Origin of the sequence: Pseudomonas mediterranea CFBP 5447 (genome assembly GCF_000774145.1) — a bacterium.
Lineage (GTDB): Bacteria > Pseudomonadota > Gammaproteobacteria > Pseudomonadales > Pseudomonadaceae > Aquipseudomonas > Aquipseudomonas mediterranea.
The window spans coordinates 114,063-171,415 of sequence record NZ_KN322982.1; the positions used below are offsets into that span (position 1 = coordinate 114,063).

General features: G+C 61.1%; 54 protein-coding genes (2 of these 54 cut by a window edge). 30 read left to right on the top strand and 24 right to left on the bottom strand.

All coding sequences use genetic code 11. The features are described 5' to 3' along the window. The 9 genes from N005_RS04765 to N005_RS04810 all read right to left on the bottom strand — a co-directional run. On the bottom strand, positions 1-199 hold the beginning of the coding sequence (locus N005_RS04765) for an AzlC family ABC transporter permease (protein WP_047699879.1). Its footprint begins 515 nt before the window's first position; 199 of the gene's 714 nt are visible here — the first part of the coding sequence; its start codon is at positions 197-199; its stop codon lies beyond the left edge, outside the window. After that, a complete protein-coding gene (locus N005_RS04770) occupies positions 196-633 on the bottom strand; it encodes a GNAT family N-acetyltransferase (protein WP_174245326.1) in 438 nt (145 codons plus the stop codon). Before N005_RS04770 ends, N005_RS04765 begins: the two co-directional genes overlap by 4 nt. A 13-nt stretch (positions 634-646) precedes the next feature. Further along, a complete protein-coding gene (locus N005_RS04775; protein ID WP_047699881.1) occupies positions 647-1,393 on the bottom strand; it encodes a 2OG-Fe dioxygenase family protein in 747 nt (248 codons plus the stop codon). A 235-nt stretch (positions 1,394-1,628) separates the two neighbouring features. Then, entirely contained in the window at positions 1,629-2,915 is a 1,287-nt protein-coding gene (locus tag N005_RS04785) for an OprD family porin (RefSeq protein ID WP_047699885.1), read from the bottom strand. 239 nt (positions 2,916-3,154) lie between these two features. Next, complete coding sequence (locus N005_RS04790) at positions 3,155-3,829, bottom strand: DsbA family protein (RefSeq protein ID WP_047699887.1); 675 nt, start codon at positions 3,827-3,829, stop codon at positions 3,155-3,157. 286 nt (positions 3,830-4,115) lie between these two features. Next, on the bottom strand, positions 4,116-4,316 hold the full coding sequence (locus tag N005_RS04795; RefSeq protein ID WP_047699889.1) for a hypothetical protein: 201 nt from the start codon (positions 4,314-4,316) through the stop codon (positions 4,116-4,118). A gap of 244 nt (positions 4,317-4,560) precedes the next feature. Then, complete coding sequence (gene aguA / locus N005_RS04800; protein ID WP_047699890.1) at positions 4,561-5,667, bottom strand: agmatine deiminase; 1,107 nt, start codon at positions 5,665-5,667, stop codon at positions 4,561-4,563. A gap of 3 nt (positions 5,668-5,670) precedes the next feature. Next, positions 5,671-6,549: an N-carbamoylputrescine amidase gene (gene aguB / locus N005_RS04805; protein WP_047699892.1), complete on the bottom strand. Its 879-nt coding sequence runs from the start codon at positions 6,547-6,549 to the stop codon at positions 5,671-5,673. Between the two features lie 221 nt (positions 6,550-6,770). Further along, positions 6,771-9,683, bottom strand: coding sequence for an aminotransferase (locus tag N005_RS04810; RefSeq protein ID WP_047699894.1), 2,913 nt, complete (start codon positions 9,681-9,683; stop codon positions 6,771-6,773). A gap of 253 nt (positions 9,684-9,936) precedes the next feature. On the opposite strand from N005_RS04810, the gene rfbB reads away from it, so the two are divergent. The 7 genes from rfbB (at position 9,937) to N005_RS04845 (ending at position 17,196) form a co-directional block, all read left to right on the top strand. Further along, entirely contained in the window at positions 9,937-11,019 is a 1,083-nt protein-coding gene (rfbB, locus tag N005_RS04815; RefSeq protein WP_047699896.1) for a dTDP-glucose 4,6-dehydratase, read from the top strand. Further along, complete coding sequence (gene rfbA, locus N005_RS04820; RefSeq protein ID WP_047699899.1) at positions 11,016-11,891, top strand: glucose-1-phosphate thymidylyltransferase RfbA; 876 nt, start codon at positions 11,016-11,018, stop codon at positions 11,889-11,891. The genes rfbB and rfbA overlap by 4 nt, the downstream gene beginning before the upstream one ends. Further along, positions 11,888-12,433 (top strand): dTDP-4-dehydrorhamnose 3,5-epimerase, encoded by a 546-nt coding sequence (rfbC, locus tag N005_RS04825; RefSeq protein ID WP_047699901.1) that lies wholly within the window; start codon positions 11,888-11,890, stop codon positions 12,431-12,433. The genes rfbA and rfbC overlap by 4 nt, the downstream gene beginning before the upstream one ends. Beyond that, positions 12,430-13,311, top strand: a complete 882-nt coding sequence (rfbD, locus tag N005_RS04830; protein ID WP_047699903.1) for a dTDP-4-dehydrorhamnose reductase — start codon at positions 12,430-12,432, stop codon at positions 13,309-13,311. Before rfbC ends, rfbD begins: the two co-directional genes overlap by 4 nt. 195 nt (positions 13,312-13,506) lie before the next feature. Next, a complete protein-coding gene (locus N005_RS04835) occupies positions 13,507-15,315 on the top strand; it encodes a sensor histidine kinase (protein WP_047699905.1) in 1,809 nt (602 codons plus the stop codon). Beyond that, positions 15,312-16,703 carry a sigma-54-dependent transcriptional regulator gene (locus N005_RS04840; RefSeq protein ID WP_047699907.1) on the top strand — a complete coding sequence of 464 codons (1,392 nt, stop codon included), beginning with the start codon at positions 15,312-15,314 and terminating at the stop codon, positions 16,701-16,703. Before N005_RS04835 ends, N005_RS04840 begins: the two co-directional genes overlap by 4 nt. Positions 16,704-16,740: 37 nt before the next feature. Further along, positions 16,741-17,196, top strand: coding sequence for a YiiD C-terminal domain-containing protein (locus N005_RS04845; protein ID WP_047699908.1), 456 nt, complete (start codon positions 16,741-16,743; stop codon positions 17,194-17,196). 135 nt (positions 17,197-17,331) lie between these two features. On the opposite strand, the gene cysQ is transcribed toward N005_RS04845, so the two are convergent. Further along, the gene (gene cysQ / locus N005_RS04850) at positions 17,332-18,159 is read right to left on the bottom strand and encodes a 3'(2'),5'-bisphosphate nucleotidase CysQ (protein WP_047699911.1); all 828 of its coding nucleotides are present in this window, start codon (positions 18,157-18,159) and stop codon (positions 17,332-17,334) included. Then, the gene (nudE, locus tag N005_RS04855; RefSeq protein ID WP_047699913.1) at positions 18,156-18,722 is read right to left on the bottom strand and encodes an ADP compounds hydrolase NudE; all 567 of its coding nucleotides are present in this window, start codon (positions 18,720-18,722) and stop codon (positions 18,156-18,158) included. The genes cysQ and nudE overlap by 4 nt, the downstream gene beginning before the upstream one ends. An 88-nt stretch (positions 18,723-18,810) precedes the next feature. On the opposite strand from nudE, the gene yrfG reads away from it, so the two are divergent. Beyond that, positions 18,811-19,473, top strand: coding sequence for a GMP/IMP nucleotidase (yrfG, locus tag N005_RS04860; protein ID WP_047699915.1), 663 nt, complete (start codon positions 18,811-18,813; stop codon positions 19,471-19,473). Between the two features lie 144 nt (positions 19,474-19,617). Here yrfG and lysM read toward each other — a convergent pair whose 3' ends face one another. Beyond that, a complete protein-coding gene (gene lysM / locus N005_RS04865; RefSeq protein WP_047699916.1) occupies positions 19,618-20,067 on the bottom strand; it encodes a peptidoglycan-binding protein LysM in 450 nt (149 codons plus the stop codon). Between the two features lie 136 nt (positions 20,068-20,203). Here lysM and N005_RS04870 point away from each other — a divergent pair, with 136 nt between their 5' ends. From N005_RS04870 to N005_RS04885, 4 genes are all read left to right on the top strand, one after another. Beyond that, on the top strand, positions 20,204-21,091 hold the full coding sequence (locus N005_RS04870) for a LysR family transcriptional regulator (protein WP_047699918.1): 888 nt from the start codon (positions 20,204-20,206) through the stop codon (positions 21,089-21,091). A gap of 92 nt (positions 21,092-21,183) precedes the next feature. Further along, positions 21,184-22,023, top strand: a complete 840-nt coding sequence (gene fdhD / locus N005_RS04875; RefSeq protein ID WP_047699919.1) for a formate dehydrogenase accessory sulfurtransferase FdhD — start codon at positions 21,184-21,186, stop codon at positions 22,021-22,023. Further along, positions 22,020-24,368, top strand: coding sequence for an FdhF/YdeP family oxidoreductase (locus tag N005_RS04880; protein WP_047699921.1), 2,349 nt, complete (start codon positions 22,020-22,022; stop codon positions 24,366-24,368). The genes fdhD and N005_RS04880 overlap by 4 nt, the downstream gene beginning before the upstream one ends. Before the next feature lie 210 nt (positions 24,369-24,578). Further along, a complete protein-coding gene (locus tag N005_RS04885) occupies positions 24,579-25,055 on the top strand; it encodes a glycine zipper domain-containing protein (RefSeq protein ID WP_047699923.1) in 477 nt (158 codons plus the stop codon). Positions 25,056-25,126: 71 nt separating this feature from the next. On the opposite strand, the gene N005_RS04890 is transcribed toward N005_RS04885, so the two are convergent. Both N005_RS04890 and N005_RS04895 read right to left on the bottom strand, forming a co-directional pair. Further along, on the bottom strand, positions 25,127-25,546 hold the full coding sequence (locus N005_RS04890) for an acyl-CoA thioesterase (protein ID WP_047699925.1): 420 nt from the start codon (positions 25,544-25,546) through the stop codon (positions 25,127-25,129). Between the two features lie 40 nt (positions 25,547-25,586). Beyond that, complete coding sequence (locus N005_RS04895) at positions 25,587-26,804, bottom strand: 3-hydroxyacyl-CoA dehydrogenase (RefSeq protein WP_047699927.1); 1,218 nt, start codon at positions 26,802-26,804, stop codon at positions 25,587-25,589. 300 nt (positions 26,805-27,104) lie between these two features. Here N005_RS04895 and N005_RS04900 point away from each other — a divergent pair, with 300 nt between their 5' ends. Continuing rightward, positions 27,105-28,169 carry a S8 family peptidase gene (locus tag N005_RS04900; RefSeq protein ID WP_047699929.1) on the top strand — a complete coding sequence of 355 codons (1,065 nt, stop codon included), beginning with the start codon at positions 27,105-27,107 and terminating at the stop codon, positions 28,167-28,169. A 462-nt stretch (positions 28,170-28,631) separates the two neighbouring features. Then, on the top strand, positions 28,632-28,898 hold the full coding sequence (locus N005_RS04905) for a hypothetical protein (RefSeq protein WP_047699931.1): 267 nt from the start codon (positions 28,632-28,634) through the stop codon (positions 28,896-28,898). A 101-nt stretch (positions 28,899-28,999) separates the two neighbouring features. Here N005_RS04905 and N005_RS04910 read toward each other — a convergent pair whose 3' ends face one another. The 3 genes from N005_RS04910 to N005_RS04920 all read right to left on the bottom strand — a co-directional run bounded on the left by N005_RS04910 (position 29,000) and on the right by N005_RS04920 (position 32,290). Beyond that, positions 29,000-30,544: a phosphoenolpyruvate carboxykinase gene (locus N005_RS04910; RefSeq protein WP_047699933.1), complete on the bottom strand. Its 1,545-nt coding sequence runs from the start codon at positions 30,542-30,544 to the stop codon at positions 29,000-29,002. 178 nt (positions 30,545-30,722) lie between these two features. Further along, entirely contained in the window at positions 30,723-31,625 is a 903-nt protein-coding gene (gene hslO, locus N005_RS04915; protein WP_047699936.1) for an Hsp33 family molecular chaperone HslO, read from the bottom strand. A 260-nt stretch (positions 31,626-31,885) separates the two neighbouring features. Beyond that, positions 31,886-32,290 (bottom strand): RNA-binding S4 domain-containing protein, encoded by a 405-nt coding sequence (locus N005_RS04920; protein ID WP_047699938.1) that lies wholly within the window; start codon positions 32,288-32,290, stop codon positions 31,886-31,888. Positions 32,291-32,531: 241 nt separating this feature from the next. Here N005_RS04920 and rimB point away from each other — a divergent pair, with 241 nt between their 5' ends. Both rimB and rimK read left to right on the top strand, forming a co-directional pair. Beyond that, positions 32,532-33,014: a retropepsin-like aspartic endopeptidase RimB gene (rimB, locus tag N005_RS04925; RefSeq protein WP_047700161.1), complete on the top strand. Its 483-nt coding sequence runs from the start codon at positions 32,532-32,534 to the stop codon at positions 33,012-33,014. Further along, positions 33,011-33,916, top strand: coding sequence for a 30S ribosomal protein S6--L-glutamate ligase (rimK, locus tag N005_RS04930; protein WP_047699940.1), 906 nt, complete (start codon positions 33,011-33,013; stop codon positions 33,914-33,916). The genes rimB and rimK overlap by 4 nt, the downstream gene beginning before the upstream one ends. Positions 33,917-33,997: 81 nt before the next feature. On the opposite strand, the gene N005_RS04935 is transcribed toward rimK, so the two are convergent. After that, positions 33,998-35,311: an ATP-binding protein gene (locus N005_RS04935; RefSeq protein ID WP_047699941.1), complete on the bottom strand. Its 1,314-nt coding sequence runs from the start codon at positions 35,309-35,311 to the stop codon at positions 33,998-34,000. Positions 35,312-35,423: 112 nt separating this feature from the next. Then, entirely contained in the window at positions 35,424-36,164 is a 741-nt protein-coding gene (ompR, locus tag N005_RS04940) for an osmolarity response regulator transcription factor OmpR (RefSeq protein ID WP_025211284.1), read from the bottom strand. A gap of 357 nt (positions 36,165-36,521) precedes the next feature. On the opposite strand from ompR, the gene N005_RS04945 reads away from it, so the two are divergent. The 7 genes from N005_RS04945 to tauD all read left to right on the top strand — a co-directional run bounded on the left by N005_RS04945 (position 36,522) and on the right by tauD (position 44,863). Beyond that, positions 36,522-38,846, top strand: coding sequence for a Tex family protein (locus tag N005_RS04945; RefSeq protein ID WP_047699943.1), 2,325 nt, complete (start codon positions 36,522-36,524; stop codon positions 38,844-38,846). Further along, positions 38,846-39,229 carry a PaaI family thioesterase gene (locus N005_RS04950; RefSeq protein WP_047699945.1) on the top strand — a complete coding sequence of 128 codons (384 nt, stop codon included), beginning with the start codon at positions 38,846-38,848 and terminating at the stop codon, positions 39,227-39,229. The genes N005_RS04945 and N005_RS04950 overlap by 1 nt, the downstream gene beginning before the upstream one ends. A gap of 269 nt (positions 39,230-39,498) precedes the next feature. Further along, on the top strand, positions 39,499-41,082 hold the full coding sequence (gene gshA / locus N005_RS04955) for a glutamate--cysteine ligase (protein WP_047699947.1): 1,584 nt from the start codon (positions 39,499-39,501) through the stop codon (positions 41,080-41,082). Between the two features lie 253 nt (positions 41,083-41,335). After that, positions 41,336-42,313 (top strand): taurine ABC transporter substrate-binding protein, encoded by a 978-nt coding sequence (gene tauA, locus N005_RS04960; protein WP_047699948.1) that lies wholly within the window; start codon positions 41,336-41,338, stop codon positions 42,311-42,313. Between the two features lie 28 nt (positions 42,314-42,341). Then, a complete protein-coding gene (gene tauB, locus N005_RS04965) occupies positions 42,342-43,136 on the top strand; it encodes a taurine ABC transporter ATP-binding subunit (RefSeq protein WP_047699950.1) in 795 nt (264 codons plus the stop codon). Beyond that, positions 43,133-43,972 carry a taurine ABC transporter permease TauC gene (tauC, locus tag N005_RS04970; RefSeq protein WP_047699951.1) on the top strand — a complete coding sequence of 280 codons (840 nt, stop codon included), beginning with the start codon at positions 43,133-43,135 and terminating at the stop codon, positions 43,970-43,972. The genes tauB and tauC overlap by 4 nt, the downstream gene beginning before the upstream one ends. A 48-nt stretch (positions 43,973-44,020) precedes the next feature. Beyond that, complete coding sequence (gene tauD / locus N005_RS04975) at positions 44,021-44,863, top strand: taurine dioxygenase (RefSeq protein WP_047699953.1); 843 nt, start codon at positions 44,021-44,023, stop codon at positions 44,861-44,863. Between the two features lie 65 nt (positions 44,864-44,928). On the opposite strand, the gene mgrA is transcribed toward tauD, so the two are convergent. The 4 genes from mgrA to N005_RS04995 all read right to left on the bottom strand — a co-directional run bounded on the left by mgrA (position 44,929) and on the right by N005_RS04995 (position 47,726). Next, positions 44,929-45,966 carry an L-glyceraldehyde 3-phosphate reductase gene (gene mgrA, locus N005_RS04980; protein ID WP_047699954.1) on the bottom strand — a complete coding sequence of 346 codons (1,038 nt, stop codon included), beginning with the start codon at positions 45,964-45,966 and terminating at the stop codon, positions 44,929-44,931. 62 nt (positions 45,967-46,028) lie between these two features. After that, positions 46,029-46,430, bottom strand: coding sequence for a type II toxin-antitoxin system HicB family antitoxin (locus N005_RS04985; RefSeq protein WP_047700163.1), 402 nt, complete (start codon positions 46,428-46,430; stop codon positions 46,029-46,031). Between the two features lie 92 nt (positions 46,431-46,522). Continuing rightward, entirely contained in the window at positions 46,523-46,705 is a 183-nt protein-coding gene (locus N005_RS04990; RefSeq protein ID WP_047699956.1) for a type II toxin-antitoxin system HicA family toxin, read from the bottom strand. Between the two features lie 130 nt (positions 46,706-46,835). Further along, the gene (locus N005_RS04995; protein WP_047699958.1) at positions 46,836-47,726 is read right to left on the bottom strand and encodes a LysR family transcriptional regulator; all 891 of its coding nucleotides are present in this window, start codon (positions 47,724-47,726) and stop codon (positions 46,836-46,838) included. A gap of 117 nt (positions 47,727-47,843) precedes the next feature. On the opposite strand from N005_RS04995, the gene N005_RS05000 reads away from it, so the two are divergent. Beyond that, positions 47,844-48,584, top strand: coding sequence for an SDR family oxidoreductase (locus N005_RS05000; protein WP_047699960.1), 741 nt, complete (start codon positions 47,844-47,846; stop codon positions 48,582-48,584). A gap of 11 nt (positions 48,585-48,595) precedes the next feature. Here the strand turns inward: N005_RS05000 and betT are convergent, their stop codons facing one another. After that, entirely contained in the window at positions 48,596-50,557 is a 1,962-nt protein-coding gene (betT, locus tag N005_RS05005) for a choline transporter BetT (RefSeq protein WP_162843624.1), read from the bottom strand. Between the two features lie 462 nt (positions 50,558-51,019). Here betT and N005_RS05010 point away from each other — a divergent pair, with 462 nt between their 5' ends. The 6 genes from N005_RS05010 to N005_RS05035 all read left to right on the top strand — a co-directional run. Beyond that, positions 51,020-52,012 carry a D-cysteine desulfhydrase gene (locus N005_RS05010; RefSeq protein ID WP_047699963.1) on the top strand — a complete coding sequence of 331 codons (993 nt, stop codon included), beginning with the start codon at positions 51,020-51,022 and terminating at the stop codon, positions 52,010-52,012. A gap of 305 nt (positions 52,013-52,317) precedes the next feature. Then, positions 52,318-53,118, top strand: coding sequence for a cystine ABC transporter substrate-binding protein (gene tcyJ, locus N005_RS05015; RefSeq protein WP_047699965.1), 801 nt, complete (start codon positions 52,318-52,320; stop codon positions 53,116-53,118). Then, positions 53,118-53,783, top strand: coding sequence for a cystine ABC transporter permease (gene tcyL / locus N005_RS05020; protein ID WP_047699967.1), 666 nt, complete (start codon positions 53,118-53,120; stop codon positions 53,781-53,783). Before tcyJ ends, tcyL begins: the two co-directional genes overlap by 1 nt. A gap of 3 nt (positions 53,784-53,786) precedes the next feature. Next, the gene (gene tcyN / locus N005_RS05025; RefSeq protein WP_047699969.1) at positions 53,787-54,548 is read left to right on the top strand and encodes an L-cystine ABC transporter ATP-binding protein TcyN; all 762 of its coding nucleotides are present in this window, start codon (positions 53,787-53,789) and stop codon (positions 54,546-54,548) included. Positions 54,549-55,008: 460 nt separating this feature from the next. Next, positions 55,009-55,779 (top strand): hypothetical protein, encoded by a 771-nt coding sequence (locus N005_RS05030; RefSeq protein WP_047699971.1) that lies wholly within the window; start codon positions 55,009-55,011, stop codon positions 55,777-55,779. Between the two features lie 347 nt (positions 55,780-56,126). Beyond that, positions 56,127-57,353, top strand: the 5' portion of a protein-coding gene (locus N005_RS05035; protein ID WP_047699973.1) for an SfnB family sulfur acquisition oxidoreductase. 15 nt of this gene lie beyond the right edge of the window; the window shows 1,227 of its 1,242 coding nt (coding positions 1-1,227); its start codon is at positions 56,127-56,129; its stop codon lies off the right edge, out of view.

A 57,353-nucleotide genomic window follows, 5' to 3' on the forward strand; every position in this document is an offset into this window, starting at 1 on the left:
GCGCCGCAAACTGCGAGGCGCCGGCGTAGACGAACAGGCACATCGCTACCGGTAGCCACAAGGGCAACCCGGCGTTGACCGCCATCAGACCGAACACAAACGAAACCGTAAAATAACCCGCTACCACCGGACTGGCTTCGGCGAAGGTACGCGAGGCTTGTGGTTCGACCACCAGCGGCTGGCTGGAAGTCTTGCTCATAGATCCCTCTCGAAAGTGATTTCACCCCGCGGTTCGCAGAACCCCTGGGCTGCCCAGAAACGCTTGCCGGCCAGATTGGCATCGTCGACGAACAGGAACATGCGCAGCACGCCCACCCGTTTCATGTCGGCGGATGCCGCTTCCACCAGGCGCTGGCCCAGCCCCCGGGTGCGATGCCTTGGGCTGACCGCCAGGTGATTGATGGTGCCACGGGTACCCAGCATACCGCCAATCACCGCGCCCACCACGCTGCCACTGGCATCGATAGCCAGGTAAGCCGTGGTGGTTTCCTGCAATAACACCCCTCGCAGGAAGCGGGCATCCTGCCATTCGCAGAACGACACTTCGTCGAAACCGCGAAAAAACCGCTCCATGCGCTCGGCATCCCTGACCATTGCCCGGCGCAACAGCACCTGCTGCTCCGGGTCGTCCATGGGTACCAACTGTTCAGCGAACAATGTCAAAAGCGGTCCCGGGCCGCGAGAAGGAAATCGCCAGGATCTGCCTGAACGCCATTTCATGGCTGTGGATATTACGGGCCGGGGTCACATAGTGACGCATGTCGCGGTCGAGGAAGAACGTCGTATCGAGGATGTCCTCGTAGGTAGTCGCCGCCAGCTGTTCTTCCTGGGCGGTATACAACCGGCTCTCCGCGCCCGCCACGTTGTGACGTCCCCAGAAATGTACGCCACTGAACGGGTAGCCGTCGCAGTGAATCCCCTCGGGCGTGATTTCCAGTTGTTTGCCCGGCTTGATCTCGATGCGGATCTGGTGGATCTGGCACTGCCAGATTTCATCATGCAGTTCCTGCGGCAGGACGTTCTTGTAGACCTCGAAGTCCGTGTCGATCAGGCTGCGCATCACCGGAGAATTGATCACTTCGTTGGAGAAATCCTGGAAGTGCCGCTCCAGGCCGCCGACGTAGCTGTTATTGGCCTTGGATTGGATATAGGCCCGATGTTCGAGCTGCTTGAGCTCGCGGGTCTGGGGGTTGTATTCGAAGTCGCTGTAACGGCGAAAACGCATGCCTGACTCGGCCTGGCCATAGTAGCTGTCGGGCTCCATGTTCTCCCAGCTTTTGGTCAGCCGGACAAAGTCGCCGAAATGACCGTAGAGATTGAAGTCTCCACCGCGGACGTTAACGTACTTGTCACGTCGTAGCGCTTCGCCCACTTCCCTGTTCAGAACGATCATTTTTATTAGGTCTCCACTGCATTGAGCGGCCTAATCTAGTAGGTGCAGAATTTCCGTCCATGAAAAAGAATTTGAGTCACTTCAAGATGCACTTGAAACGAAGGGTGAAGGACCATCGGCACGCTTTTTTTTTCGGGAAAATAGACGGCTACAGCAATATCTCCGATGCCAGAAGCCAAAAAACCCCGAATATGGATTCGAGGTTTTTTGGGGGCTCAGCTAATGCGATCAGGCATCAGAAGACGTTGATCGGGTAATCCACGAACACACGCAGCTCGTTGCCGCTGACGTTGTACTCGCTGGATTTTTGCGAAACACGCAGGACAGAACTGCGCAACCTCACGCTGAGATCCTTGGCCGGGCCGTTCTGGACCACGTATTTGAGCTGGTTGAAGATCTCGCGTTCGGTACCGCCTTCGCTGGTGGAGGTGGTGATGTTATCCCCACGCACGTAAGCGACGTTATAGGTCAGGCCGGGAACGCCGAATGTGCTGAAATCCAGACCGTAGCCCAGTTGCCAGCTGCGTTCGTCTTCCGCGTTGAAGTCGGACCAGTAGGAGTTGGCCAGGTAGATCGTGTTACCACCGTCCCCTACCCGATTCTGTTCACGCTGATAGCCACCATAGGCATAGCCCAGGTTGCTGTCGCCGGTGCTGCGCTGATGAGCGAGCGTGAAGCTGTGCGGTCCGGTGGCGAAGGTCGCGGCCAGGCTCCAGATCTTGTTGTCGTCGCCGGTGACGTTGTTCTCACGAACGTAGTCGTTGTCTAGCTTGGTGCGGTAGCCGTTGAAGTCCAGCGTCAGGGACTGATCCTTGGCCAGAGGGAACACATAGTTGGCGTTGACGTATTGCTTCTTCAGCACATCTTCGACATCCGAGGCGTAGAGCGAAGCCTTGAATTGCTCGGTGAACTGATAGCTGCCGCCTAATACGTTGATCGACTTCAGCCCACCGCTGTCGCGGCCTTCGGCGCTCTTGCGCGATTCGGCGGTGAAACGACCGGCGTTCAGTTCCAGGCCCTTGATCTCTTTGGACGTGATCAGCGTGCCGGTATAGCTTTCCGGCAGCAGCCGCGAGTTGTCATAACTCAACACCGGCAAGGCCGGCATCTGGTCGCCATAGGCCAATACCGTGTTGGAAACGCGGAACTTCACTGCTGCACCGACCTTGGAAAGGTCATCCGCCGCGTTACCGCTGTCGCCTTGCTTGAAGAAGTCGATGCCGCCCGCACCGCTACGGCCTTTGCCGCCATCCAGGCGTAATGCGTACAGGCCGAAGGCGTCTACCCCTACACCGACGGTGCCTTGGGTGAAGCCGGACGAGAACGTGCCGATGGCCGCCTGTCCCCATTCGGCCTTGTCCTGGTTGCCATCTTTGTAGTCACGGTTGATATAGGCGTTGCGCAACAGCACTTTCAGGCTGCTGTCTTCCACGAAGCCCTTGGACTCGGACTGGTCGCTGGCCATGGCGTGTGTCGTGCTCAAAATCCCCAGTGCGATCAAACCGATGCGCGTGTTCAACATGATTATTTTCCTTGTATGGGTTGATACGCACTGCGACCGGCAGCCGAAATGGCGCTTTTTGCGCTCTTTTTCGGACTCTTGCCCCTGAAATAATGAAAAGGCCCGCCCACGAGTGATCGTGTCGGGCCTTTTTATTATTTAAGAATCATGGCTGTTAGCCACAGGCGTAGGACGAATCCTAGCCGTGCCGCCAAGAATGTGTCAATTTCGTGAATCGTCTTTGATCAGGCGAAAAACGTCTAAGAACCCGAACATCCATCAAGGCTGCAGAGCGCTGTCGCAGAAGAGCTCTGCACCGGCAAGGACAGATTCAACCACTCAACGAATGCCTCAGGCTTGCCAAGCCAAGGACCAATGTCCACTCGCGTGAACTGCCCATCCCGTTGCAGGACCAGGGTTGGAAAGCCCTGGCCGCCGACTTTGGCCAGCAAGGCTCGACTGGCCTTGATATGGGTTTCTACATCGATACCGACGAACGCCGAGCGGAATGCCTCGGCTTCAAGCCCGATGGTCTGGGCCAATTCCAGCAGCACCGTTTCATCGGCGATCCGCCGGCCTTCGACGTAGTGCGCGGTTTGCAAACGCTCCAACAGGTCCAGCCCCCGACCACCCATCTGCTCGGCAGCGAGAACCGCGGCGATGGGTGGCGCCGAATCGAACACCGCCCGCTCGTCCCGCAGCAATCCTTCGAAATAGGCCTCACCAAACGACTGCCCGGTGTATTCGGCGATCCGCCGGTCATGGGGCATCACGTAATCGCGCAACTGGGGTGAAACCGATTGGCGATTGGCACCGGTCATCATTCCGCCGCCATGGGCGATCACCGGCAGCACCGCACGGGCGGCTTGCACCAGCGGTTTGGCACCGTAGCACCAGCCGCACAGCGGGTCATAGATGTAATGAAGAGTGGTCATGGAAACTCCGATAGCCATCAGGACTGAATAACGGCAGCTTAGCCTTGAGGACCTTGCGGAAAAACGTCGGAATGGCTTTCAGTCTGTTTCGTGAATCGGTCGAATGCCGGTCACCTGTGGGAGCGAGCCTGCTCGCGATAGCGATGGATCAGTTACCCCGATGCCAGCCGGTACACCGCCATCGCGAGCAGGCTCGCTCCCACAGGGGCTGTTTCAGTCTCTGGTTCGTGCACATAAAAAAAGCGCTGCCATCCCGGCCAGCGCTTTTTATCAATCCGTCGAATTCTTATCCTTGCATGACATCCCACAACGCTTCCAGCTCCGCCTCACTGAACAGTCCAGCGGGGTAGCGCTCCATGATCAACCGACGCGGATCAGGTTCTCTGATCTGACGCGTACCGTTGGACTTCAACCACTGAGCCAGGGCTTGAAGCGACTCACCATTAACGGTCAAGGGATGGCATGTGCGCTCGCTTATCATATTCATTCCAGCGCCCTCTCCTGGTTGATGAGCGGCCAATTTATCCAAGGTTTATTACAAAACAACTCAGCTCCGCTCTTCGGAACTGCTGGGATGCAGATACAAGAGCTATGCCAATGTATCCGGCATCACCACCAAACGGGCACAAAAAAGCCCGCACCCCAATCGGGCCGCGGGCTCGCTTGAATGGATCCAAAAACACCACCGCAGAGCCACCGCGATCAATGTCATTTGGCTGTTACATCGCCACTCATTTTGTGTACGGCGCCGGTTGCTGTTGAGTAAGACAATGGATATTCCCGCCCCCCAGTAACAGTTCGCGACCTGGAACCATGACCACTTCGTGCTGAGGAAACAGGTTCTGCAGAATCTCCCTGGCCGTGGCATCCAGCGGATCGTCGAAGCTTGGCGCGATGATGCCGCCATTGACGATCAGGAAGTTGACGTAGGAACCGGCCAGTCGCACGCTCGGATTGCGCTCCTGGGAGCCTTCCACCGCATCCACGCCGGCGCATTCCGCTTCGGTGGCATACAGCGGTCCCGGAATCGGCATCTTGTGCACCACGAACGAGCGGCCCTTGGCGTCGGTGCTGTTTTGCAACACGTCCATCGCGGCGTGGCAGCGTGCGTAGTTCGGGTCCTGTGGATCGTCGGTCCAGGCAAGCAGAACTTCGCCAGGACGCACGTAGCAGCAGAAGTTATCCACATGGCCGTCGGTTTCGTCGTTGAACAAGCCGTCCGGCAGCCAGATGACCTTGTCCACCGCCAACTGGGCGCTGAGCACCGCCTCGATGTCCTCGCGACCCAAGTGCGGGTTACGGTTGCGATTGAGCAGGCATTCCTCGGTAGTGATCACGGTGCCTTCGCCATCGACATGGATCGAACCACCTTCGAGCACGAAACCTTCCGTGCGGTAACGCGGGCTGCGTTCGATCTCGAGGATCTTGCTGGCTATTTGCGAGTCCCGGTTCCATGGCGAGTACAGCCCGCCGTCAAAACCGCCCCAGGCGTTGAAATCCCAGTCGACACCGCGCACTTCGCCATTGTCATTGATGACGAATGTCGGACCGGTGTCCCGGACCCAGGCGTCGTCGCTGGACATCTCCACCAGGCGGATATTCGGTACGTCGAGGCGCGCCCGGGCGTTTTCATATTGAGCCGCAGACACCGCCACGGTCACCGGCTCAAAACGCGCGATGGCCTTGGCGACCGCTATGTGGGCAGCCTGCGCGGGCTTGCCGCCCAGGCGCCAGTTGTCCGGGCGCTCGGGCCAGATCATCCAGACCTGGGTCTGGGTTGCCCACTCGGCAGGCATGTAAAAACCATCCGCGCGGGGGGTACTGTGCAACGTAGTCATGAATCAGGACTCCAGTGAGCCATCGAGGGTTTTGATCGCTGCGTACAGGTTCGGACGGCGATCCCGGAAAATGCCCCAGGCACTGCGAATGCGCTCCAGCTCGTCGAGATCGAAGCTGTGCACCAATACACCTTCCTCGGTTTCGTTCAACTCCTGGACCTTTTCGCCGAACTGATTGGCGATGAACGACGAGCCGTAGAAGGTAACGTCGTAACCGTCCTGTTCCTCATTGCCAATACGGTTACTGGCCACTAGCGGCATCACGTTGGCGCCGGCATGGCCTTGCTGCACACGCTGCCAGTGATCCCGGGACGCAATGGATTTGTCGTGCGGCTCGCTGCCGATGGCCGTCGGATAGAACAGTATTTCCGCGCCCTGCAGCGCCATGCTGCGGGCACATTCGGGAAACCATTGATCCCAGCAGATACCCACGCCGATCTTCGCATAACGGGTATTCCACACCTTGAAGCCGGTATCACCCGAGTTGAAGTAATACTTCTCATGGTAGCCCGGACCGTCCGGAATGTGACTCTTGCGGTACACCCCCAGGTTCCGGCCATCGGCGTCGATGATTGCAACGCTGTTGAAACGCGCACGTCCGGCCAGCTCGAAGAAACTGATCGGCAACACGACCTGCAGCTCTTTCGCCAGCTTCTGGAAATGCTTGATGGCAACGTTCTCTTCAACCGAGGTCGCCAGCAACAGGTAGTCCGGGTTCGTCTTCTGGCAGAAGTACGGGGTCTCGAACAATTCCTGGATCAGGATGATCTGGGCACCTTTGGCGGCGGCCTCACGAACCCGATATTCAGCGGTCTCGATATTGGCTTCAAGGTCCCAGGAACAGGCCATCTGGGTGGCGGCAACGGTAACGATACGGCTCATGAATCATCTCCGGGCGGTGTGCAGCGGATGACAAAGAGGATAACGGCGAGCACGAAGCGACCACGGCTTCGGCAACGGAAACTTTATAGCCGATAAAAATCGAACTTTAAAGACTTAAATTTATTAAAAACAAAAAAAATCGCGAATATCATCGATAAAAATCGAAAAATATTCGCGATCAATCTGGCGAAGCGAACCGCCAGGCAAGCATCAGCCTCGGATCAGAGTCCTTCGTCCAATACCTTCGAAAGCATATCGACGAAGAAATCCACGCTCTGACGCGTCGTCACCATGGGCGGCTTGATCTTGAGGATGTTCAAGTAATCACCGGTGGGTTGCATGAAGATGCCCAACTCCCGAAGGCGGTTGCACAGCGTCGCGGTTTCCTCGGTGGCGGGCTCCAGGGTTTCGCGGTTGCGGACCAGCTCCAGGCCCAGATAGAACCCCGAACCATGCACCGCGCCGACCAATGGGTATCGGTCCATCAGGGCTTCCAATCGTGCCTTGAAGTGGCCGCCCACCACTCGGGCGTTCTCCCACAGCCCTTCTTCTTCCATGACATCCAGCACGGCAATGCCGATCTGACAACTGACCGGGCTGCCGCCGGACGACGAGAAGAAATAACCTTCGGCTTCCAACGCCTCGGCGATTTCCCGGCGGGTGATGACCGCGCCCAGTGGCTGGCCATTCCCCATGCCCTTGGCCATGGTGATGATATCCGGCACCACGCCTTGCTCTTCGAAGCCCCAGAAAAACTCGCCCATGCGTCCGTAGCCGACCTGTACTTCGTCAGCGATGCACACGCCACCGCGTTCGCGCACCAGTCCATAGACCTGTTTCAAGTAACCAGGTGGCAGCGCGATACCACCGGCATTGCCGTACACCGGCTCGCAGATGAAGCCGGCGAGCTGACGTTTCTGCTCGGCGATTTTCGCCAGGTTGTGCTCGACACTGCGCACATAGTCCGGCGCGCTGTCTGGGCCACGGAACTCACCGCGATAAGTGTTGGGCGCGGTCACCGGATGCACCCAGTCCGGGCGGCTGCTCAGGGCCTTGGGATTGTCGGCGATGGATGTCGAGACCGCGTCTGCCGCCACCGACCAGCCATGGTAGGCCTCCAGCACACTGAGCATGTCCCGTCCGCCGCTGTAGGCCCAGGCCAGGCGGATCGCCAGGTCGTTGGCCTCGGTGCCGCTGTTGACCAGGAACACCCGATTCATGTTTGACGGCGCCAGTGACAATAACCGTTCGGAAAATTCGGCAATGGCCGCGTAGTGAAAACGGGAGTTGGTATTGAGCAGCGACCACTGCCGGGCAGCCACGGCCGCCATACGTGGATGACCGTGCCCCAACACCGCGACGTTGTTGAGCATGTCGACATAGGAGCGCCCCTGCATGTCGATCAGATGGTTGCGCCAGCCACGCTCGATGCGCGGCGGGTCGACGTAATAATGTTTCTGGGTGCGGGCGAAGCTCGCATCGCGACGGGCCAGCAATGTCTTGGCGTCGACTTCCTCTTGGGCGTCGCAAGCCAGCCCGAGCAATACCGCCGGTGAAGGACACAATGCCTGCCAGGCCGGGGCTGCGGACGGGGTGCAGAACAACGGAGGGCTCAGGTGCGAACCCCGGCATAACTGCACCCGCAAGGGGCCGGCCACTTCGCCCAATACCTGTCCCTTGACCAGTGCGGCCCCGGCATGCAGCGGCGATACCACACCCCACAGCCGAATGCTCAGCTGTGAACTGTCCAGTTGCAGCATGCCGTCGGCGGTCTTGTGCAATATCCCGGCAAACGGCGATTCGAGCGGCGTGCCGTGAGGTACATGCAGCTCCACATGCAGCGGGCAGGTTTCAGGCTCCACGGCACTGTCCGGCCGGGTGCGTGACAACCGATACTGGCCGTAACGGCTGGCGGCCAATCCGTGAACGGTGGCGGCTTCGCTCAGCAGACGCTGGTCGATACCTGGCTGCTCCCAGTTGCCGGCCTCGAAATGCGGGCTCAGCACCCCCAGGTCAATCAGGGCGAACTCGCGACCCACCAGGGTCGGCAACAGCGGTACGAACCCTTCACTGACAACCGGTGGCAGACTCTGGCCAACGGCGGCCAGGATGGCCGCCTCCATCAGCTCGAACGGCACCGAGTGGGCAACCCGGAAGATTTCCCATTCATGCTCCAGATTAGCGCGGCTGTAGGCGTTGTCCGGGTCAATGGACACCTGTTGTTCGCCACTGAGCACCAGCACGGCGGCACGCGCCACAATCAGCGGCCAGAGCGCCAGCAGCTCTTCGCGCTGCAACGGGTTAGTCCCGTGATAAGCCTGGACCGCCGGTAGGATGAAGAACGGATCGCCATTGGCGTGGTGCAGCAATGCCGCACAAGTTACCGACAACTCGGTGATGCGCCAAGTGCGGATCAGGTCGCCGAAATCGATGACGCCTTGCAATTGCCACTGGCGCTGGGCATCGCGCTGCCAGACCACATTGTCATCGGTCAGGTCCATGTGGATGGCTTGCACCGGCAGGTGGCCCTTGAGCGGATGCAGGCGTCGCTCGGCCTGTTGCGCAACCTCGGCGATCAGGCCGCGTCGTTGATCGTCCTGGATGACCGGCAGCAGATGGCCGATCAGCGCATCGGCATGGCGGGCGTCCCATTGCAGGGTGCGCTCCAGGCCCGGATGGTCGAATGCGGCCAGGGCCTGGTCGACTTCCGCACACAAGCGCCCCAGGCCGCTCACCAGTTCCAGGCCCAGATGCTTGAGTTGGGTCAGGGGCTGGCCGTCGATGTATTCCAACAACCTAACGTGAACCGCCTGTCCATCGACGTCGAGCGTCAACAGATCCTGGCCGTTACTGGCCACGATCACCCGTGGCACTTTTACCGCACCGTGGCTGGCCAGTTGCCTGAGGGCCGCATGCTGGGCCTGGAGCTCCTGGACGTCGTAGTCACCATGGCAAATTTTTAACACAAATCGCCCGCGCTCGCTGTCGACGCGGTAGTTGAGATCCTGCTGGCTGCCAAGGGGTCGCAGGTCACCGCTGAGGCCGTAGTTCAAGCGCAGCAGCACCAACGCCTGCTCGGCGCTGATCTGTGGGCTGGGCAAACTGGCACGATGAACCAACGTAGCGAGTGGCATACAACGACCCCTGATGTGGTTTTTTTTGAACACCTATCACGCCATTGAGTTGGAGAATAAGCAACCCCTCTTTGCTAAAAGAGCGACGTCCACCCCCTTTTTTGGGGAGCGACGAATACCTTTGGCAAGTTGCTCATCCTGGGTTGACCTCCCGATTCGGGGACACTCCCGGAATATCCCGCTTGCACCGTCATCCGCATGTCGACAAGCTATGCTTCATATTTTGTCGTCTCATGGAAAAAGGCTTAACCGGATGCGCATTCTCATCACTGGTGGTGCCGGCTTCATCGGCTCGGCCCTCGTACGGCATTTGATCCTTGATACCGAACACCAGATCCTGAACCTCGATAAATTGACGTACGCTGGCAATCTCGAATCGCTGAGCAGCGTCGATCACGACAGTCGTTATGAGTTCGTACAAGCTGATATCGTCGATCAACCCACAGTCAGTGCCGTGCTGGCGCGGTTCAAGCCCGATGCGATCATGCATCTGGCAGCGGAGTCCCATGTGGACCGCTCCATTGATGGTCCGGCGGACTTCATCCAGACCAATATCGTAGGCACCTACAGCCTCCTGGAAGCTACCCGCGCCTATTGGCAGACCCTGCCAGAACCCCGGAAACAGGCGTTTCGTTTCCACCACATCTCCACCGACGAAGTGTACGGTGACCTGCACGGCGTCGATGACCTGTTCACCGAAACCACCCCGTATGCACCCAGTTCCCCTTATTCCGCCAGCAAGGCAGCGTCCGACCATCTGGTTCGTGCCTGGCAGCGCACCTACGGCTTGCCCGTGCTGCTGACCAACTGCTCCAACAACTATGGGCCGTTCCACTTCCCTGAAAAGCTGATTCCGTTGGTGATCCTCAACGCCTTGGCCGGCAAGCCATTGCCAGTGTACGGCGACGGACAACAGGTGCGGGATTGGCTGTATGTCGAAGACCATGCCCGGGCACTGCTGAAAGTCGTCACCGAAGGCGTGGTCGGAGAGACCTACAATATCGGCGGCCACAATGAACAGAAGAACATCGATGTCGTACGCGGCATCTGCGCGTTGCTCGAAGAACTGGCGCCCGACAAACCCGAAGGGATCGGGCGCTATGTCGATCTGATCACCTTCGTCAGGGACCGCCCCGGCCACGACCTGCGCTATGCCATCGATGCTGGGAAGATCGAACGGGAACTGGGCTGGACGCCCAGGGAAACCTTCGACACGGGCCTGCGCAAAACCGTGCAGTGGTACCTTGAGAATCTCCAGTGGTGCCGACGTGTCCAGGACGGCAGCTATCAGGGCGAGCGCCTCGGCTCGCTCGATGAAAAGGAATCGATTGCATGATGAAAGGCATTGTTCTGGCCGGTGGTTCCGGCACGCGGCTGCACCCGATTACCCTCGGGGTTTCCAAGCAACTGCTTCCGGTGTACGACAAACCGATGATCTACTACCCGATCTCGGTACTGATGCTTGCGAGTATCAAGGACATCCTGGTGATCTCCACCCCACAGGATCTGCCGCAATACCGCAACCTGCTGGGCGATGGCAGCCAATTCGGCGTGCAGTTCAGTTACGCCGAGCAACCATCACCCGATGGCCTGGCCCAGGCATTCCTGATCGGCGAACAGTTCATTGGCAGCGATCCGGTGTGCCTGATCCTGGGCGACAACATTTTCCACGGACAGTACTTCGGTGAACAATTGCAGACCGCGGTCAATCGGCGGCAAGGTGCGACCGTATTCGGCTACTGGGTCAAGGATCCGGAGCGTTTTGGCGTGATCGACTTCGACGCCGAAGGCCATGCCCTTTCCATCGAAGAAAAACCCGCCGAGCCCAAGTCCAGCTATGCGGTCACTGGCCTGTATTTCTACGATAACGACGTGATCCAGATCGCCAAGGCGATAAAGCCGTCCAAACGCGGCGAACTGGAGATCACCGACGTCAACAACGCTTATCTGCAACGCGGCGACCTGCATGTCGAGCGATTCGGTCGTGGTTTCGCCTGGTTGGACACCGGCACTCACGACAGCCTGCTGGAAGCCTCGCAATACGTGCAGACCATCGAACATCGCCAAGGCCTGAAAGTAGCGTGCCTGGAAGAAATCGCCTACCAACAGGGCTGGGTCAGCCGCGAGCACATACTTGAGCGTGCCGAGTACTTCGGCAAGACCGGCTACGGCCAGTACTTGTTCAAGATCGCCGGAGAAACACGTTGAACGTCATCGCCACCCGACTGCCGGATGTCCTGATCATCGAGCCGAAAGTCTTCGGCGACGACCGCGGCTTTTTCTACGAAAGCTTCAATGCCCGGGCATTCGCCGAGGCCACTGGCTGCGACCTGCAGTTCGTCCAGGACAACCATTCACGCTCGACCAAAGGCGTGCTGCGGGGCCTGCATTATCAGATCGAACAGGCCCAGGGGAAGCTCGTGCGAGTCATCGCCGGCGAAGTGCTGGACGTGGCTGTGGACATTCGCCGCAGCTCGCCCACTTTCGGCCAGTGGGAGAGCGTGCGTCTGTCGGCGCAGAACCAGCGGCAGCTGTGGATTCCGCCAGGCTTCGCCCACGGTTTCATGGTACTGAGCGAGTCAGCGGATTTTCTCTATAAAACCACCGATTACTACGCGCCCGTGGCCGAACGCTGCATCCGTTGGGACGATCCGGACCTGGCCATCGACTGGGAGCTGGAGGGCGCGCCCACCCTCTCGTCCAAGGACCAGAACGGCAAGTTCCTGCATGAGGCCGACCTTTTCCCATGAGTGAGCCCTTGCGAATCCTGATCCTCGGCAAGAACGGCCAGGTGTCCCGGGCACTCCAATCACGCCTGGCCGACACCGGCGAGCTGATCGTGCGCGGCAGCGACCAACTTGACCTGGCACGCCCGGATCAACTGCGCTCCCACATAGATGCCCTGCACCCCGATCTGATCATCAACGCCGCCGCGCACACGGCTGTCGACCAGGCCGAGAGCGAGCCGGAACTGGCCTTTGCCATCAACGCCAGCGCACCGGGGACCCTGGCTCTCGCAGCAAACGAGCTGGGGGTCCCGCTGATCCACTACTCCACCGATTATGTCTTCGATGGCCGCAAGCCACAGCCCTACACAGAGGACGACACACCCAACCCGCTGAGTGTCTACGGACGCAGCAAACTGGCCGGCGAGGATGCCATCCGCCAAGCCGGCGGCCAGCATCTGATATTGCGCACCAGTTGGGTGTATTCCACCGAAGGCCGCAACTTCCTCCTGACCATGCAGCGTCTGCTCCAGGAAAAACCGCACCTGCGGGTGGTCGCCGACCAGATCGGAGCACCGACCTGGTCTGGAACCATTGCCGACAGTACCGCCAGGCTTATCGAGCGCTGGATGACGGGCCGGTGCGGCGCCTGGGGCACCTATCACCTGACGGCCCAAGGGGAGACATCCTGGTTCGGTTTTGCCCAGGCCATCGGTGAACAGTTGGTCGGGCAGCACAAGCCTTGTGCGGTCATTGAGCCCATCCCGTCCAGCGACTACCCGACGCCGGCCCCGCGGCCGCTGAACTCGCGCCTGGATTGCACACGTCTGCTCCGGGAATGGGGAGTGAGCCAGCCAGACTGGCGAAGCGCGTTGCAGCAGTGCCTTGCCGAGCGACACTAGCGTCCGGTCTCGGAAATAAGCTGTTCATTTTTGGCGGCGTCTTGGGTGCACGGCCGGCGTTGCCACTCCTCGCCATAGCCCTGCTATGACTCGTCGCGGCGCCTTGGCCGAACACCCAAGCCACTCGCCAAAAAAGAACGTATTTCCGAGACAGGACACTAGGCATAATGCGCTTGTTCCTACAGGCGCACGCTCATGAACTCCACCCTTCCCCGCAGACCCCGTTGGCGCAGCCTGGCCTTGCTTGCACTGTGCCTGGCACCATTGCTATGGCCGCTGGAGCATCTGGCCGAGCGCTATTACCGCAGCGAACTGGCTGGACAGAATCGCCAGACACTGGACCTTTACGTCGCCAACCTGCTGGGCACGTTGCACCGCTATGAGGTCTTGCCGCAGATTCTCGGCGACCTGCCGGCACTGCGCGCGACGCTGTCCGCTCCGGACGATGAGTTCACCCAAAGCAACGCCAACCAGCTCCTGAAAAAAATCAGCACCCAGACCGGCGCCGAGGTGATGTACCTGATGGACGCCACCGGCAAGACGCTGGCGGCCTCGAACTGGGACAAGCACGACAGTTTCGTCGGGCGCAATTTTGCCTTCCGGCCGTACTACATCGAAGCCATGGCCGGACGCCTGGGGCGCTTCTTCGGCCTGGGCACCACATCGGCCAAGCGCGGCTATTTCTTCGCCGCCGCCGTACGCGAGCGCGACCGCGTCATCGGTGTGCTGGTGGTCAAGGTCGACCTGGACCATACCGAAAGCCTGTGGGGCAAAACTCCGGAACAGTTGCTGGTGACCGATCACAACGGGGTGGTCATCCTGACTTCACGGCAGGAATGGCGATTCCGTTCGACGCGCCCGTTAAGCGATGAGGAACACAGCGCAATCAGCGCCGTGCAACCCTACCCGACCCGCGATCCGAAACCGCTGAACCTGGATCCACAGGCTTGGCTGACCCAGACCCAGACCATCGAAGAAACGGGATGGAGCGTGAGCATCCTCGCTCCACGCACCCTGATCGACCGCCCTGTGCGCACCGTCGTCGCCACCGGCGGGGCGGCGCTGCTGGTCTTGATGCTGTTGCTCGGCTTGATGATGCAACGCAGGCGGCATTACCTGGACCGGATCGCTTTCGAAGGCAAGGCGCGTCACGAGCTGGAAGGCCGGGTGGCCGAGCGCACCAGCGATCTGGAAGGCCTGAACCGGCGGCTGAAGCAGGAAGTCCTGGAGCGCGAGCAGGCGCAACAGGAACTGGTTCGCGCCCAGGATGACCTGGTCCAGGCCGGCAAGCTGTCCGCCTTGGGTACCATGTCGGCCAGTATCAGCCACGAGCTCAACCAGCCGCTGGCAGCGATCCGCAGCTACGCGGAAAACGCCGAGATATTGCTCGACCACCAGCGCACCGAGGACGCCAGGGGCAACCTCAAACTGATCAATGAACTGACCGGGCGCATGGCGTCGATCATCGCTCACCTGCGGGCCTTCGCCCGCCGCGATCGCCATGCGCCGGAAAGCGTCGCCCTGCAACCGGCCCTGGACGATGCCTTGGCGCTGCTCGCCAAGCGTCGGCGCAGCATGGAAGTGGAGCTGATCCGCGACTTGCCGGCAGCCACGCTGTGGGTCGAGGCTGGAGAAACCCGCTTGCGCCAGGTGCTCGGCAACCTGTTGGCCAATGCCCTCGACGCCCTGACCGAAAAAGGTCCTCCGCGCAAACTCTGGCTCAGTGCCCAGGCCACCGAAACCGGCGTCAATCTGTACATCCGCGATAACGGCCCGGGCTTTTGCATGGAAGCCCTGGGCCGTGCCGGCGAACCCTTCTACACCACCAAGACCCGTACCCAGGGTCTGGGGCTGGGGCTGGCGATCTGCGACACCCTGATGCGCGCCTTCGGCGGCGAACTGTCGTTCGCCAACCACAAGGAGGGCGGCGCCCTTATCACCCTCAAACTGCGCGCCGGCGCGCCCGGGGTAAGCTTGCAACCGTCCGAGGACCGTAGCGTATGACCATCGACAACCGGATTGAGGTGGTGCTGATCGATGACGATCCCCATCTGCGTCAGGCCCTGAGCCAGACCCTCGACCTGGCCGGCCTGAATATCCTGTCCCTGGCCGAGGCCAAGGGCCTCGCCGGGCAACTGCCCCGGGACTGGCCGGGCGTGGTGGTCAGTGACATTCGCATGCCGGGCATCGACGGGCTCGAACTGTTGAATCAACTCCATGCCCAGGACCCGGAGCTGCCGGTGTTGCTGATCACCGGCCACGGCGACGTGCCGCTGGCAGTCCAGGCGATGCGCGCCGGGGCCTATGACTTCCTGGAAAAACCTTTCGCCAGCGATCACCTGCTCGACAGCGTACGCCGGGCCTTGGCCCTGCGCCGTCTGGTGCTGGACAACCGCAGCCTGCGCCTGGCCCTCAGCGACCGTCATGAACTCAGCGCTCGCCTGGTCGGCCAGTCCACACCCATGCTGCGCCTGCGCGAACAGATCGGCGCATTGGCGGCGACCCGCGCCGACGTGCTGATCCTCGGTGAAACGGGCGCCGGCAAGGAAGTGGTGGCCCGCGCGCTGCATGACCTTTCGGGCCGACGCAACGGCCCGTTCGTGGCGATCAACGCCGGGGCCCTGGCCGAATCGGTGGTGGAAAGCGAACTGTTCGGCCACGAGCCGGGGGCTTTCACCGGCGCGCAGAAACGTCGCATCGGCAAGTTCGAGTTCGCTAATGGCGGCACGCTGTTCCTCGATGAAATCGAAAGCATGAGCCTGGACGTCCAGGTCAAGCTGCTGCGGCTGCTGCAAGAGCGCGTGGTGGAGCGCCTGGGGGGCAATCAACAGATCCCGCTGGACATCCGCGTCATCGCCGCGACCAAGGAAGACCTGCGCCAGGCGGCCGACCAGGGACGCTTTCGCGCCGACCTGTACTACCGCCTGAACGTGGCACCGTTGCGCATACCGCCGTTGCGCGAACGGGGCGAGGATGCGCTGATGCTGTTCCAGCACTTCGCCGACGAAGCCAGTGCGCGCCATGGCCTGCCACCCCATGAACTGCAACCGGCACAACGGGCGCTGCTGCTGCGCCACAGCTGGCCGGGCAACGTCAGGGAGTTGCAGAATGCCGCCGAACGTTTCGCCCTCGGCCTGGAGCTGGCCCTGGACAACAGCGCGCCGGATGGCACGCCCGGCACACCGGTGGAGATCGTCAGCGGTGGCCTGAGCGAACAGGTCGAGAATTTCGAGAGAACCCTTATCGCCGCCGAGTTGGCCCGCCCCCACAGTTCGGTACGCAGCCTCGCCGAAGCCCTGGGCATTCCGCGCAAGACCCTGCACGACAAGTTGCGCAAGCATGGCCTGACCTTCGGCGACAGCAACCCTGGCGCGGCCGATGACTCCGATTGAGTTATCGTTGTCTTCCTTACAAACAAGAGGCCCGGCAATGAACCGCGACAGCCGTTACCTGGAATCGATCCTGCACCATGACATCCCGCTGACCCGTGACATGGGTCTCAAGGTGCTCGATTGGCAGGCCCGACAACTGCGCCTGTTCCTGCCGCTGGAGGCCAACGTCAACCACAAGAGCACCATGTTCGGCGGCAGCCTGTATTGCGGCGCAGTGCTCGGCGGCTGGGGCTGGCTGCACCTGGCCCTGCGCGAGGAAGGCATCGAGGACGGGCATATCGTGATCCAGGAAGGGCAGATCAGCTATCCGCTGCCGGTCACCCGCGACGCGGCGGTCATCTGCGACGCGCCTGAAGAAAAGGTGTGGAAGCGTTTCCTGGCCACTTACCAGCGTTACGGACGGGCGCGACTGCCCCTGCAAACACGAGTGGTGAATGAGGGCAGCGAAGAAGCAGCGGTGCGGTTCGAGGGGCAGTACGTGTTGCACCGCTGAGCTCTGAGCGGTACCGACACCCTGTGGCGAGGGAGCTTGCTCCCGCTCGGTTGCGCAACGACCGCAAAATTCCAGGACTGCTTCGCAGCCCAGCGGGAGCAAGCTCCCTCGCCACAAAAAAAAAGCATTAATGACTCAGGAACGAGCAAACGCCAGCAGTTGCTCACGCCACGCTGCTTTCGCCGGCAACGCCAGGAACGATGCATTCAGCAGCGATTCCCGCGGCGGATAGCAGAACCTATCGCCGCTCAAGTCCAACACCTCGCCGCCCGCGCCTTCCAGCACCCCCTGAGCCGCGGCGGTGTCCCACTGGGACGTGGGCGCCAATCGTGGATAGAAGTCCGCCGCGCCTTCGGCTACCAGGCAAAACTTCAATGAACTGCCAATGCTGGTGAGCTGCAGTTCCCCCAGGCTCTGGCTCAAACCGCTCAAGAGACGTTCCTGCTCCGGGCTGGTATGACGGCGACTGGCGACCACGGTGAACGCTTCACCCGGCCCAGGCACGTTACGCACCCCTACTGGCACGGGCTCGGCGCCCTTGTCGCCACGCCAGGCGCCCAGCCCCGCGCCGCCAACGTAGAAGCGGTCGTTGGTGGGCGTCGATACCACGCCAAACACCACGTGTCCCCGCTCGATCAGCGCAATGTTGACGGTGAACTCCTCGCTACCGGAAATGAACTCCTTGGTCCCATCCAGCGGGTCCACCAACCACCAGCGCTGCCAGCCGGCGCGCACATCCTGGGGGATATCGGCGTCCTCTTCGGAAAGGATCGGGATCTCCGGGGCCAGGGCCGTCAGCCCGGCCACGATGACGTCATGAGCGGCCATGTCCGCGGCGGTCACCGGCGACTCGTCGGCCTTCTGGACAACCTGCACGTTGGCACGCCAGAAAGGCAGGATCGCCTCGCCGGCCTTGCGCGCCAATTCGACCACCGGGGCCATCAGGGGATGAGGGTAATTCATGCCAGGAACGCTCCACGCAGAGTCAGCAGGTCACGGGCCAGGTACAACGCCGCCAAAGCGCGGCCCTCAGTGAACTGCGGGTTTTGCGCAAGGGTCGACAACTCCCGCAAGTTGACCTTGTCCACGCGCATCGGCTCAGGCTCGTCCCCCTCCAGCCGTTCTTCGTACAGGTCCGTCGCCAGCACTACCTGGATTTTCTGGCTCATGTAGCCGGGAGACAACGACAGCTCGGTCAGGTGCTCCAACTGACGCGCACCAAAACCGGCTTCTTCCTTGAGCTCACGCTCGGCCGCCGCCAGTACGTCCTCGCCCGGCTCGATCAGGCCCTTGGGCAGCGACAGCTCGTAAGCATCGGTACCGCCGCAATACTCTTCCACCAACACCGCGTGATCGGCATCGAGCATCGCCACGATCATCACCGCGCCATAACCCGGGCCCTTGCCCGCCAAACGCTCGTAGGTGCGTTCCACGCCATTGGAAAAACGCAGCTTCAGCTCCTCCACGCAAAACAAGCGGCTGGTGGCGACGATCCGTCGATCGAGTATGGTGGGTTTCTGGCGCATAAACGGCTCCCTGGGCGATAGCAGGCTACTATACCCGGCCTATCCTGAATGTTTATGGCGGATATCCGATTACCGCTGGAGAAGTTTTATGGCCTTGCTGCCCTGGCACGAGATCGACACGGTGCTGCTGGACATGGACGGCACCTTGCTGGACCTGCATTACGACAACCATTTCTGGATGGAACACCTGCCCCAGCGCTACGCCGACTTGCATGGCGTGAGCCGGGCCATGGCCGAGATGGAACTGCAACCGCTGTTCGAACGCAACGCCGGCCAGTTGCAGTGGTATTGCCTGGATTTCTGGAGCACAGAGCTGAAACTGCCGGTGCGCGAGCTGAAACTGGAAACCGCGCACCTGATCGCCCTGCGGCCGGATGCCGATACCTTCCTAGGGGCCATCCAGCGAGCCGGCAAGCGCGTGGTGATGATCACCAATGCCCACCGTGACTCGTTGTCCCTGAAGCTGGAACGCATTGAGCTTGCCCCTTATTTCGAGCGCTTGATCAGCTCCCACGACTACGGCTTCCCCAAGGAAAACCCGCAATTCTGGGACGCGCTGAAAGCCGACCTGGATTTCGACCCGGCTCGCAGTTTGTTCATCGACGACACCCTGCCGGTATTGCGCAGTGCCCGGGACTTCGGCGTAGCACACCTGCTGGCCGTCAGCGAACCGGACAGCCGCAAGGGGCCGAAGGATACGGGGGAGTTCGCGGCGCTGGGGGATTATCGGGATCTGATTGCAGGGCTTTGAGCTTTTGTGGCGAGGGAGCTTGCTCCCGCTGGAGTCCGAAGGACTCCCAATCCATCTGACGCGTTGAATCAGACATCAGGCGTCCACCGGTCTTGGGGCTGCCTCGCAGCCCAGCGGGAGCAAGCTCCCTCGCCACAGGGTTCGCTATTCGGGAATGCGCAACGACTGCCCTGGATAGATCTTGTCCGGGTTCTTGAGCATCGGTTTGTTGGCCTCGAAGATTTTCATGTACTTGTTTGCATCGCCATAGACTCGCTTGGAAATAGCACTCAAGGTGTCGCCTTTTTCGACCGTCACGAATCTGGCCTCCTTCGCGACCGGACCGGTAACCGTGATCTGGTCATCGACACCGCTGATACCGGCCACATTACCCAACGCCAACAGAATCTTTTCCTTCTCTTCCTGACTCGCGGCTTCACCCGTGGCTACGACTTTTTCGCCCTCGACCTTCACCTGGATCTTTGACGTATCAATGCCTGTCAGCGCGTGCTGCACGTGCCGGGTCAGCGCTTCACCATTGGCCTGGGCCTTGTCGGGTGTCAACGCATCAAGAATTTTCTCACCGGCATCTTTCAAAAAACTGAAAAGGCTCATCGTATTCTCTCCCTGGGTTTGAATGTCCAGACGTACCAGACTAGACCCGAACGAAACGAACCACGCTCCCGGCCGACCAATGACCGCGCCACGCGCAAGCGCTAGAATCCGAATCTCCCCGCGCCCTGGAGCGAAGATGGACATCAAGCAGCTGAAATTTCTCATCGCGCTGGACGAAACCCGCCACTTCGGCCAAGCCGCCGCACGCTGTCACATCACTCAACCCACCTTGTCGATGCGCCTGCGCAGCCTTGAAGAGGAACTTGACCTGCCACTGGTCAATCGCGGCCAGCGCTTCGAAGGCTTCACCGCGCCAGGGGAACGGGTACTGGCCTGGGCGCGTACGGTGCTGGCGGCGTACGACGGCCTGCAAGCCGAAGCGGCAGCCTGTCGTGGCAATCTGGCCGGTACCCTGCGCCTGGGCGTGGTGCCCCTGTCCGACTTCGACCCGCTGTCGATGATGCAACGACTGCATGCCGAGCACCCCGAGCTGCATTTCGAGCTGTCGTCCCTGAGCTCCGAACAGATCCTCGAACAACTGGCAAGCAACCGCATCGACCTGGGCGTTTCCTACCTGGAGCGCCTGGACAACGAGCGTTTCGAATCCCTGCCGTTCAGTCCTACCCGCATGGGCCTGCTGTACGACCAGCGCTTTTTTTTCTTCGGTGAACAACCCCTGACCTGGCAAGCGCTGATCGAACTCCCCCTGGGCATGCTCACCAGCGGCATGCACTTTCGACAGTCCATCGATCACAACTTCCACAGCCGCAACCTCGCCCCCCGTCCACTGTTGCAAACCGACGCCGTGCATCAGCTCCTGCAAGCCGTACATGGTGGGCTGTGTTGCGCGGTGATGCCGTTGAACAGCGGCCTTGATGTCCTGACCGAAGACCTGCGCATGCAGCCTATCGTCGATGCGCAAACGCTGGTCCCACTGGGGCTCATCATGCGCCGCGGTGCCCCGCGCTCGGCGTTGGCAGAGGCCTGTTTCGCCCTCTATCAGAAATCAACAGCAACATCTTGATCGACGTCATCTATCGAAAGATCGGTAATAGCGATTAGACGTGGCAGATTGCCGCATTTAGTCTTGTCACTATTCGAACCGTCGGTGATGCCATGAAAGCCAAGCCTCCGGCCTGTCCGGTGCCCGCCGCGCAAACACCCGCGCCCAGCGCCAGCCAGAGCTATCACTACAGCAACCTGGACCACGCCCAAACGCAGAGCACGGAGCTCGCCGAGGAAGTGGCGTTGGCGATCGCCTATAACGGCATCAGCCAGGCCGTCATGCTGGTCACACCCACCGATCTTGAGGATTTCATCGTCGGTTTCAGCCTGGGCAGCGGCATCATCACCGATCCATCGGACATCTATGACCTGCAACTGAGCGGCACCGGCTCGGCACAATATGCCCAGGTGACCATCGCCAACCGTGCCTTCTGGAACCTCAAGCAACAGCGCCGGCAACTGGCCGGTACCAGTGGCTGCGGGCTCTGCGGCGTGGAAGCCGTGGAACAGGCGTTGCCGGACCTGAAAGTGCTGCCCGGCGCAGCGCTGCCCCCTGCACAGTGGCTCGATGGCCTGCGTCAGCGGATCGGCCAGTTCCAACCCTTGGGCCAGCACTGCGGCGCGGTACACGCGGCGCTGTTCATGAATGGCCAGGGCGAATTGCTGCTGGGCCGCGAAGACATCGGCCGTCACAACGCCCTCGACAAACTGATCGGCGCCTTGGTCCGCCAACAGATTCCGATGACCGATGGCGTGGCGATCGTGACCAGTCGCTGCAGCCTCGAACTGATCCAGAAAGTGTTGCGGGCCGGTATCCAGACCTTGGTCAGTCTGTCGTCGCCCACCGGCCTTGCCGTGCAGTGGGCCCGCAAACACAACCTCAATCTTATCCACCTGCCGCAAAAAAGTGCGCCGCGGGTCTACAGCCCTGCGATGGAGAAACACGCGTGAGCAAGCATCAACAAGCCAACCAGAAACCCGCACCGCGCTATAAGCCCTACAAAGGCCCGGCCGGTGGTTGGGGGGCGCTGATCAGCGTTACCCAGGCCTGGCTGACCAGCGATAACGCGCTGAAAAACCTCCGCATGATGCTCAAGACCAACCAGAACGGCGGCTTCGACTGCCCGGGCTGTGCCTGGGGCGACTCGCCGGAAAGCGGCATGGTCAAGTTCTGCGAAAACGGCGCCAAGGCGGTGAACTGGGAAGCGACCAAACGCCGTGTCGATGCTGCATTTTTCGCCCGGCACAGCGTCACGGCATTGCTGGAGCAGAGCGACTACTGGCTCGAATACCAGGGCCGCCTGACCGAGCCTATGAGCTACGACGCCGAGACCGATCGCTACAAGCCCATCAGCTGGGAAGCGGCGTTTGCCCTCATCGGCAAGCACCTGAAAGGGCTGTCCAGCCCGAACCAGGCCGAGTTCTACACTTCCGGCCGGGCCAGCAACGAAGCGGCCTACCTGTATCAATTGTTCGTGCGCGCTTTCGGCACCAACAACTTCCCCGACTGCTCGAACATGTGCCACGAGGCCAGCGGTGTGGCGCTGTCCCAGAGTGTCGGCGTAGGCAAGGGCACGGTGACGTTCGACGATTTCGAGCACTCCGACGCGATTTTCGTCTGGGGCCAGAACCCGGGGACCAACCACCCAAGAATGCTCGAGCCACTGCGCGAAGCAGTGAAGCGCGGTGCCCAGGTGGTCTGCATCAACCCACTCAAGGAACGTGGCCTGGAGCGCTTCCAGCATCCGCAGAACCCGTTCGAGATGCTCACCAACGGCAACAAACCCACCAACACCGCGTTTTTCCGTCCGGCCCTGGGCGGCGACATGGCCATCTTGCGCGGCATGGCGAAATTCCTGCTGCAATGGGAACGTGAAGCGCAAAAAACCGGCGCTCCCGCCGTGTTCGACCACGCGTTTCTCAACGAGCACAGTGCCAACGTGCTGGAATACCTGGCCGTGGTCGACGACACCTCATGGGAGCAGATCGTCGAGCAATCGGGCCTGCCCCTGGTGGAGATCGAGCAGGCGGCACGCATGTACGCCAACAGCAAGAACGTGATCATGTGCTGGGCGATGGGTATCACCCAGCATCGCCACTCGGTGGCGACCATCCAGGAAATCGCCAACCTGATGATGCTGCGTGGCAATATCGGCCGACCCGGCGCGGGCCTGTGCCCGGTTCGGGGCCACAGCAACGTGCAGGGCGACCGGACCATGGGAATCAACGAGCGCCCACCCGCAGCGTTTCTCGACACACTGGAGCGGCGCTTCCAATTCAAGGTACCGCGGGAGAACGGCCACAACGTGGTGGAGGCGATCCATGCCATGGCCGCGGGCCAGGCGAGAGTCTTCATCGGTCTGGGCGGCAACTTCGCCCAGGCTACCCCGGACAGTCACCGGACTTTCCAGGCCCTGAGCAACTGCGATCTGACCGTACAGATCAGCACCAAGCTCAACCGCAGCCACCTGGCCCATGGGAAGGAAGCGTTGATTCTGCCGTGCCTGGGTCGCACCGACATCGACCGGCAAGCCGCCGGCTCGCAAGCGGTTACCGTGGAAGACTCCTTCAGCATGGTCCACGCCTCCAATGGGCAATTGGAACCCCTGTCCAACCAGATGCGTTCCGAGCCCTGGATCATTGCCGGCATGGCCGCCGCCACCCTGGGTGAGCGTCCGGTGGATTGGAGCTGGCTGGTGGCCGACTACAACCGCATCCGCGACCTGATCGCCGACACCATTCCCGGCTTCAAGGACTTCAACGAGAAATTGCACAACCCCGGCGGCTTCTACCTGGGCAACAGCGCCAGCGTACGTCGCTGGAGCACCCCTTCGGGCCGCGCCAACTTCAAGCCCAACCGGTTACCGGCTGATCTGGTGCATGAGCGCACCCGCGCCACCGGTCAGCTGCCGGACCTGATTCTGCAATCCATGCGCTCCCACGACCAGTACAACACCACCATCTACGGCCTCAACGACCGTTATCGTGGCGTGAAAGGCCAGCGTGACGTGTTGTTCGTCAATGAAGCCGACATTATTCGCCTGGGCTTCAAGCCAGGACAGAAGGCCGATATCGTCTCGCTCTGGGATGACGGTCGCGAGCGGCGGGTCAAAGGGTTTACCCTGCTGGCATTCGACATTCCTGCCGGGCAGGCCGCAGCCTACTACCCGGAAGTCAATCCATTGGTGCCGCTGGAAAGCACTGGCGACGAAAGCGATACCCCAACCTCGAAGTTCGTGGCAATCCGTCTGGAAGCAGCGAGCGAGGATGGGTTAATCCTGGCCAAATCGGCCTGACCGTCGCTTTTCATTCGCCCACAAAAAAGGCCGTTTTTCATAGAAAACGGCCTGTCCGAAGTAGCTAAAGACCGGCGCAAATACATTAAGTTCCGCCCATAAAACAATAACTTAGAGAATTGTGCACAAGTCGTGTTACTCGTCGGATTTCGATTGTCACCAAGCGAAGCCAGCCTCAGGATCGCGCCGTCATCCCTTTGAGGCTCCTCTATGAAGTTCTCCTCCATTCTCTTGTTGTCCCTCGGCCTGGTCAGTGGCGTCGCGTCTGCCGGCGGTACCGCCGAAGCGGGTGTCGGCGGCGCATTGGGCGGGGTTTTGGGTTCGGTCGTCGGCCAGTCCCTGGGCGGCAATACCGGTTCGACCATCGGTGCGGCCCTGGGCGGCGCGGGCGGTAGTGCCGTCGGCGCGGACAAGCACAGCCGCGGCGAAGCGGCGATCGGCGGCGCGCTGGGTGCGGCCGGCGGTAACGTGGTCGGCCGTAGCGTCGGTGGCAGCACCGGCAGCCTGATCGGTGCAGCAGCAGGCGGTGGCGCCGGCGGTGCACTGGGTAACTACATGGGCAAGGACGATGACGACGATCGTCGCTATGAAGGTCGCCGTGGTGACCGCCGCTACTACCGTGACGGCCATCCAGGTCGCGGCCATGCCTATGGGCATCGCAAGCATCACCGCTACTACCGCGACTAACCAAGCGGACTGATACCCGCTGGATCTGAAGATCGCAGCCTACCGCTCCCCGGAGGCTGCGATTTTTCGTTTCAAACCGCCAACCGCTCCAGGGCCGCACGCAACCGATCCGGAATCGCCACCGGCCGATTCGACGCCCGGTCCACGAACACGTGCACGAAGCGCCCCGCAGCGCAGGCCTCTTCCTCCCCCGCCTTGAAGACCGCCAGTTCATATTGCACCGAACTGCTACCCAGCTTCCCGACCCGCAGGCCCACTTCAATTCGCTCGGGGAATGCGATGGACGCAAAGTAATCGCAGGCCGAACTCACCACGAACGCCACGACCTCCCCACCCTGGATGTCCAGGCCGCCGACCTCGATCAGGTAGGTGTTCACCGCCGTATCGAAGAAGCTGTAGTAGGTGACATTGTTGACGTGACCGTACACGTCGTTGTCATGCCAGCGCGTAGTGATGGCTTGCAGATGAGGGTATTCGGTACGTTGGGGCATCAGTTTCCCTTTTCGGTTGTCAGTGATCGTTGCGAGATGGCTACCGTTGCGCGAATCCCTTGCCCTGCGCCGCCAGCTCCCCGATCAGGCGCGCAGGTCTCCACTGGTCTCCCTGCTTCGTCTCGAGCTCCAGCAATCGCGCGTGGATATCCTCAAGCCCTTGCCGGTCAGCCCAGGCCATCGGACCGCCCTTGTCCGCCGGAAACCCGTAGCCGTTGAGGTACACCAGATCGATGTCGTGGGCCGACTCGGCAATGCCTTCCTGGAGGATCTTCGCCCCCTCGTTGACCAGTGCCAGCAGGCACCGCTCGAGAATTTCCCCGCTGTCGATCTCCCGACGCTGAAAACCCAGTTCTTCACTGACCCGCTGCACCAGCGCATCGACTTCCACGTCATGCTCGGCCTGCCGGCTGCCGGGCTCGTAGTGATAGTACCCGTTGCCGCTTTTCTGGCCGAACCGCCCGAGTTCGCACAGGCGATTGTCCACCTGCACCTCGGGCACATCCTGGCCTTTGCCGGCCAGTTCCCGCGCCCGCCACTCCAGGTCGATCCCGACCACGTCGTACATCCGGAACGGCCCCATGGCGAAGCCGAAACCCTGCAACGCCGCATCGACCTGATGGGGAAAGGCGCCCTCCAGCAACATTTTGCGAGCTTCCAGCACATAAGGGTGAAGCATCCGGTTGCCGATGAAGCCGTGGCAATTGCCCGACACCACACTGACCTTGCCCATGCGGCTGCCCAATGCGAGGGCGGTGTCCAGCACCGCTCTGGAGGTCTGTGCGCCGCGCACGATTTCCAACAGTTTCATGATGTGCGCCGGACTGAAGAAATGCAGCCCCAGGACCTGGCTTGGGCGGCGCGTGACGGCGGAAATGGCGTCGATATCCAGGGCCGACGTGTTGCTCGCCAGAATAGCCTCAGGCTTGAGCAGGCCATCCAGCTCGCGGAAAATCTGCTGTTTGAGTTCAAGGTTCTCATACACCGCTTCGATCACCAGGTCCACGTCATGGATCGCCGCGTAATCGCCGGCCCTGGTCACCCTGGCGATCCGAGCATCGGCTTCACCCTGGTCGATACGGCCCTGGCGCACGCCATGGGCATAGGTCTCGGCCACGGCGGCCAGCGCCTGTTCGAGCATCTGCGGGTTATTGTCGACCCACCGCACCGTCACGCCGGCATTGGCCAGGCACATCACGATGCCCCGCCCCATGGTGCCTGCACCGATCACGGCGGCGTGCTCAATCATCTGGCTCATGTCTGCTCTCTCGTCGGCGACCCAAAGACAGCCTTCACCTTAGTCAGCCGCCGACTGTTTTTGAAATTTATTCGTGTGATGGGCGGCATTCAGCGGATGGATGCTGCCCACAGGTGTCTCTTGCGGATGTTGCCCTTGAGACGGCCATGGCTGCGCTTTCCCTTGCCACGAGGTGATACAAATCCGGGCACTTTGATGCCTCGTTCCAGCATCGTTCGCGGGTTAAGGTGCACCGTCAATTCACGCGCTACATCGGGCCAGGAGGCCCGGTGATCCAGAGCCCAGTTCAAGGACCGAACCATGCCACACCCGTTTTCCGCGCTACGCACCCTGGCCATCATGTCAGCGTCACTGCTGGCCGGCTGCCTGACCATTCCTGAGCAACCCGGCGTGGAACCGGCCGTGTTCGAAACCCCCGAGTATCTCGCGCAACGAGGCCTGTCCGTCGTAAAGGCTTCGGCTTTGTATGCACGTGGCGGCACCGGCCAGGACATGACCGTGGCGCTGGTCGACTCGGGACTCAACGCCCACCTGCAAGAGTTCGAAGGCAGGTTGGCCGATCCGGGATACGACTATGTCGAGGATCGTCCCGGCACAGTCGACCGCATCGGCCACGGCACCCAGATGGCGGGCATCCTCGCCGCCAACAAGGACAATCAGGGCATGCACGGGATCGCCTTCAACGCCCGGCTGATCCCCTTTCGCTTCGGCGACGACAACGAGCCGTTTTTCTTCGACAGCGAAATTGCCCGCTCCTGGCAAAGTGGCTTCGACAAGGGCGCCCGCCTGTTCAATAACTCGTGGGCCAACGCCATCCCCGCAACCGAAATCACCGAATCACGTTACAACCAGGTAATGCCCGACTCACTGGGCGTTGCCCGAAGGCTGGTATCGGAAGGCGCCGTGTTTGTCTTTCCGACCGGCAACGAACTCAAGCGCGAGCCCCTGGCCGAACCAGGTTTGCCAGCGGCATTGCCTGAGCTGGAAAAAGGCTGGATCGCGGTCGTTGCACTGAAGAACGATGGCAGTGCCATCAACGGCAAATCCAATTATTGCGGGGTTGCGGCAGCCTGGTGCATCGCCGTTCCCGGTGGGGACGCAGGTGCTCAGGCAGGCCTGCTCACCGTTGCCAGGGATGGACGTTACGTACACACCGCCGGCACCTCTCCGGCAGCCGCGCTGGTCACCGGCGCACTGGCTGCGCTGCAGAGCCGTTATCCACAACTCAGTCCGCAGCAGGTACGTGAGCACCTGCTGGCGACAAGCAATCGCACGGGTATCTACGCCAACAGCGAGGCCTATGGGCGAGGCTTGATGGACCTTGAAGCGGCTTCTGCACGCCCCCCAGCATCATTGGTTGATTGATCAACTTTCAAAGGGAAAAACCATGTCGCTTAAACTGACCATCCTCTCCGCCATGACCGCGTCTCTATTGTTGGCCGGATGTATGAAAATCCCCGAAATACCGCCACTGCTTGCCCACTGTAAAGCCCCGAGCATGACGCCTGCGATCACTTCACTGCCTGGCTGACCTGTGCAACGACAGGTATCTCAGCAAGTGTCTGATGATAGGGCTGTGATCTATTACGGCCTTATCAGAAGCGGCCTACCGCTTCTTGAGCCATGCCTACAGAGCCTGTGTAGGACCTAACGGAGATTTACGCGGAAAACAGGACAACGAGCAAGCATCAGGAATAAGGCCCTCATCGAGCGTCAGACGCCGGTAAACGTCCTACGCAACCTGTCCCTCCAGGCCATATTGCGATCCCTGAATAAAGCTCTCTATAGTCCACGGCGCGATTCAAACGTCGTACCGAAGAGGCTCAAATGCAACCGTCCAACCCGCCTGTCGAGCAATACCAGCGGCTCAATAGCACACCTGTCCTGATCATCGACACCGAGGCCGATCTCCAGCATCTCTGCGACGCCGCCGCCCAACGCATCCAAGCCTCCAGCAACCTGCTCGAAACCCTGCATTGCCTTTGCTTCGAGCATGCCGATGTAAAGGACATCCCCAGCATCGTCCATGCGCTTTATCTGTTGGTTCAGGACGGCAGCGAACTGCTGGAGGTGGTACGGCAGCGATTGCGCTAGGCATCAGGGTCTGCGGAACGGACGTGCGCAAGGGATGGACACGGATGAGCGCCCATAAAAAAACCGCCCCGAAGGGCGGTTTTCTATTCGCGGACCAAACCTTACAGCTGCGGACCAGCAGCCTTGATCGCGTCGCTCACTTCGAACTTCTTGAAGTTCTCGATGAACAGGCTGGCCAAGGCCTTGGCGGCCTCGTCGTAGGCAGCCTTGTCGCCCCAGGTGTTGCGTGGGTTCAACAGGCCGGTCTCGACGCCTGGAACGGCCAACGGCACGTCCAGATTGATGATGTCCAGGTGTTCGGTTTCGGCACCAATCAGCGCACCGCTCTGGATCGCTGCGATCACCGCACGGGTGGTCGGGATGTTGAAGCGTTTGCCGACACCGTAGCCACCGCCGGTCCAGCCGGTGTTGACCAGGTAGACCTTGGAGCCGAAGCCACGGATACGCTTGATCAGCAGCTCCGCGTATTCACCGGCCGGACGCGGGAAGAACGGTGCGCCGAAGCAGGTGGAGAAGGTCGACTTGATGCCGCTGCCCGAACCCATTTCGGTCGAGCCTACCAACGCGGTGTAACCCGACAGGAAGTGGTAGGCGGCTTGTTCTTCGCTGAGGATCGACACGGGTGGCAGCACGCCGGTCAGGTCGCAGGTCAGGAAGATCACGGCGTTAGGCTCGCCACCGAGGTTTTTCGGCGCGCGTTTTTCGATCAGCTCGCGCGGGTAGGCGGCGCGGCTGTTCTGGGTCAGGCTGTCGTCGGCGTAGTCGGCTTTCTTGGTGACCGGATCCAGGACGACGTTTTCCAGCACGGCACCGTGCTGGATGGCTTTCCAGATCACCGGCTCGTTCTTCTCGGACAGGTCGATGCACTTGGCATAGCAACCGCCTTCGATGTTGAAGACCACACCCACGCCCCAGCCGTGCTCGTCGTCGCCGATCAGGTAGCGGCTTTCGTCGGCGGACAGGGTGGTCTTGCCGGTACCCGACAGGCCGAAGAACAGGGTCACATCGCCCTCTTCGCCCATGTTCGCGGCGCAGTGCATCGGCAGTACGTCAACCGCCGGCAGCAGGAAGTTCTGGACGGAGAACAGGGCTTTCTTCATTTCACCGGCGTAGCGCATGCCGGCGATGAGGACTTTCTTGGCCGCGAAGTTGATGATCACGGTACCGTCGGAGTTGGTGCCGTCACGCGCAGGCTCGCAAACGAAGTTCGGCGCGTTGAGGATCTGCCATTCATCCTTGCCGCCGGCGTTGTATTGCTCGGGGTTGATGAACAGGCAACGACCGAACAAATTGTGCCAGGCCGTTTCGGTGGTCATCTTGACCGGCAGGTAGTGCGCAGGATCGGAACCTACATGGACGTGGGATACGAAACGCTCGCGCTCGCCCAGATAGGCTTCAACGCGGCTCCACAAGGCATCGAACTTGTCGGCCGGGAACTTGCGGTTGATCGGGCCCCAGGCAATGGCGTTCTGGGTGGTCGGTTCTTCTACGATGAAACGGTCGGCTGGCGAGCGACCGGTACGATGACCGGTACGAACAACCAGCGCGCCAGTATCGGCAAGCTCGCCTTCACCGCGATTCAGGGCTTCTTTGACCAGATCATCGACACTCAGATCGGTGTACACGGCGTTATTGGCTTGCGTCATGTGGTTCCCCATCGGCCCTTGGCCGAGTGCTCCAAACGTTTTGTAGTAGGAAGTCGCGCACTACTACCCGAAAAAAGTGGGCCGGATTATGCCAGAAAAGCCCAAAAAGAGTAGGGCCCTCCCGTCAGTACGGCGTAAATCCGGCGTTTGTCAGGAGATTTACCTGCACTGAACCGATTCAGTGACGAGTATCTGACGGTGCCTCGACACCCGCTCCGGCGAACAATTGGGCAACGTCCGCCCCATCGAACAGGTAGCGCTCATTGCAAAACTGACAATCGATCTCGATGGCGCCGCCATGCTCGATGACCAGTTGCTGCGCATCTTCCAGACCCAGACTGACCAGCGCATTGCCGGATCGTTCACGAGAGCAACTGCATTGGAAGCGCAGCGGCAACTCGTCGAACAGCCGCACGGCTTCTTCATGATAGAGACGATGCAAGACCGTTTCGTTGTCCAGGCTCAGCAATTCATCGGCGCTCAAGGTGCTGGCCAGAGCGGTGACGTGCTGCCAGCTGGCCTCACGTTCTTCCGAATCACGAATACGGTCGACGGGTAATTGTTGCAGCAGCAGGCCGCGGGCGCGCCGCCCGTCGGCAAAGAGCCAGAACCTGGTGTTGGTCTGCTGGGACATGACGAAGTAATTGGTGAAACATTCAGCCAGGGAATCGCCGTCGAGATCGACAATGCCCTGGTAGCGCTTGCCATGGGTCGGATCGACCGTCAGGGCCAGCACACCCTCTGGCATCAGGTCGGCCAGCGTCGCACCTGGGGCGATCTGATCGGCGTGATAGCGGGCCAGGCCTCGGATCTCGCGCTCGCTGGAGCATTCGATCATCAGCATCGGAACCGGCCCTTCGGAGCGGGCCTGGAGGATCAGCAAGCCATCGAATTTCAACGTGCCGATCAACAGCGACGCCGCCGCCATCAACTCACCGAGCAATTGCGCGACCGGCTCCGGATAGGGGTGCTTGGCAAGGACTTCGGCATAGCTACGCTCCAACGCCACCATTTCGCCACGAGCGTCGATGTCATCAAAGATGAAACGTTGGGTGCAGTCGTTATCCGGTAAATCAGTCATAAGGATCGGTATCTGAGGTGATGGCAAAGGATGTCGAACATTTTATGGGCATTCGAGGGTGGTTCCAAGCAAGGGAGGGATTGGGGCTGGACGGCCACACCGTTCGTAGCCCCCAACACCTACCTGTGGCGAGGGGATTTATCCCCACTGGGGCGCGCAGCGGCCCTGTCTTTTTGGGGCCGCTACGCAGCCCAGCGGGGATAAATCCCCTCGCCACAGATAGATCCTCCCAGCCATCGCCGATTACGCCGGGAGCACCTTTATTCGCTGTTGCTGCCGCGAAACTTGAACAGGTCCCGACGCTGTTTCTTGCTCGGCTTGCCGTCGGTACTGACGCCCAGGGCACCGGCCTTGCGTTGGGCCGCGGCGGCTTCGCGCCGGGCGATGCTGGCTTCGGTTTCGCGATACAGGGTCTGCGCTTCGGGCGCCCCACGCCGCACGATCGACAACGCTTCGACCATTACGGTCTTTTCGTCGAACCCGGCGCGAATGACGTACTCATCACCGATGCGCGGCTCTTTGCCCGGTTTGCAACGTTCGCCCCGATGGTGGACCTTGCCGCTTTCGATGGCGGCCTTGGCGAGCGCACGTGTTTTATAGAATCGCGCTGCCCACAACCACTTATCGAGACGGACCTTGTCGTCCTCTTCCTGTTTTTGTGCCACTGCAATTCCTCTTTCTGCCAATAGCCAGAACTGTACTACCGTTTTTGTCGGGCGCACGAATTCGCGCCGACAGATAGAATGCCGACCGAACCGGCCCTTCCGGCAAATCTTGCACTGAAGTCGAGTGCATGAATCAGCCACCCAGGCCACTGGATAACTGTCGCCATTTTGTGATTATTCTGTACGAATGCCGCGACTCGCAGGCTCCCTGATCCGAAGTACCGATCACAGGTTGTTTTTATTGAAGACTTTTGACCATTTGACCGTTGTCGGTCTACGCGAGTGGGTGGCGCTCCCGGATCTGGGGGTCGCGGGCCTACGGGCAAAAATAGACACCGGTGCCAGTACCTCCAGCCTGCACGCCACCGACATCGAGCCATTCGAGCGTGACGGTGAGAAATGGGTACGCTTCACTGCGCACCTGGGCACGGTGGTACAACTGCGTCATCGCCGCTGCGAAGCCCCGCTGGTGGCGCGCAAGACGATCAAAAGCTCCAACGGTCATGCCCAGGTCCGCTACGTGATCAGCACCACGCTGGCACTCGGGGATCGGATCTGGCGGGTCGAGTTCACCCTGGCTTGCCGCAAGTCCATGCGCTATCGCCTGCTGTTGGGTTCCAAGGCCTTGATCGACGGCCAGTTGGTGGTCAATCCAGGCATAAAATACGTTCAAGACAAGCCGGCGTTCCCGGTATCCACTACCCCTGCCACAGGTGTTGCATGAAGATCGCTGTGCTGTCGCGTAATCCGCGTCTGTATTCCACTCGTCGCCTGGTTGAGGCCGGGACAGAGCGTGGCCATGAAATGGTGGTGATCGACACCCTGCGCGCCTATATGAACATCGCCAGCCACAAGCCGCAGATCCACTACCGGGGCCAACCACTGGAAGGGTTCGATGCGGTGATCCCGCGCATCGGTGCATCCGTGACCTTCTATGGCTGCGCCGTGTTGCGCCAGTTCGAAATGATGGGGGTATTCCCTCTCAACGAATCCGTGGCGATCGCCCGCGCCCGGGACAAGCTGCGCTCGCTGCAGTTGCTGTCGCGGCGTGGTATCGGCCTACCGGTCACCGGTTTTGCCCATTCACCCGACGACATTCCCGATCTGATCGCGATGGTCAATGGCGCACCGCTGGTCATCAAGGTACTGGAAGGTACCCAGGGTATTGGCGTGGTCCTGTGCGAAACCGCGACGGCGGCAGAATCGGTGATCGAAGCATTCATGGGCCTCAAGCAGAACATCATGGTCCAGGAATACATCAAGGAAGCCGGCGGCGCGGACATCCGCTGCTTCGTGGTCGGCGACAAGGTCATCGCTTCGATGAAGCGTCAGGCCCGGCCTGGGGAGTTTCGCTCCAACCTGCATCGCGGTGGCAGCGCCAGCCTGATCAAGATCACCCCGGAAGAACGCATGACCGCCCTGCGCGCGGCAAAAGTCATGGGTCTGGCCGTGGCGGGTGTCGACATCCTGCGCTCCAACCACGGCCCGTTGGTGATGGAGGTCAACTCCTCGCCTGGCCTGGAAGGCATCGAGACCACCACGAACAAGAACGTGGCGGGAATCATCATCGAGCATCTGGAAAAAAATGGCGGGCCGAACATGACCCGGACCAAGGGCAAGGGGTAGAGCAGCTGCGAGCTGCGAGCTTCAAGCTTCAAGCAGAAGCAAATCAGCTTGTAGCTTGCCGCTCGTAGCTCGCCGCTGCTTCTATACCGCATCCCTGGGCAACATCAACCCCAACGGCAACCGCACCCGCGCTTCGAGCCCTCCACCGACGCGGTTGCGCAACTCGACGTTGCCGCCGTGCATCGAGGCAATGCGCTTGACGATCGCCAGGCCCAACCCCGTGCCCTTTCCGCCCCGGGCACGGTCGCCACGGGTGAAGGGATTGAAAATGGCTTCCAGCTCCGACGGATCGATGCCGGCGCCACGGTCCATGACGCTCAGCACCACATAGGGCGCATTGGTGTCGCCAGAGACATAGGCCGCCACCTCGACGCCGGCCCCGGCATGGTTCAGGGCGTTGCCGATCAGGTTATTCAGCAGCCGCTTCATCGACACTCGGCGCAACGGGAACGGCTGGATCGGCTCCAACTGCAGGTGCACCTTTTCGTCGCCCTGGTTATAGGGCGCGACCACTTCCCGTACCAACTCGCTGAGGTCCACTTCCTCCACCGACTCATCGCGTCCGTCGCGAATGAACGCCAGGAACTGGTCGAGAATCGCATCCATGTCTTCGATGTCACGGACCATTTCCTGGGTCAGGTCAGTGCGCTCGCCCATCAGCTCCAGCGACAGCCGCAACCGGGTCAGCGGCGTGCGCAGGTCGTGGGAGACCCCGGCGAGCATCAGCTCCCGCTCGCGTCCGGCCTGCTCGACATCCTCGGCCATCTGGTTGAAGGCCCGGTACACCTCGGTCATTTCACTGGGCGTGTCACTGATGGGCAACCGCACGCTACGCCCCTGGCCCAACTGTCGGGCCGCGTAGACCAGGCGTTTCAACGGTTGGTTGAGCTGGCTGACGAAGATCCATGCCGACGCGGTCGACAACAGACCGATGGCCAGGAACCAGCCCAGCACGTTCCAGATTTTCTGGCCGCGCAGGGGATGCGGGTACAACGGCACCTTCAGCCAGCCATCCCCCAGGCTTGGGGCTCGCACCCACAGCGCAGGCGGTGAGTGCATGCGCAAGCGCACCTCGGTATCGGCGCCCAATTCGGCCTGCATCTGCCGTTGATAGATCTCGCTGTAGGGCCAGTGCTGTTCGCCTTCCGGCACACCGGCACCGACCACCCGGATCAGCGTCGCCGCCTCGGCGATCTTCGCCCGATTGGTTTCATCGGCAGCCCAATAGGCCCGCAAGGTCAGGGCAACGCCATGACTGTACTGGCGGTCCACCAGGACATCTTCGTTCATCAGCAGGTAGACCAACGTCAGTGCCTTGGAAAAGAGCACGACGATCAGCACCAGCCAGAGGGTGCGGGAGAAGAAACTCTGGGGGAACCAAACCGGGGTTTTCATGGATAACCGCTACACACTTGCAGGAGCGAGCGATGCTCGCATACTGACGGACCGCGAGTCGCCTGGAAGAAGAACTCAACCTGCCAGGCCACCCGCTCCTACAAATCGCCGATCACTTGCTGGCGGCACCATCCGGCACGAATACATAGCCCACGCCCCAGACGGTCTGGATATAGCGCGGCTTGGAAGGATCGGGCTCGATCATCCGGCGCAGGCGGGAAATCTGTACATCGATGGAGCGCTCCAGCGCATCCCACTCGCGCCCACGGGCCAGGTTCATCAGTTTGTCCCGGGTCAGCGGTTGACGGGCGTTCATCACCAGGGCCTTGAGCACGGCGAACTCGCCGGTGGTCAGCATGTGGATTTCATCGCCACGCTTCAGCTCGCGGGTGGCCAGGGACAACTCGTAGTCGCCGAAGGTCACGCTTTCGTCTTCGCTGCCCGGGGCACCCGGCACCGGGGCCGATTGACGGCGCAGGACCGCTTTGACCCGGGCCATGAGCTCGTCGGGGTTGAACGGCTTGGCCAGGTAATCGTCGGCGCCCAGTTCCAGGCCCTTGATACGGCTCAGCTCGTCGCCCTTGGCAGTGAGCATGATGATCGGGATCTGGTTGTTCGCGCCGCGCAGGCGGCGGCAGGCCGTCAAGCCGTCCTCGCCAGGCAGCATCAGGTCGAGTACCACCAGGTTGAAAACTTCACGGGCCAGCAGCCGATCCATCTGTTCGGTATTGGGTACGGTGCGGGCCCGGTAGCCCTTGCTGACGAAAAAACGCTCCAGCAGGCTGCTCAGCCCCGGGTCGTCGTCAACAATCAGAATTTTTTCGCCTTCAGCAGTTTGTGCAGTGCTGCTCATAGGAAGCTCCTTTGATCTCGGCGCGCATTATGGCCTAGCTGCCGTTATACGCACCGTGTGCATTGTTAGCAGATTTTTCCTCCATCTCCACCCATACGGGTATCGGACCTACAGACCATGACACCCCCGAAGAACGCAACGCTGGTTATAATGCGCGGCCTTTTGTGCCAGGGAATGTCGGATCGTCACCCTCGATGGGGCTTTTTCCCTCTGGCCGGGCAGCACTTTTTGAATTTCGCGGGTCAACAGGCAGCCTCTCTTGACCCAGGCAGCGGCCCACGCCAGGCCGCTCAACCAGTCTCGCCGAGCCCTGTTCTGCGCCGGCGGGCCTGATTTCATCATTTGTCAGGTGGTTTTATGGACAGCATCAACAGCCGCATCGCCGAGGAACTCGGCGTACGCCCGCAACAGGTCGAAGCGGCCGTCGCGCTACTCGATGAAGGCTCCACGGTGCCTTTTATCGCCCGTTACCGGAAAGAAGTGACCGGCAGCCTCGATGACACTCAATTGCGTCATCTGGAAGAGCGCCTGCGCTATCTGCGTGAACTCGACGAACGGCGTATCAGCATCCTGACCAGCATCCAGGAACAGGGCAAGCTGACCCCGGCGCTCGAACGCGACATCAAGTTGGCAGACACCAAGACCCGTCTCGAAGACTTGTACCTGCCCTACAAACAGAAGCGCCGCACCAAGGGCCAGATCGCCCTGGAAGCCGGGCTTGGCGAACTGGCCGACGGGCTGTTCAACGACCCGACCCTGGCGCCTGAAGCCGAAGCCGCACGTTTCGTCGATGCCGAAAAAGGCGTGGCAGACGTGAAAGCAGCGTTGGAAGGCGCCAAGTACATCCTCATGGAGCGCTTCGCCGAAGACGCCAACCTGCTGGAAAAGCTGCGCAACTTCCTGAAACAGGAAGCCATCCTCAGTGCTCGTGTGATTGCAGGCAAGGAAGAGGAAGGGGCGAAGTTCCGGGATTACTTCGAGCACGACGAACCGCTCAAGAGCGTGCCGTCCCACCGCGCCCTGGCGATTTTCCGTGGCCGCAACGAAGGCATCCTCAGCTCCGCGCTGAAAGTCGGCGATGAATTGCCCGGCACCATGCACCCCTGCGAAGGCATGATCGGCCAGCAGTTCGGCATCCAGAACCAGAACCGCGCCGCCGACAAATGGTTGGCAGAGGTGGTGCGCTGGACCTGGAAGGTCAAGCTCTATACCCACCTGGAAACCGACCTGTTGGGCGAACTGCGGGACAACGCCGAGACCGAGGCGATCAACGTCTTCGCCCACAACCTGCACGACCTGCTGCTGGCGGCACCGGCCGGCCCACGCGCCACGTTGGGCCTGGACCCTGGCCTGCGTACCGGCTGCAAGGTGGCGGTGGTGGACTCCACCGGCAAGCTGCTGGACCACGCGACGGTCTATCCCCACGTCCCGCACAATAAATGGGACCAGACCCTCGCGGTGCTCGCGGCCCTGTGCGCCAAGCATTCGGTCGACCTGATCGCCATCGGCAACGGCACCGCCAGCCGTGAAACGGACAAACTGGCTGCCGAGTTGATCAAGAAGTACCCGGCCATGAAAATGACCAAGGTCATGGTGTCCGAGGCTGGCGCCTCTGTTTATTCGGCCTCGGAACTGGCGTCCAAGGAGTTCCCGGACCTGGACGTGTCGATCCGTGGCGCGGTATCGATTGCCCGTCGCCTGCAGGATCCGCTGGCGGAGCTGGTGAAGATCGATCCGAAATCCATCGGTGTCGGCCAGTACCAGCATGACGTGTCCCAGTTGAAACTGGCCCGCGGCCTGGACGCCGTGGTGGAAGACTGCGTAAACGCCGTGGGCGTGGACGTGAACACCGCTTCGGTGGCGCTGTTGGCACGGATCTCGGGCCTCAACGCTACGCTGGCGCAGAACATCGTGACCCATCGCGATGAGCACGGCGCCTTCAAGACCCGCGCCGCGTTGAAGAAAGTCCCGCGCCTGGGGGAGAAAACCTTCGAACAGGCCGCCGGCTTCCTGCGCGTCATGAACGGCGACAACCCGCTGGATTCGTCGGCCGTCCACCCCGAAGCCTACCCGCTGGTGCAACGCATCGCCGCCCAGACCGATCGCGACATCCGTTCGCTGATCGGTGACGCCTCGTTCCTCAAGCGCCTGGATCCGAAGAAGTTCACCGACGAAACCTTCGGCCTGCCCACCGTCACCGACATCCTGCAGGAACTGGAGAAGCCGGGCCGTGACCCACGTCCCGAGTTCAAGACCGCCGAGTTCCAGGAAGGCGTCGAAGACCTCAAGGACCTGCAACCCGGCATGATCCTGGAAGGCGTGGTGACCAACGTCACCAACTTCGGGGCGTTCGTCGACATCGGCGTGCATCAGGACGGCCTGGTGCACATCTCGGCATTGTCGGAGAAGTTCATCAAGGACCCGCGCGAAGCCGTGAAGGCCGGTGACGTGGTGAAAGTGAAGGTCATGGAAGTCGACATCCCGCGCAAACGCGTCGGCCTGTCGATGCGCATGAGCGACACCCCCGGCGAGAAAGTCGACGGTGCCCGTGGCCCTCGTCCAGGCTCGGCGCCGCGCCAGTCGCAAAACACCGCGCCGCGCAAGGAAACCGCCACGGCGGCTCCGGCCAACAATGCCATGGCCTCGCTGTTCGCCAACGCCAAGCAGCTGAAGAAACGCTGATGGACGCGCCGGCCGGGTTGGTGGAAAGCGCGTTCTTCAAGCTGCTCGGCTGCCGCCTGCACAGTCTGGGGGACGGGGTGGCGCAAGTCGCCCTGGCCCTGGAGCCGCCGTTGCGCAACCGTGGCGGCAAGCTGCACGGCGGCGCGTTGTTCAGCCTGGTGGACATCGCCATGGGCCTGGCTTGTTCCAGTGTCCATGGCTTTGATCAACAGAGCGCAACCATCGAATGCAAGATCAACTACATTCGCGCCGTGTCCGACGGCGAGGTGCTGTGCACGGCCCGGGTCCTCCACCCGGGACGGCGCACGCTGGTGGTCGAGGCTGAAGTGACCCAGGGCGACAAGCTGGTCGCAAAAGCACAAGGCACCTTCGCTGTCCTATAGCTCCCGGTCGTCGATTTGGGTTAATTTCGGTGCAACAGAAACAGCGTCGCAACCCCCTGTGGGAGCGAGCCTGCTCGCGATAACGGTGTGTCAGTCGCATCAACGCAGCTGATTCACCGCAATCGCGAGCAGGCTCGCTCCCACAAGGGTCTGCGGTGATCCGTTCTTGGCCGTACAAAACCAGGCGATAACGCCAGTTTCAACTTCACCCTTGTAGAGCGCCTTGCCCACCCCCATATTGGGGCGACTGACGCGTGAAGGAATTCAACTTGAGCGACCTCTTAAACCGCCGCCTGGCCCTGCTCGGCGAGCGCGCCAACCTCTCCCTGCTCGAGCAGTGCCTGCACGGTATCGAACGTGAATGCCTGCGTGTCACGGACAGCGGGCGCCTGGCGTTGACCCCGCATCCCGAAGCCCTGGGCTCGGCGCTGACCAACGAGCAGATCACCACCGACTATTCCGAGTCGCTGCTGGAGTTCATCACCCCGGCCCTGGCAGACCCGGCCGATACCCTGAGCAGCCTCGACAGGATCCACCGGTTTGTCTACAGCAAACTCGGTGACGAGTACCTGTGGAGTCCGTCGATGCCGTGCCCGCTGCCCGCGGAAGAAGAGATCCCCATCGCGTACTACGGCACCTCGAACATCGGTCGGCTCAAGTACGTCTACCGCCAGGGCCTGGCCCTGCGCTACGGCAAGACCATGCAATGCATCGCCGGGATCCACTACAACTTTTCCCTGCCGGAAAAACTCTGGCCGCTGCTCCGCCAGGCCGAGGCGGCAGACGTCAGCGACCGTGATTTCCAGTCGCTGGCCTACATCGCGCTGATCCGTAATTTCCGTCGCTACAGCTGGCTGCTGATGTACCTGTTCGGTGCCTCGCCGGCCCTGGACGCCGGTTTCCTGCGAGGTCGCCCGCACCAGTTGGAACAACTGGACCCGGACACGCTGTACCTGCCCTACGCCACCAGCCTGCGCATGAGCGACCTGGGTTACCAGAGCAACGCCCAGGCCGGCCTGACGCCGTGCTACAACGACCTGGCGAGCTACACCGACAGCCTGCGCAAGGCGGTGGCGACGCCTTATGCACCGTATGTCGAAGTCGGCACGCATCGGAACGGCGAGTGGGTGCAGCTCAACACCAACATCCTGCAGATCGAAAACGAGTACTACTCCAACATTCGTCCCAAGCGGGTGACCTACACCGGCGAACGTCCGATCCAGGCCTTGATGGCCCGGGGCATCCAGTACGTCGAAGTGCGCTGCCTGGACATCAACCCGTTCCTGCCATTGGGCATCGACGTCACCGAGTCCCGTTTCCTCGATGCGTTCCTGCTGTATTGCGGCCTCAACGAGAGCCCGTTGTTCGAAAGCAGCGAATGCGGCAATGCCACGGACAACTTCCTGACCGTGGTCAAGGAAGGCCGCAAGCCGGGCTTGCAACTGCAACGCCAGGGCCAATCGGTGGACATGCAAGCATGGGCCATCGAATTGCTGGAGCAGATCGCACCGCTGGCATCGTTGCTCGACCAGAGCCACGGGGGCGATGCTCACCGCCAGGCCCTGGATGCACAACTGGCGAAGGTCCGGGACCCATCCCTGACCCCATCCGCGCAGGTCCTGGCGGCCATGGCGGAACATCAGGAAAGCTTCGCCCAGTTCTCCCTGCGCCAGAGCAAGGCCCACGCCGAGTTCTTCCGTGCCGAACCATTGCCGGCCAAGGAACAGGCCGCATTCGAAGCTTCCGCTCGCGAATCCCTGGCCCAGCAAGCCGAGCTGGAACAGAACGAAGTGGGCGATTTCGACGTGTTCGTGGGTTCGTACCAGGCGAGCATCCTGGCGATCAGTAACTAGATCGCACTTGTCGAGCCAGTCAGTGTGGCGAGGGAGCTTGCTCCCGCTGGCCTGCGCAGCAGGCCCGTTGCCTTACGACTGCTGAGCAGCCGAGCGGGAGCAAGCTGCTTCGCCACAAAGGCCTCGACCGCTCCCCCGGCGATCAACTTTTTCGCTGATAAGCTCATGCGAAAAAGTTATTTATTTTTGAATTCTTAGATCATTTAGTCTCCTTCAACGCCGAATACCCGGCGGCCTGTTGAGGAGTTCTCCCATGACTTTGAGTTTCCCCCTTCGCCTTCTCGCAGCCGCCTCCCTGGCTGCCGCGAGTCTGTTTACCCAAGCCGCCGACCTGACCGTCGCCTACCAGACCACCGTCGACCCGGCCAAAGTCGCCCAGGCCGACGGCGCCTATGAAAAAGCCACCCAGGCCAGCATCGACTGGCGCAAATTCGACAACGGCGCCGACGTCATCACGGCCATCGCCTCGGGCGACGTGCAGATCGGCTACCTCGGTTCCAGCCCGCTGACCGCTGCCATCACACGCAAGGTTCCGGTGGAAACCTTCCTCATCGCCACCCAGATCGGCGCTGCCGAGGCCCTGGTAGCCCGCAACGGTGCCGGGATCAAGACCCCGCAGGACCTGATCGGCAAGAAGATCGCCGTCCCGTTCGTTTCCACCGGTCACTACAGCCTGCTCGCCGCGTTGAAGCATTGGGGCATCGACCCGTCGAAAGTCACCGTACTCAACCTCGCGCCACCGGCGATCATCGCCGCCTGGAAGCGTGGCGACATCGATGCCACCTATGTCTGGGACCCGGCCCTGGGCGTGGCCAAGGAAAACGGCACGGTGCTGATCACTTCGGCGGAGCTGGCCAAATTCGGCGCACCGACCTTCGATGCCTGGATCGTGCGCAAGGACTTCGCCCAGAAGCACCCTGAAATCGTCACCGCCTTCGCCAAAGTCACCCTGGATGCCTACGCCCAGTACCGCAAGGACCCGCAAGCCTGGCTGGCGGACACGGCCAACATCGACAAGCTGGTGAAGCTCTCCGGTGCCAAGGCCAGCGACATCCCGCTGTTGCTGCAAGGCAACGTGTACCCGCTGGCGGCCGACCAGATCGCGAGCCTCGGCGCACCGACCACCCAGGCCATCACCAATACCGCTGCGTTTCTCAAGGAGCAAGGCAAGGTGGAAGCGGTCCTGCCCGACTACGCCCCCTACGTCAGCGCCAAATACATCGCTCACTGATTCGCCAAGAAAAAAGGGAGTCACCGCAATGGCCTTGTTAAAGCTGGAGCGCATCGGCGCACAGTATCCCGGGGCGTCGGAAGCCGTGTTGACGGACATTTCACTGACCCTGGGGCCGCAGCAACTGCTGGTTGCCCTTGGGCCGTCCGGCAGCGGCAAGACCTCGCTGCTGAACCTGATCGCCGGATTCGTCGAGCCCAGCGCCGGGCAGATCACCCTGGACGGCGTGCAGGTCTCGGGGCCCGGTGCCGAACGCGGCGTGGTGTTCCAGGACGACGCGTTGCTGCCTTGGCAGGATGTGCTGGCAAACGTCGGGTTCGGCCTGGAACTGGCCGGGGTCGCCAGGGAACCACGGGAAACCCGCGCCCGGGAGATGCTCGCCCTGGTGGGCCTGGCCGGCTTCGAGCAACGCCGTGTCTGGCAGCTTTCCGGGGGCCAGAAGCAGCGCGTCGGCCTCGCCCGGGCGCTGGCGGCCGACCCACGCGTGCTGCTGATGGACGAGCCCTTCGGCGCCCTCGATGCCTTCACCCGTGAACAGATGCAGGAGTTGTTGTTGCAGGTCTGGCAACGCACTGCCAAACCGGTGTTCCTGATCACCCATGACATTGAAGAAGCCGTGTTCCTCGCCACCGAACTTATCCTGCTGGCGCCCAACCCGGGACGGATAGTCGAACGACTGCACCTGGATTTCAGCCAGCGCTACCGGGCCGGAGAGTCAGCGCGGTCGATCAAGTCCGACCCGCGCTTCATCGACATCCGTGAACACGTGCTTGCCAAAGTATTCGCCCAACGCAGTGCCACCCGACACCAGGAGCCCGTATGAGCAGCTATGAAATCCCGGCGGTGGCCAGCGAAACCCTTGCCAGAGATCCAGCCCGGCGCTTCCGGCGTCCCATGAGTACGCGATGGATCAGCGGCCTGACCCTGATCACGCTGCTGGTCCTGTGGTGGGTGGTGACGGCGAGCGGGCTGGTCGAACCGTTGTTCCTGCCCTCGCCTTCCGCCGTGCTGCAAAAAGGCTGGCTGCTGGCGACCAGCGGCTACATGGATGCCACGCTCTGGCAGCACCTGGGCGCGAGCCTCGGACGGATCGGCCTGGGCCTGTTGCTGGCCGTGCTGACGGCGGTGCCGGTGGGCATTGCCATCGGCTCCAGCCGTATCGCCCGGGGCGTGTTAGATCCATTGATCGAGTTCTATCGGCCGATTCCGCCGCTGGCCTACCTGCCGCTGATCGTGATCTGGTGCGGCATCGGCGAGTTGTCGAAGGTGCTGCTGATCTACCTGGCGATTTTCGCCCCGATTGCCATCGCCACCGCCACCGGCGTACGCACGGTCGACCCGGCCAAGGTACGGGCCGCGCAATCCCTTGGCGCAACCCCGGCACAGTTGATTCGCCATGTGATCCTGCCCAGCGCCCTGCCCGACATTCTCACCGGCATTCGTATCGGCCTGGGTGTGGGCTGGTCGACACTGGTGGCCGCCGAACTGATCGCCGCCACCAGCGGCCTGGGTTTCATGGTGCAGTCAGCAGCGCAGTTTCTGGTCACCGATGTGGTGGTGCTGGGGATCCTGGTCATCGCACTCATCGCCTTCGCCATGGAAATGAGCTTGCGTGCTGTGCAACGCAAACTGGTGCCGTGGCATGGCCAGGCCCATTGAGTTCAATGACCACGCCGACATCCGGCGCTCCAACCAGGGAAAACAACGATGAACAGCCCGACCATCACGCCTTTGAGCATCGCCCTCGGCGCGCAGATCAGCGGTGTCGACATCAGCCAGCCGCTGAGCGTCGAGCAGCGCAGATTCATTGAGCAGGCCTTGCTTGAACACCAGGTGCTGTTCTTTCGGGACCAGCCCATCGACCCAGCCCAGCAGGCACGTTTCGCCGCCTGCTTTGGCGACCTGCATATCCATCCCATCTACCCGAATGTGCCTGAGCAGCCCGAAGTGCTGGTGCTCGACACGGCCGTTACCGACGTACGCGACAACGCCGTCTGGCATACCGACGTGACCTTCCTGCCGACCCCGGCCATGGGCGCGGTGCTCAGCGCCAAGCTGCTGCCGGCGTTCGGTGGCGATACGTTATGGGCCAGCGGCATCGCGGCTTACGAAGCCTTGTCGGCACCGTTGAAAAGTCTGCTGCAGGGCCTGACGGCCACCCACGATTTCACTCGTTCCTTTCCTTTGGAACGCTTTGGTCATACCGCCGCGGACCAGGCTCGTTGGGAAGAAGCACGACGGAAAAACCCACCGCTGCCCCATCCGGTGGTTCGCACTCACCCGGTAAGCGGGCGCCGGTCGCTGTTCGTCAATGAAGGTTTTACCACCCGCATCAATGAGCTGTCCGAAACCGAAAGCGAAGCCATCCTGAAGCTGCTGTTCGCCCACGCCACCCGTCCGGAATTCACCCTCCGCTGGCGCTGGCAGGTCAATGACGTAGCGTTCTGGGACAACCGCGTCACCCAGCATTTCGCCGTGGACGACTACCGTCCTGCCCGACGCGTGATGCACCGGGCGACGGTGCTGGGAGATGTGCCGTTCTTCGAATAATCCACAATCCTATGTGGCGAGGGAGCTTGCTCCCTCGCCACAGAGTCTGTGTTCAGACTTGGGAATTACTCCGCCGTCGAAGGCTTCTCCCAGAGATTGATACCGCCCTCCTGGGCGAACCGATCGATCTCCGCCAGTTCCTCGGCACTGAAACTCAGGTTCTCCAGCGCCCCGACGTTTTCGACGATCTGCTCCGGGCGGCTGGCGCCGATCAGGGCCGACGTGACCCGTGGATCGCGCAGGGTCCAGGCCAGGGCCATTTGCGCCAGGCTTTGACCGCGTCGCCGGGCGATCTCGTTGAGGGCGCGCACGTGGGCGATGTTTTCCTCCGACAAGTGCGAAGCCTGCAGCGAACCGCCACCCGGACGATTGACCCGAGCATCGGACGGAATACCCTTGAGGTACTTGTCCGTGAGCAGCCCCTGGGCCAGTGGGGTAAAGGCGATCACGCCGGTACCCAATTCGTCGGTAGCGTCCAGTAGGTCTTTTTCCACCCAGCGGTTAAGCAGGTTGTAGGCCGGCTGGTGGATCAGCAGAGGAATTTTCCACTCCTTGAGCAGCGCCGCCATTTCCCGGGTCTTCACCCCGGAATAGGAAGAAATCCCGACGTACAACGCCTTGCCTTGTTGCACCGCCGTCGCCAGGGCACTGGCGGTTTCTTCCAGCGGGGTGTCCGGATCGAAGCGGTGGGAATAAAAAATATCCACATAATCGAGCCCCAGCCGTTGCAGGCTCTGGTCGAGGCTGGCCAGTACGTATTTGCGCGACCCGCCACCCTGGCCATACGGTCCGGGCCACATGTCCCAACCGGCCTTGCTGGAGATGATCAACTCGTCGCGGTAGTGCTTGAAATCTTCACGCAACAACCGACCGAAATTGATCTCGGCACTGCCATAGGGCGGGCCGTAGTTGTTCGCCAGGTCGAAGTGGTTGATGCCCAGGTCAAACGCCGTGCGCAGCAAGGCACGCTGGGTGTCTATCGGCGTGCTGTCGCCGAAGTTGTGCCACAACCCCAGCGACAACGCCGGCAATACCAGGCCGCTGCGACCAACGCGGCGATAGGGAATGGACTCGTAGCGATTTTCAGCAGCGATGTAGGTCATCGAAGGCTCTCTGTTCGGGGACGATGCGAATGGCAGAAACTAACATTTCACAGACGCATCGTTCAGGTCGAAAGTTCGCGCAAGGCCGCCGCCGCCAGGAAACCGGAGCGCGATCGGTAGCGCTGATCCTTCCTTACGGTCTGGTCGATGCGCTCAAGCAACTGCTCGGGCAACGTCGCATTGAATCGCACTGACTTTCCAAAATAGGGCGTCACATCAAACTCAACCACACCCCAAATCCCCCCGGCGTACTCGGGGTTGTCGAGATGGTCGTCGACTTCATGGATTTGCGGCAGTGGCTCGCCGTCTGCCACCAACCCCTCATAGTGCAACGACAGCGCTTCCTTCACGTTTTCGAATGCCTGCGCCACCGTACTGCCTGCGGAGAAGCAGCCCGGAACATCCGGAACCGTCACTCCGTATTCGGAATCGGCATCCTTGTGCAGAACGACCGGAAATTTCATTTGATTGAATCCTTCCTCCAGATCCGGCAATTGCAGCAACCGGTCTGATAACAATGCATCCCGCAGGGGATTTTCGTAATCGGCCTCGGACCTCATTTCAGGCCCGCCTGTTTCAATATGCTATTGATCGTGCCCCTCGGCAGATCCGAATCAGGATGCTTGATTGTCACCCTTCCGGTTTTGACGGAATGTTTGTACTGATGGTGACTACCCTTCACTGCCACCAGATACCAACCGTCTTCTTCGATCTTCCTGATCATTTCCCGACTTCGCATCACCTTTGCCTTTTCCAACAGCTCTGCGAAACCACTCTAGCTGCGAAAAGCGCCGTCGATACACACAATACACACTTTGAAAAAATACTAGCTCATCTCTCCAGCAAATTCATCCAGCACGGCCACCCCGTCATTGCGCCCCGGCAAACACCTCCGTCACCCAATCCACAAACACCCGCACCCGTGGCGAAAGGTGGCGGTTGTGCGGGTAGAGCACCGATATCGGCATGGGTGGCGGAGGGGTGTCGATGAGGATTTCCTGAACCAGGCCCTGCTGGATCTGCGTTTCCATCCGATAGTGCGGGCATTGGATCAGGCCCAGGCCGGCGATGGCCGAGGCCGCGTAGATTTCGGCACCGAACACCGAGAGCGCACCCTCGATAGCCACTTCCTTGAGTTCGCCTTCAACCATGAACTCGAACGGATATTGTTTGGCGGTGGTGCGCGACACGTAGTTCACCGCCCGGTGCCGGCTCAGGTCGTCGAGGTTTTTCGGTTCGCCGTACTGGCGCAAATAGGCGGGGCTGGCGCAGGTGATCTGGCGCAGGGTGGCGACACGCCGGCCAATCAATGATGAATCCCCCAGCGTGCCGGCCCGCAGCACGCAATCGATCCCTTCGCTGATCAAGTCGACGAAACGATCGGCCTCGCTGATGGACAACTCGATATCGGGATAACGGGCCATGAACTGCGGCAGTGCCGGGATCACGAAATGCCGGGCCAGGGTTCCGTGCAAGTCCACCCGCAGCCGCCCCTTGGGCGCCACGCTGCGAAACGCCAGCTCGGCCTCTTCCAGCTCCGCCAGCAATTGCACACAACGCGGGTAATAGGCCTCGCCGTCCAGCGTCGGCCGCACCTTGCGGGTGCTGCGTTCCAGCAGGCGTACCCCCAGCCAGGCTTCGAATTGATTGAGGGTATGAGTCAGCGTGGCACGGGGCAGGTTCAGGTCATCGGCGGCCAGGGTAAAACTGCTGCGCTCGTAGATACGTACGAAGACCTTCATCGCCTTGATTTGATCCATGGATCGGCGCGTCCTGATTGTTGATGATTATTGAACAGTCAAGGCAACTCTCGTGCATTTATCGGGCTGAGTAAACATGTGAATCTGGCGTCACTCCACTCAACGAAGGAAACAGCCATGTCGACTCAAAACGCCAAAGTAGCCATCGTCACCGGAGCCTCTCGTGGTATCGGCGCTGAAATCGCCAAACAGCTGGCCCATGACGGCTTCGCTGTCGCCGTCAACTACGCCAACAGCGCTACCGAAGCCTCGAAACTGGTGGTGCAACTGCGCCAGGCCGGTCACCGGGCCATAGCGATCAAGGCCGACGTGTCTTCTGCCGCCGACGTTCGCCGAATGTTCGATGAGACGGAGGCGCAGCTGGGCAAGGTCGATGTACTGATCAACAACGCCGGGATCCTGCAGGTGATGCCCCTGGCACAACACAGCGACGAACTGTTCGACCAGACCTTCGCGATCAACACCCGGGGCACGTTCAACACCTTGCGCGAAGCCGCGACCCGCCTGAACGATGGCGGCCGCATCGTAAACTTTTCCAGCAGCACCGTTGGCCTGAACCTGCCTGGCTATTCGGTGTACATCGCCAGCAAGGCGGCGGTGGAATCGCTGACCCAGGTATTCGCCAAAGAGCTGCGCGGCCGCCAGATCACCGTCAACGCCATCGCCCCCGGCCCGGTGGCGACCGAACTGTTCATGCATGGCAAAAGCGAGGAACAGATCCAGCAGTACGCCAAGATGCCGCCCCTGGAGCGCCTCGGTCAGCCGGAGGACATCGCCAGCATCCTGTCCTTCCTGGTAAGCCCGGCCGCCGGCTGGGTGAATGGCCAGATCCTGCGGGCCAACGGCGGACTTGTCTGAGACGCCCCCGGTCAGCGCACCAGATGCAGGAACTGCATGTGCCGTTCGTACTGATCGAGGATGTCGTTGATGACCTGCTCCTTGGTATAGCCCACCAGGTCGTAGTCCTGGCTGCCCTCGCTCAAATGTACCTCGGCACGGTAGTAACGACGGTTGTTGATCTGCTTGGAGCCCATGCCGCCCCGGGCAAAGGAGGGCGTGAAGTAGCCGCGCATCTGCACCTGGTAGATGAACGGGTGCTGCTCGCCATGGCCGATTTCCAGGCTGACGCTATCGTTGGCCGGATCTGGCTGGGTCATCACCGTCAGCCCCTTCTCGGCGAACACCGCCTTCACTTCTTCGACCGCCGGACGCACCGTGGTGTCGAGGAAGCGATAGACCTCGTCGCGGGACGGGAAATGCAGCGCCTGGCTCAAGCGTTGGCGCCAGCCGCCCTTGCCTCGCCGCGAACCTGACACCGGCGCCAGGGAATGCAATTGCGCGATCTGTTTCTGGGACTCGAGGTGAAACGCCTTGTGCAGGCCCCACATCATCAACAACAGGATCAGCGAAAACGGCAACGAAGTCAGCACAACCGCCGATTTCAACGCATCGATGCTGCCGGAGAACAACAGCGCGCTGGTCACCAGCGCGGTCATCGCCCCCCAGAACACCCGCAGCCATTTCGGCCCGTCCTCATCGGGGTTGCCGCCCTTGGCCGAGAGCGTTGAAAGCACCACGGTGCCGGAGTCGGCAGAGGTGACAAAGAACACGAAGCTGATGAACACCGTGACCGCGATGACCGTCTTGCTCCACGGGTAGGTTTCCAGCAGCAGATAAAGACTCATCGACGGATTGTCCAGGGCTGACAGGCCCAGGGCGCTCATGCCGTGGTTGAGCACCTGGTCGATGGCGCTGTTGCCAAAGATCGACATCCACGCGAGGGTGAAACCCAAGGGAATCAGCAACACGCCGAACACGAATTCACGGATGGTCCGACCACGGGATATCCGCGCGATAAACAGCCCCACGAACGGCGACCAGGCGATCCACCAGGCCCAATAGAACACCGTCCAGCCCCCCAGCCAGTCGCTGGGTTTGTCGTAGGCATACAGATCGAAGCTCTTCATCGGCAAGGCGCCGAGGTAATCGCCCACGTTCTGGATCAGGGTGTTGAGCAAATGCTGGGTAGGCCCGGCGAACAGCACGAACAGCAACAGCGCGCAGGCCAGCAGCATGTTGATGTCGGACATGACCCGCACGCCTTTATCGACGCCGGCCACCGCCACGACGATCGCCGCCCCCATCATCAGCGCGATCAGGCCGATCTGAATCCATTGGGTATGAGGAATCCCCAGCAGGTAATCGAGACCGGAATTGAGGTGCAGGACCCCAAACCCCATGTCGGCGCCGAGGCCGAACACGGTCGCGATGATGCCGAAGCCGTCGACGGCATAGCCGATGGGGCCATTGATGCGTTTGCCGATCAGCGGATACAACGCCGAACGTAGCGCCAGCGGCAGGTTATGCCGGTAGGCAAAGTAAGCCAGGGCCATGCCGACGAACGCGAATACGCCCCAGCCGTGCAGGCCCCAATGCAGGAACAGGATCTGCATGGCCTGGCGCGCCGCATCGGCGGTTCCGGCCTCGCCCTGGGGTGGCTGCGCCAGATGGGTCAGCGGCTCGGAGACGCAAAAGAAGAACAGGGTGATGCTGATCCCGGCGGCGAACAACATGCCGGCCCAGGACAGGTAACTGAATTCGGGCTCGTCGTGGTCGGCGCCGAGCTTGATCTTGCCGTAGCCGGACAAGGCGGTGACCACCACGAAGACCAGATACAAAGCCATCGCCAGCAGGTAATACCAGCCGACCGTGTTGGCCGCCCAGTTCTGTGCCGCCAACAGCCATGCGCCGGCTTGCTCGGGCATGGCGATCACCACCAGACCGAACAACAGGATAAAGGTCGCCGCGAAGTAGAACACCGGCGGATTCATGCGGACCAGGCCGCTGGATGGAAGGGACGAGACACTCATGAGCGAAGCACCCCGATGTGGGAAACCGTGACAGTCGATAACGGACTCGGCAAAGGCAAGCCTCCTGTTGTGAGCGGGCAGCAAACCGATGGTTTAACTTGAATGAGCGTTCAATTTAAACATGAATAGGCAGCTAAGGACTAATCGCCGGGCTCGGCGGTCCGTGTCCCACATAGATGACGCCGCTTCGCCTGCATTCGCTCAGTGGGGCACCATAGGTTCCAAATAAACAAAGACCCTGTGGGAGCGAGCCTGCTCGCGATAGCGGTCTGTCAGACACATTGTATTTAGCAGGTACACCGCTATCGCGAGCAGGCTCGCTCCCACAAGGGGCTCCGTCCCCCACTCCGATCTGGTCACGGGGTTGCCCGTGAATATCGGCGTGCCTATAGTCCAGGCATTGCCTACAACCAGTACGGACTCATGATCAAACAACAGTTGTCCCGCTTTAACCGCCTTGACCTGCTCGGCCATCCGACACCGCTGGAAAAACTCGAACGCCTCTCCACCTGGCTCGGTCGCGACCTCTACATCAAGCGCGACGACCTGACGCCCCTGGCCCTGGGCGGCAACAAACTGCGCAAGCTCGAATATCTCGCAGCCGACGCCTTGGCCCAGGGAGCCGACACCCTGATTACCGCCGGTGCGATCCAGTCCAACCATGTGCGCCAGACCGCTGCACTGGCCGCCAGGCTGGGCCTGGGTTGCGTGGCGCTGCTGGAAAACCCCATCGGCACCGAGGACGCCAATTACCTGGGCAATGGCAATCGATTATTGCTGGAGCTGTTCGACGCCAAGGTCGAACTGGTGGAAAACCTGGATAACGCCGACGAGCAACTGCAGGCCCTGGCTGCCCGACTGCGCAACAACGGCAAGAAACCCTACCTGGTGCCGATCGGAGGCTCAAACGCCTTGGGTGCATTGGGGTACGTGCGCGCCGGCCTGGAGCTGGCCGAGCAGATCAAGGACACCGGCCTGGATTTCGCCGCCGTGGTGCTGGCCTCGGGCAGCGCCGGCACCCACAGCGGCCTGGCCCTGGCCTTGAGCGAAACCCTGCCGCAACTTCCAGTGATTGGCGTAACGGTTTCACGCAGCGAGGAAGACCAGTTCCCGAAGGTCCAGGGGCTGGCCGAACGCGTCGCCCAGTTGCTTGAAGTAGCGCTTCCGGAGGCTTTCAAGGTGAACCTGTGGGATGAGTATTTCGCCCCGCGCTATGGCGAGCCGAATGCCGGTACGCTGGCGGCGGTCAAGCTGCTGGCCAGTCTCGAAGGCCTGTTACTGGATCCGGTCTACACCGGCAAGGCCATGGCCGGTCTGCTCGACGGCATCGGCCGCGACCGTTTCGACGAAGGGCCGATCATCTTCCTGCACACCGGCGGGGCCCCGGCGTTGTTTGCCTACGACACCGCGTTCTGAAGAAGCGAGAGCCCCTTCCTGTGGGAGCGAGCCTGCTCGCGATGGCGGTGTTTCAGTCAAATAGCAGCTGACTGACCTACCGCTCTCGCGAGCAGGCTCGCTCCCACAGAGAGTTGCTCCATTACGGAATATGTAGATGATTTAATATTATTTTCCAATCTATCAAAGCCACCCTATAGTCGTGCCCGCTGGCTTATTTGCCACGCGACGCGCACGCCGCTTTAAGGCAGGATGTGGCAGTCTTCCAGATCACGGCTACACCTTCTAATCCAGTACGTCTTCATAAGAAAACACAGGGGCTTGTCATGAATTTTTCCGCATTACGTCGCAACCTGTTGGTCGGTTCGCTGGGCCTGGCATTGAGCGCGGGCCTGCTGGGGCAAGCAGTTGCCGGTGAGCAACTGCAAAAAATCAAGGATGCGGGCGTGATCAACGTCGGCCTGGAAGGCACTTATCCACCGTTCAGCTTCGTCGATGCCGACGGCAAGCTGGCCGGTTTCGAAGTGGAGTTTTCCGAAGCCCTGGCCAAGGAGCTGGGCGTGAAGGTGAAGCTGCAAGCCACTAAATGGGATGGCATCCTGGCTGCGCTGGAATCCAAGCGCCTGGACGCGGTGATCAACCAGGTCACCATTTCCGAAGAGCGCAAGAAAAAGTACGACTTCTCCGAGCCCTACACCGTCTCCGGTATCCAGGCGCTGGTACTGAAGAAGAACGAAGAAAAACTCAACATCAGGGCCGCCGCCGACCTGGCTGGCAAGAAGGTCGGTGTAGGCCTGGGCACCAACTATGAACAGTGGCTCAAGGACAACGTGCCCAAGGCGGACATCCGTACCTACGAAGATGATCCGACCAAATACCAGGACCTGCGTATCGGCCGTATCGACGCCATCCTGGTGGACCGCCTGGCCGCCTTCGAACTGGCGAAAAAAGCCCCGGACACCGCGGTTGCCGGCGATGCCTTCTCCCGTCAGGAAGCCGGTGTGACCCTGCGTAAAGGCGAACCCGAGCTGCTGGCGGCGGTCAACAAAGCCATCGATAAGCTGCGCGCCGACGGCACCTTGAAGAAGCTGTCCGAGAAATACTTCAACGCTGACGTCACTCAATAATGGAAGCAAAGCTCCAACTCGTCCTCAGTTCCACGCCCTTTTTGCTTCAGGGCGTGTACTTCACGGTCGCCCTCAGCCTGGGCGGAATGTTCTTCGGCTTCCTGCTCGGGTTTGGCCTGGCCTTGATGCGCTTGTCGCGCTTCAAACTGGTGAGCTGGTTCGCCCGGGTCTACGTCTCGTTCTTCCGCGGCACGCCGTTGCTGGTCCAATTGTTCATGATGTACTACGGCCTGCCACAAGTGGGCATCGAACTGGACCCGATACCCGCAGCGCTGATCGGCCTCTCGTTGAACATGGCGGCCTACATCTGTGAAACCCTGCGGGCCGCCATCAGCTCCATCGAGCGCGGCCAGTGGGAGGCGGCTGCCAGCATCGGCATGACCCGCGTGCAGACATTGCGCCGGGCCATCCTGCCGCAAGCCATGCGCACGGCCCTGCCGCCCTTGGGGAACAGTTTCACGTCGCTGGTCAAGGACACCTCGCTGGCAGCCACCATCCAGGTGCCGGAACTGCTCCGCCAGGCGCAGTTGGTTTCCGCGCGGACCTTTGAAATTTTCGCCATGTACCTGTCCGCCGCGTTGATCTACTGGATCCTCGTGAGCGCCCTGGCCCATGTGCAAAACCGTCTGGAAGCGCGGGTCAACCGGCATGAGCAGGAGTCTTGAAGCATGATCGTGGTTGAAAAGCTGACCAAACAATTCAAGGGTCAGACGGTGCTCAACGGTATCGACCTGCGGGTCGAGGAAGGCGAAGTCGTTGCCATCATCGGTCCCAGCGGTTCGGGCAAGACCACCTTCCTGCGCTGCCTGAATTTCCTCGAAGAACCCAGCAGCGGCCGGATCAAGGTCGGTGACATCGAAATCGATGGCAGCCGCCCGTTGAACCAGCAACAGGGCTTGGTGCGTCGTCTGCGCCAGCAGGTGGGCTTTGTGTTCCAGAACTTCAATCTGTTTCCCCATCGCACGGCCCTGGAGAATGTCATCGAGGGACCGCTGGTGGTGAAGAAGACCCCACGTGCCGATGCCGAGACCCTGGGCCGCAAGCTGTTGGCCAAGGTCGGCCTGGCCGGCAAGGAGGACGCCTATCCACGGCGCCTCTCCGGCGGTCAGCAACAACGGGTGGCGATTGCCCGGGCATTGGCGATGGAGCCCCAGGTGATCCTGTTCGACGAACCGACCTCGGCGCTGGACCCGGAACTGGTCGGAGAAGTCCTGGCGACCATTCGCGGCCTGGCCGAAGAAAAACGCACCATGGTCATCGTGACCCATGAAATGAGCTTTGCCCGTGACGTGGCGAACCGCGTGGTATTTTTCGACAAGGGCGTAATCGTCGAACAAGGTGAAGCCAAGGCAATGTTCGCAGCGCCCAGGGAAGAACGCACCCGGCAATTTCTCAGCAAGTTTCTCTCGGCCGGTCCCGGCGCGCAGTAACTTATCGATAAAGGCTTACTTCCAGGGATGGAAGGGGCTGTCGACTTGAAAGCAAACCAGCAACCTGTAACCCGCTTAACGTCTTCAATGAATTGACGTGCGGTATATACATACCTCTCGTAACACTTCCCTTCGCGCTAACCTCTCCGCCGGCTCTTGCCTCACAAACCTTCGGCCACGCTTTCAAGCCGAGGCAAAAGGCGATTCGCGCTGTGTATTTTTAACTTCATAACGTAGGACATTTCTGAAGAACTACTCAGTCCACCGATAAGCAACCACCTCTATTGACACTGAAACTGTCGAGCCCGTATCTAGACCAACAGGCGACGCACACTATTTAGTTGTACGCAGCGATAACCGTAGAAACAGCATTCAAGACTGCACAATAAAATAGTCGCGTATATCAACGCCTTTGCTCTTTCAGAAACGGACTTCGTTTTTCAGCATCAAGGAGATCACCATGACATGTACGTCAACTATCCCGGAACTCGCCGCCCCCGCCCTGGCCAATGCCGGCCGTAGCGGTATCAACATCACCGGTGCCGCCCGCCTGGAAGTGCTCATCGCCCCTTATCCCGGCATGAACGCCGGTGACTTGATCGAACTGTTCTGGGACAACTGCTACGTCGGCTCGCGCCTGCTGACCGAGGCGGACACACAAGCCAGTGTCACGTTGCGTGTACCGGAGAGCTTCATCGTCAACGGGACCTCGCGCATCCATTATCGAGTGATGCGGGTCGGGCGCGGGCCCGCGCTGTCGGCAACGCATCGGGTACAAGTCAAACTCGACTGCCCCGGCGGCCAACCGGCGGCCTCGAGTGGCGATGAAAACCAGGGGCTGGCACCGGTGCGTATTCCGGACGCCATCCGTCGCCAGGGGGTGAACCCGAGCCAGATCAAACGCGGCGTCCCGCTGACCATCGAGCCCTACCTGAACATGGCTGTCGACGATGCAATCACCTTGCGCTGGGGCGATGTGCGCATGGACCTGCCCCGGATCAAATCCGGTGAAGTGGGCCAGCCGATCAATGTCTGGGTCCCCCCGGAGGTCATTCTGGAGGCAGGGGAAGACCTGCGCCTGGAGGTGACCTACTGCATCCTTGATCGTGTGGGCAACAACTCCCATTGGGCGCCGCCCCGGACGCTGACGATAGGGTGTGCCAGGTCCTATTTGAAAACGCCGCCGAAAGAAGCGCTCATGGCCGCCGAACCGCGGCGTAGAAGGCCTTGATACAAGTAATTCCCTCTGACTCCAATGCCCCTGTGGCGAGGGAGCTAGCTCCCGCTGGGTCGCGCAGCGGCCCTTCTTTTCCCCATGGGCGCTACGCACCCAAGCGGGAGCTAGCTCCCTCGCCACAGAAGTCGCCTCGATGAAGCAAGCACACCAGTCACGTGCTGAATCTCACCTATGCATATTCCTAAACGTTAGTTCAAAAAGAATATACATCCGTTTAGGGTATATACACCGGACCACCGGACATTCCTGATTTTCTTGAGATGTGAGGTGGGTATGGTACGGAACACAATCACCCCGGTGCAGAACGCCCAGGCGCTGCCAACAGCCATGGAGCGGCTGTGATGTCTGGTCTGGCGCAAGCAAAGGTCCAGAGCGATCTGGACGTCTCCCCCCCATTGTTGCCCGCCCAGGTGCTGCGCAACGATGCCGAAGCGATCCAGGCCGCACGAGAGTTGGCACAGGTTGCCCGCCAACAGGCCGCACGAAGGGATCAACAGCGCAAGCTGCCTTGGTCCGAGATCGAGCAATTCACCCGCAGCGGGCTCGGCAGTATCGCTGTCCCTCGAGAATACGGTGGGCCGCAGGTCTCGTTCGTCACCCTTGCCGAAGTCTTCTCGATCATTTCCGCTGCCGACCCGGCCCTCGGGCAGATTCCGCAGAACCAGTTCGGTGTAATCCAATTGATTCTCGGCACGGGTACCGAACGGCAGAAAGAAATCCTTCTGAACAGCGTGCTCGAAGGCTGGCGCATCGGCAACGCCGGGCCGGAGCGGGGCACTCGTAATACCCTGGAACTCAAGGCGCGAATCAGCGCCGACAGCCGCGGTTTTGTCATCAACGGCCAGAAGTTCTACTCCACCGGCGCACTGTTCGCCCACTGGGTGGCGGTCAAGGCCCTGGACGACGAGGGTCGGCAGGTGCTGGCCTTCGTGCGACGCGGCACACCGGGCCTGCGCATCGTCGACGACTGGTCGGGGTTCGGTCAGCGCACCACCGCCAGCGGCACCGTGCTGCTGAACAACGTGCGCGTGGATGCCGAGCTGGTGTTGGACAACTGGCGCATCAACGGCACGCCAAACGTGCAAGGCGCGATCTCGCAATTGATCCAGGCCGCCATCGATGCGGGCATTGCCCGAGGCGCCATCGACGACACCATTGCCTTCGTGCGCGAGCGCTCCCGCCCTTCCATCGACGCCAAGGTCGAACGGGCCAGCGACGACCTGTATGTGATCGCCGAAATCGGCAAGCTGAAAATCGACCTGCACGCCGCCGAAGCACTGCTGCGCAAGGCCGGTCGGGTGTTGGATCAGGTCAGCGCCGCGCCCATCACCGCACAGTCCGCCGCCCGGGCCTCGATAGCCGTGGCCGAAGCCAAGGTACTGAGCACCGAGATCGCTCTGCTGGCCAGCGAAAAGCTGTTCGAGCTGGCCGGCAGCCGCGCCACCCTCGCTGAATTCAACCTCGACCGTCATTGGCGCAATGCACGCGTCCATACCCTGCACGACCCGGTGCGCTGGAAGTATCACGCGATAGGTGCCTATCACCTGAACGGCACCTTGCCGGCCCGG

Coding starts and splice junctions, on each gene's coding strand:
- N005_RS04785 (WP_047699885.1), bottom strand. CDS start 2,915: ATGTTGAACACGCGCATCGGTTTGATCGCACTGGGGATTTTGAGCACG.
- N005_RS04840 (WP_047699907.1), top strand. CDS start 15,312: ATGACCATCGACAACCGGATTGAGGTGGTGCTGATCGATGACGATCCC.
- N005_RS04935 (WP_047699941.1), bottom strand. CDS start 35,311: ATGAAAACCCCGGTTTGGTTCCCCCAGAGTTTCTTCTCCCGCACCCTC.
- rfbB (WP_047699896.1), top strand. CDS start 9,937: ATGCGCATTCTCATCACTGGTGGTGCCGGCTTCATCGGCTCGGCCCTC.
- betT (WP_162843624.1), bottom strand. CDS start 50,557: ATGAATCCGCCGGTGTTCTACTTCGCGGCGACCTTTATCCTGTTGTTC.
- tauA (WP_047699948.1), top strand. CDS start 41,336: ATGACTTTGAGTTTCCCCCTTCGCCTTCTCGCAGCCGCCTCCCTGGCT.
- aguB (WP_047699892.1), bottom strand. CDS start 6,549: ATGAGCCGTATCGTTACCGTTGCCGCCACCCAGATGGCCTGTTCCTGG.
- mgrA (WP_047699954.1), bottom strand. CDS start 45,966: ATGACCTACATCGCTGCTGAAAATCGCTACGAGTCCATTCCCTATCGC.
- tcyJ (WP_047699965.1), top strand. CDS start 52,318: ATGAATTTTTCCGCATTACGTCGCAACCTGTTGGTCGGTTCGCTGGGC.
- tcyN (WP_047699969.1), top strand. CDS start 53,787: ATGATCGTGGTTGAAAAGCTGACCAAACAATTCAAGGGTCAGACGGTG.
- N005_RS05000 (WP_047699960.1), top strand. CDS start 47,844: ATGTCGACTCAAAACGCCAAAGTAGCCATCGTCACCGGAGCCTCTCGT.
- ompR (WP_025211284.1), bottom strand. CDS start 36,164: ATGAGCAGCACTGCACAAACTGCTGAAGGCGAAAAAATTCTGATTGTT.
- N005_RS05010 (WP_047699963.1), top strand. CDS start 51,020: ATGATCAAACAACAGTTGTCCCGCTTTAACCGCCTTGACCTGCTCGGC.
- N005_RS04885 (WP_047699923.1), top strand. CDS start 24,579: ATGAAGTTCTCCTCCATTCTCTTGTTGTCCCTCGGCCTGGTCAGTGGC.
- N005_RS04835 (WP_047699905.1), top strand. CDS start 13,507: ATGAACTCCACCCTTCCCCGCAGACCCCGTTGGCGCAGCCTGGCCTTG.
- tauB (WP_047699950.1), top strand. CDS start 42,342: ATGGCCTTGTTAAAGCTGGAGCGCATCGGCGCACAGTATCCCGGGGCG.
- yrfG (WP_047699915.1), top strand. CDS start 18,811: ATGGCCTTGCTGCCCTGGCACGAGATCGACACGGTGCTGCTGGACATG.
- N005_RS04795 (WP_047699889.1), bottom strand. CDS start 4,316: ATGAATATGATAAGCGAGCGCACATGCCATCCCTTGACCGTTAATGGT.
- N005_RS04870 (WP_047699918.1), top strand. CDS start 20,204: ATGGACATCAAGCAGCTGAAATTTCTCATCGCGCTGGACGAAACCCGC.
- N005_RS04770 (WP_174245326.1), bottom strand. CDS start 633: ATGGACGACCCGGAGCAGCAGGTGCTGTTGCGCCGGGCAATGGTCAGG.
- N005_RS04985 (WP_047700163.1), bottom strand. CDS start 46,430: ATGAAATTTCCGGTCGTTCTGCACAAGGATGCCGATTCCGAATACGGA.
- tauC (WP_047699951.1), top strand. CDS start 43,133: ATGAGCAGCTATGAAATCCCGGCGGTGGCCAGCGAAACCCTTGCCAGA.
- N005_RS05030 (WP_047699971.1), top strand. CDS start 55,009: ATGACATGTACGTCAACTATCCCGGAACTCGCCGCCCCCGCCCTGGCC.
- N005_RS04790 (WP_047699887.1), bottom strand. CDS start 3,829: ATGACCACTCTTCATTACATCTATGACCCGCTGTGCGGCTGGTGCTAC.
- N005_RS04775 (WP_047699881.1), bottom strand. CDS start 1,393: ATGATCGTTCTGAACAGGGAAGTGGGCGAAGCGCTACGACGTGACAAG.
- N005_RS04890 (WP_047699925.1), bottom strand. CDS start 25,546: ATGCCCCAACGTACCGAATACCCTCATCTGCAAGCCATCACTACGCGC.
- aguA (WP_047699890.1), bottom strand. CDS start 5,667: ATGACTACGTTGCACAGTACCCCCCGCGCGGATGGTTTTTACATGCCT.
- N005_RS04910 (WP_047699933.1), bottom strand. CDS start 30,544: ATGACGCAAGCCAATAACGCCGTGTACACCGATCTGAGTGTCGATGAT.
- N005_RS04945 (WP_047699943.1), top strand. CDS start 36,522: ATGGACAGCATCAACAGCCGCATCGCCGAGGAACTCGGCGTACGCCCG.
- N005_RS04905 (WP_047699931.1), top strand. CDS start 28,632: ATGCAACCGTCCAACCCGCCTGTCGAGCAATACCAGCGGCTCAATAGC.
- tcyL (WP_047699967.1), top strand. CDS start 53,118: ATGGAAGCAAAGCTCCAACTCGTCCTCAGTTCCACGCCCTTTTTGCTT.
- nudE (WP_047699913.1), bottom strand. CDS start 18,722: ATGCGCCAGAAACCCACCATACTCGATCGACGGATCGTCGCCACCAGC.
- rimK (WP_047699940.1), top strand. CDS start 33,011: ATGAAGATCGCTGTGCTGTCGCGTAATCCGCGTCTGTATTCCACTCGT.
- N005_RS04810 (WP_047699894.1), bottom strand. CDS start 9,683: ATGCCACTCGCTACGTTGGTTCATCGTGCCAGTTTGCCCAGCCCACAG.
- cysQ (WP_047699911.1), bottom strand. CDS start 18,159: ATGAATTACCCTCATCCCCTGATGGCCCCGGTGGTCGAATTGGCGCGC.
- hslO (WP_047699936.1), bottom strand. CDS start 31,625: ATGACTGATTTACCGGATAACGACTGCACCCAACGTTTCATCTTTGAT.
- N005_RS04950 (WP_047699945.1), top strand. CDS start 38,846: ATGGACGCGCCGGCCGGGTTGGTGGAAAGCGCGTTCTTCAAGCTGCTC.
- rfbD (WP_047699903.1), top strand. CDS start 12,430: ATGAGTGAGCCCTTGCGAATCCTGATCCTCGGCAAGAACGGCCAGGTG.
- N005_RS04900 (WP_047699929.1), top strand. CDS start 27,105: ATGCCACACCCGTTTTCCGCGCTACGCACCCTGGCCATCATGTCAGCG.
- lysM (WP_047699916.1), bottom strand. CDS start 20,067: ATGAGCCTTTTCAGTTTTTTGAAAGATGCCGGTGAGAAAATTCTTGAT.
- N005_RS04990 (WP_047699956.1), bottom strand. CDS start 46,705: ATGCGAAGTCGGGAAATGATCAGGAAGATCGAAGAAGACGGTTGGTAT.
- N005_RS04895 (WP_047699927.1), bottom strand. CDS start 26,804: ATGAGCCAGATGATTGAGCACGCCGCCGTGATCGGTGCAGGCACCATG.
- fdhD (WP_047699919.1), top strand. CDS start 21,184: ATGAAAGCCAAGCCTCCGGCCTGTCCGGTGCCCGCCGCGCAAACACCC.
- N005_RS04995 (WP_047699958.1), bottom strand. CDS start 47,726: ATGGATCAAATCAAGGCGATGAAGGTCTTCGTACGTATCTACGAGCGC.
- tauD (WP_047699953.1), top strand. CDS start 44,021: ATGAACAGCCCGACCATCACGCCTTTGAGCATCGCCCTCGGCGCGCAG.
- rfbA (WP_047699899.1), top strand. CDS start 11,016: ATGATGAAAGGCATTGTTCTGGCCGGTGGTTCCGGCACGCGGCTGCAC.
- N005_RS04845 (WP_047699908.1), top strand. CDS start 16,741: ATGAACCGCGACAGCCGTTACCTGGAATCGATCCTGCACCATGACATC.